Annotated in this window: 58 protein-coding genes, 2 pseudogenes and 1 riboswitch (1 of these 61 only partly in view); of the genes and pseudogenes, 37 read left to right on the top strand and 23 right to left on the bottom strand. The window is 61.2% G+C overall.

Annotated elements, in window-relative coordinates:
• From DGA31_RS10440 to DGA31_RS10430, 3 genes are all read left to right on the top strand, one after another.
• Window positions 1-778 carry the 3' portion of a hypothetical protein gene (locus tag DGA31_RS10440; protein WP_109512466.1) on the top strand. It extends 467 nt beyond the left edge of the window, so only the last 778 of its 1,245 coding nucleotides appear in the window; the start codon falls outside the window, past its left edge; it ends in the stop codon at window positions 776-778.
• 347 nt (window positions 779-1,125) lie between these two features.
• Window positions 1,126-1,581, top strand: a complete 456-nt coding sequence (locus tag DGA31_RS10435) for a hypothetical protein (RefSeq protein ID WP_109512465.1) — start codon at window positions 1,126-1,128, stop codon at window positions 1,579-1,581.
• Between the two features lie 99 nt (window positions 1,582-1,680).
• Entirely contained in the window at window positions 1,681-3,015 is a 1,335-nt protein-coding gene (locus DGA31_RS10430) for a hypothetical protein (protein ID WP_152035014.1), read from the top strand.
• Between the two features lie 11 nt (window positions 3,016-3,026).
• Here DGA31_RS10430 and DGA31_RS10425 read toward each other — a convergent pair whose 3' ends face one another.
• Window positions 3,027-3,479, bottom strand: coding sequence for a flavodoxin (locus tag DGA31_RS10425; protein ID WP_056841653.1), 453 nt, complete (start codon window positions 3,477-3,479; stop codon window positions 3,027-3,029).
• A gap of 231 nt (window positions 3,480-3,710) precedes the next feature.
• On the opposite strand from DGA31_RS10425, the gene DGA31_RS10420 reads away from it, so the two are divergent.
• The 7 genes from DGA31_RS10420 to DGA31_RS10390 all read left to right on the top strand — a co-directional run bounded on the left by DGA31_RS10420 (window position 3,711) and on the right by DGA31_RS10390 (window position 7,582).
• Entirely contained in the window at window positions 3,711-4,325 is a 615-nt protein-coding gene (locus tag DGA31_RS10420) for a hypothetical protein (protein ID WP_056841654.1), read from the top strand.
• A gap of 165 nt (window positions 4,326-4,490) precedes the next feature.
• A complete protein-coding gene (locus tag DGA31_RS10415; RefSeq protein WP_109512463.1) occupies window positions 4,491-5,060 on the top strand; it encodes a putative antibiotic biosynthesis monooxygenase in 570 nt (189 codons plus the stop codon).
• Between the two features lie 183 nt (window positions 5,061-5,243).
• Window positions 5,244-5,954 (top strand): dihydromonapterin reductase, encoded by a 711-nt coding sequence (folM, locus tag DGA31_RS10410; protein ID WP_056841656.1) that lies wholly within the window; start codon window positions 5,244-5,246, stop codon window positions 5,952-5,954.
• 22 nt (window positions 5,955-5,976) lie between these two features.
• Window positions 5,977-6,540 carry a GTP cyclohydrolase I FolE gene (folE, locus tag DGA31_RS10405; RefSeq protein ID WP_056841657.1) on the top strand — a complete coding sequence of 188 codons (564 nt, stop codon included), beginning with the start codon at window positions 5,977-5,979 and terminating at the stop codon, window positions 6,538-6,540.
• The gene (gene folX, locus DGA31_RS10400) at window positions 6,540-6,911 is read left to right on the top strand and encodes a dihydroneopterin triphosphate 2'-epimerase (RefSeq protein ID WP_056841658.1); all 372 of its coding nucleotides are present in this window, start codon (window positions 6,540-6,542) and stop codon (window positions 6,909-6,911) included. Before folE ends, folX begins: the two co-directional genes overlap by 1 nt.
• A 46-nt stretch (window positions 6,912-6,957) precedes the next feature.
• The gene (locus tag DGA31_RS10395) at window positions 6,958-7,251 is read left to right on the top strand and encodes a DUF1244 domain-containing protein (protein WP_109512462.1); all 294 of its coding nucleotides are present in this window, start codon (window positions 6,958-6,960) and stop codon (window positions 7,249-7,251) included.
• The gene (locus tag DGA31_RS10390) at window positions 7,244-7,582 is read left to right on the top strand and encodes a HopJ type III effector protein (RefSeq protein ID WP_109512461.1); all 339 of its coding nucleotides are present in this window, start codon (window positions 7,244-7,246) and stop codon (window positions 7,580-7,582) included. Before DGA31_RS10395 ends, DGA31_RS10390 begins: the two co-directional genes overlap by 8 nt.
• A gap of 63 nt (window positions 7,583-7,645) precedes the next feature.
• Here the strand turns inward: DGA31_RS10390 and trxB are convergent, their stop codons facing one another.
• Entirely contained in the window at window positions 7,646-8,608 is a 963-nt protein-coding gene (gene trxB, locus DGA31_RS10385) for a thioredoxin-disulfide reductase (protein ID WP_056841661.1), read from the bottom strand.
• Window positions 8,609-8,730: 122 nt separating this feature from the next.
• Entirely contained in the window at window positions 8,731-9,330 is a 600-nt protein-coding gene (locus DGA31_RS10380; protein ID WP_056841662.1) for a peroxiredoxin, read from the bottom strand.
• A gap of 262 nt (window positions 9,331-9,592) precedes the next feature.
• Between DGA31_RS10380 and cysZ the strand changes: the two genes are divergently transcribed.
• The 3 genes from cysZ to DGA31_RS30215 all read left to right on the top strand — a co-directional run bounded on the left by cysZ (window position 9,593) and on the right by DGA31_RS30215 (window position 11,966).
• Entirely contained in the window at window positions 9,593-10,348 is a 756-nt protein-coding gene (cysZ, locus tag DGA31_RS10375) for a sulfate transporter CysZ (RefSeq protein ID WP_109512460.1), read from the top strand.
• A gap of 312 nt (window positions 10,349-10,660) precedes the next feature.
• The gene (locus tag DGA31_RS30220; protein ID WP_241509562.1) at window positions 10,661-11,293 is read left to right on the top strand and encodes a hypothetical protein; all 633 of its coding nucleotides are present in this window, start codon (window positions 10,661-10,663) and stop codon (window positions 11,291-11,293) included.
• A 40-nt stretch (window positions 11,294-11,333) separates the two neighbouring features.
• Window positions 11,334-11,966: a hypothetical protein gene (locus DGA31_RS30215; RefSeq protein WP_241509561.1), complete on the top strand. Its 633-nt coding sequence runs from the start codon at window positions 11,334-11,336 to the stop codon at window positions 11,964-11,966.
• 45 nt (window positions 11,967-12,011) lie between these two features.
• On the opposite strand, the gene DGA31_RS30210 is transcribed toward DGA31_RS30215, so the two are convergent.
• Window positions 12,012-12,215, bottom strand: coding sequence for a flagellar protein FlhE (locus DGA31_RS30210; protein ID WP_241509560.1), 204 nt, complete (start codon window positions 12,213-12,215; stop codon window positions 12,012-12,014).
• Window positions 12,216-12,749: 534 nt separating this feature from the next.
• Between DGA31_RS30210 and DGA31_RS10355 the strand changes: the two genes are divergently transcribed.
• Entirely contained in the window at window positions 12,750-13,952 is a 1,203-nt protein-coding gene (locus tag DGA31_RS10355) for a glycosyltransferase family 4 protein (RefSeq protein WP_109512459.1), read from the top strand.
• Here DGA31_RS10355 and DGA31_RS10350 read toward each other — a convergent pair.
• Window positions 13,921-14,403 carry a glutathione peroxidase gene (locus DGA31_RS10350; protein WP_109512458.1) on the bottom strand — a complete coding sequence of 161 codons (483 nt, stop codon included), beginning with the start codon at window positions 14,401-14,403 and terminating at the stop codon, window positions 13,921-13,923. The two genes, DGA31_RS10355 and DGA31_RS10350, sit on opposite strands and share 32 nt — an antisense overlap.
• Before the next feature lie 122 nt (window positions 14,404-14,525).
• Window positions 14,526-15,011 (bottom strand): FKBP-type peptidyl-prolyl cis-trans isomerase, encoded by a 486-nt coding sequence (locus DGA31_RS10345; protein ID WP_056841666.1) that lies wholly within the window; start codon window positions 15,009-15,011, stop codon window positions 14,526-14,528.
• Between the two features lie 13 nt (window positions 15,012-15,024).
• On the opposite strand from DGA31_RS10345, the pseudogene DGA31_RS10340 reads away from it, so the two are divergent.
• From DGA31_RS10340 to DGA31_RS10330, 3 genes and pseudogenes are all read left to right on the top strand, one after another.
• Window positions 15,025-15,320, top strand: a pseudogene (locus DGA31_RS10340) (DUF3565 domain-containing protein).
• A gap of 101 nt (window positions 15,321-15,421) precedes the next feature.
• Window positions 15,422-17,515 carry a phosphate acetyltransferase gene (gene pta, locus DGA31_RS10335; protein WP_056841802.1) on the top strand — a complete coding sequence of 698 codons (2,094 nt, stop codon included), beginning with the start codon at window positions 15,422-15,424 and terminating at the stop codon, window positions 17,513-17,515.
• Between the two features lie 61 nt (window positions 17,516-17,576).
• Window positions 17,577-18,464, top strand: a complete 888-nt coding sequence (locus DGA31_RS10330; protein ID WP_109512457.1) for an acyltransferase — start codon at window positions 17,577-17,579, stop codon at window positions 18,462-18,464.
• 212 nt (window positions 18,465-18,676) lie between these two features.
• Here DGA31_RS10330 and DGA31_RS10325 read toward each other — a convergent pair whose 3' ends face one another.
• Window positions 18,677-19,378, bottom strand: a complete 702-nt coding sequence (locus DGA31_RS10325) for a YiaD family glycine zipper/OmpA-like lipoprotein (protein ID WP_109512456.1) — start codon at window positions 19,376-19,378, stop codon at window positions 18,677-18,679.
• 30 nt (window positions 19,379-19,408) lie between these two features.
• Here DGA31_RS10325 and DGA31_RS29570 point away from each other — a divergent pair, with 30 nt between their 5' ends.
• Both DGA31_RS29570 and DGA31_RS10320 read left to right on the top strand, forming a co-directional pair.
• Window positions 19,409-19,672, top strand: coding sequence for a hypothetical protein (locus DGA31_RS29570; protein WP_152035013.1), 264 nt, complete (start codon window positions 19,409-19,411; stop codon window positions 19,670-19,672).
• 207 nt (window positions 19,673-19,879) lie between these two features.
• Window positions 19,880-21,058: a cyclic di-GMP phosphodiesterase gene (locus DGA31_RS10320; protein WP_109512455.1), complete on the top strand. Its 1,179-nt coding sequence runs from the start codon at window positions 19,880-19,882 to the stop codon at window positions 21,056-21,058.
• Window positions 21,059-21,171: 113 nt separating this feature from the next.
• On the opposite strand, the gene DGA31_RS10315 is transcribed toward DGA31_RS10320, so the two are convergent.
• The 4 genes from DGA31_RS10315 to DGA31_RS10300 form a co-directional block, all read right to left on the bottom strand.
• Window positions 21,172-22,536: a DUF1329 domain-containing protein gene (locus DGA31_RS10315; protein WP_109512454.1), complete on the bottom strand. Its 1,365-nt coding sequence runs from the start codon at window positions 22,534-22,536 to the stop codon at window positions 21,172-21,174.
• Window positions 22,537-22,561: 25 nt separating this feature from the next.
• On the bottom strand, window positions 22,562-24,499 hold the full coding sequence (locus DGA31_RS10310; protein ID WP_056841671.1) for a DUF1302 domain-containing protein: 1,938 nt from the start codon (window positions 24,497-24,499) through the stop codon (window positions 22,562-22,564).
• A 332-nt stretch (window positions 24,500-24,831) separates the two neighbouring features.
• Complete coding sequence (locus DGA31_RS10305) at window positions 24,832-26,514, bottom strand: fatty acid--CoA ligase (RefSeq protein WP_056841672.1); 1,683 nt, start codon at window positions 26,512-26,514, stop codon at window positions 24,832-24,834.
• A gap of 138 nt (window positions 26,515-26,652) precedes the next feature.
• Window positions 26,653-27,282, bottom strand: a complete 630-nt coding sequence (locus DGA31_RS10300) for a LysE family translocator (protein WP_056841673.1) — start codon at window positions 27,280-27,282, stop codon at window positions 26,653-26,655.
• A 124-nt stretch (window positions 27,283-27,406) separates the two neighbouring features.
• Here DGA31_RS10300 and DGA31_RS10295 point away from each other — a divergent pair, with 124 nt between their 5' ends.
• The 3 genes from DGA31_RS10295 (at window position 27,407) to DGA31_RS10285 (ending at window position 30,693) form a co-directional block, all read left to right on the top strand.
• Entirely contained in the window at window positions 27,407-28,372 is a 966-nt protein-coding gene (locus tag DGA31_RS10295) for a 2-hydroxyacid dehydrogenase (protein ID WP_109512453.1), read from the top strand.
• Between the two features lie 492 nt (window positions 28,373-28,864).
• Complete coding sequence (locus DGA31_RS10290) at window positions 28,865-29,863, top strand: class I SAM-dependent methyltransferase (RefSeq protein WP_109512452.1); 999 nt, start codon at window positions 28,865-28,867, stop codon at window positions 29,861-29,863.
• 40 nt (window positions 29,864-29,903) lie between these two features.
• Window positions 29,904-30,003, top strand: a riboswitch (yybP-ykoY riboswitch).
• 105 nt (window positions 30,004-30,108) lie between these two features.
• Window positions 30,109-30,693, top strand: a complete 585-nt coding sequence (locus DGA31_RS10285; RefSeq protein ID WP_056841676.1) for a TMEM165/GDT1 family protein — start codon at window positions 30,109-30,111, stop codon at window positions 30,691-30,693.
• A gap of 81 nt (window positions 30,694-30,774) precedes the next feature.
• Here the strand turns inward: DGA31_RS10285 and DGA31_RS10280 are convergent, their stop codons facing one another.
• Both DGA31_RS10280 and DGA31_RS10275 read right to left on the bottom strand, forming a co-directional pair.
• Window positions 30,775-31,593, bottom strand: a complete 819-nt coding sequence (locus DGA31_RS10280) for a M48 family metallopeptidase (RefSeq protein WP_056841677.1) — start codon at window positions 31,591-31,593, stop codon at window positions 30,775-30,777.
• A 122-nt stretch (window positions 31,594-31,715) separates the two neighbouring features.
• On the bottom strand, window positions 31,716-32,459 hold the full coding sequence (locus DGA31_RS10275) for a M48 family metalloprotease (protein ID WP_152035012.1): 744 nt from the start codon (window positions 32,457-32,459) through the stop codon (window positions 31,716-31,718).
• Between the two features lie 213 nt (window positions 32,460-32,672).
• Here DGA31_RS10275 and DGA31_RS30695 point away from each other — a divergent pair.
• Window positions 32,673-33,953 (top strand): annotated as a pseudogene (locus DGA31_RS30695) (methyl-accepting chemotaxis protein); the annotation flags it as partial.
• 15 nt (window positions 33,954-33,968) lie between these two features.
• Window positions 33,969-34,811, top strand: a complete 843-nt coding sequence (locus DGA31_RS30690; RefSeq protein WP_421957961.1) for a methyl-accepting chemotaxis protein — start codon at window positions 33,969-33,971, stop codon at window positions 34,809-34,811.
• A 386-nt stretch (window positions 34,812-35,197) separates the two neighbouring features.
• On the opposite strand, the gene DGA31_RS10265 is transcribed toward DGA31_RS30690, so the two are convergent.
• Genes DGA31_RS10265 through DGA31_RS10255 form a run of 3 tightly spaced genes read right to left on the bottom strand, consistent with a single transcriptional unit; the run spans window position 35,198 to window position 36,264 of the window.
• Window positions 35,198-35,818: an SOS response-associated peptidase gene (locus DGA31_RS10265; RefSeq protein WP_056841681.1), complete on the bottom strand. Its 621-nt coding sequence runs from the start codon at window positions 35,816-35,818 to the stop codon at window positions 35,198-35,200.
• 3 nt (window positions 35,819-35,821) lie between these two features.
• Window positions 35,822-36,082: a putative signal transducing protein gene (locus tag DGA31_RS10260; RefSeq protein WP_109512615.1), complete on the bottom strand. Its 261-nt coding sequence runs from the start codon at window positions 36,080-36,082 to the stop codon at window positions 35,822-35,824.
• Window positions 36,082-36,264, bottom strand: coding sequence for a CPXCG motif-containing cysteine-rich protein (locus tag DGA31_RS10255; protein ID WP_056841682.1), 183 nt, complete (start codon window positions 36,262-36,264; stop codon window positions 36,082-36,084). The genes DGA31_RS10260 and DGA31_RS10255 overlap by 1 nt, the downstream gene beginning before the upstream one ends.
• Window positions 36,265-36,401: 137 nt before the next feature.
• On the opposite strand from DGA31_RS10255, the gene DGA31_RS10250 reads away from it, so the two are divergent.
• Window positions 36,402-37,571: a 1-acyl-sn-glycerol-3-phosphate acyltransferase gene (locus DGA31_RS10250; RefSeq protein ID WP_056841683.1), complete on the top strand. Its 1,170-nt coding sequence runs from the start codon at window positions 36,402-36,404 to the stop codon at window positions 37,569-37,571.
• A gap of 121 nt (window positions 37,572-37,692) precedes the next feature.
• Window positions 37,693-37,899: a hypothetical protein gene (locus DGA31_RS10245; protein WP_056841684.1), complete on the top strand. Its 207-nt coding sequence runs from the start codon at window positions 37,693-37,695 to the stop codon at window positions 37,897-37,899.
• 69 nt (window positions 37,900-37,968) lie between these two features.
• Here the strand turns inward: DGA31_RS10245 and DGA31_RS10240 are convergent, their stop codons facing one another.
• Complete coding sequence (locus tag DGA31_RS10240; RefSeq protein ID WP_056841685.1) at window positions 37,969-38,550, bottom strand: YajG family lipoprotein; 582 nt, start codon at window positions 38,548-38,550, stop codon at window positions 37,969-37,971.
• A gap of 179 nt (window positions 38,551-38,729) precedes the next feature.
• Here DGA31_RS10240 and DGA31_RS10235 point away from each other — a divergent pair, with 179 nt between their 5' ends.
• Both DGA31_RS10235 and mqo read left to right on the top strand, forming a co-directional pair.
• Window positions 38,730-38,963 (top strand): hypothetical protein, encoded by a 234-nt coding sequence (locus tag DGA31_RS10235; RefSeq protein WP_056841686.1) that lies wholly within the window; start codon window positions 38,730-38,732, stop codon window positions 38,961-38,963.
• Between the two features lie 686 nt (window positions 38,964-39,649).
• Window positions 39,650-41,161 carry a malate dehydrogenase (quinone) gene (gene mqo, locus DGA31_RS10230; protein WP_056841687.1) on the top strand — a complete coding sequence of 504 codons (1,512 nt, stop codon included), beginning with the start codon at window positions 39,650-39,652 and terminating at the stop codon, window positions 41,159-41,161.
• 254 nt (window positions 41,162-41,415) lie between these two features.
• Here the strand turns inward: mqo and DGA31_RS10225 are convergent, their stop codons facing one another.
• Window positions 41,416-42,312 (bottom strand): homocysteine S-methyltransferase family protein, encoded by an 897-nt coding sequence (locus DGA31_RS10225; RefSeq protein ID WP_109512448.1) that lies wholly within the window; start codon window positions 42,310-42,312, stop codon window positions 41,416-41,418.
• Between the two features lie 110 nt (window positions 42,313-42,422).
• On the opposite strand from DGA31_RS10225, the gene DGA31_RS10220 reads away from it, so the two are divergent.
• The gene (locus DGA31_RS10220) at window positions 42,423-43,244 is read left to right on the top strand and encodes an ABC transporter substrate-binding protein (protein WP_056841689.1); all 822 of its coding nucleotides are present in this window, start codon (window positions 42,423-42,425) and stop codon (window positions 43,242-43,244) included.
• Window positions 43,241-44,074 (top strand): amino acid ABC transporter permease, encoded by an 834-nt coding sequence (locus tag DGA31_RS10215; protein WP_056841690.1) that lies wholly within the window; start codon window positions 43,241-43,243, stop codon window positions 44,072-44,074. The genes DGA31_RS10220 and DGA31_RS10215 overlap by 4 nt, the downstream gene beginning before the upstream one ends.
• Before the next feature lie 108 nt (window positions 44,075-44,182).
• Here the strand turns inward: DGA31_RS10215 and DGA31_RS10210 are convergent, their stop codons facing one another.
• From DGA31_RS10210 to DGA31_RS10200, 3 genes are all read right to left on the bottom strand, one after another.
• Window positions 44,183-44,476, bottom strand: a complete 294-nt coding sequence (locus DGA31_RS10210) for a PA4642 family protein (protein ID WP_056841691.1) — start codon at window positions 44,474-44,476, stop codon at window positions 44,183-44,185.
• A 66-nt stretch (window positions 44,477-44,542) separates the two neighbouring features.
• Complete coding sequence (locus DGA31_RS10205) at window positions 44,543-45,025, bottom strand: hypothetical protein (RefSeq protein ID WP_109512614.1); 483 nt, start codon at window positions 45,023-45,025, stop codon at window positions 44,543-44,545.
• Window positions 45,026-45,081: 56 nt separating this feature from the next.
• Window positions 45,082-45,639, bottom strand: coding sequence for a hypoxanthine-guanine phosphoribosyltransferase (locus DGA31_RS10200; protein WP_056841692.1), 558 nt, complete (start codon window positions 45,637-45,639; stop codon window positions 45,082-45,084).
• 256 nt (window positions 45,640-45,895) lie between these two features.
• Between DGA31_RS10200 and upp the strand changes: the two genes are divergently transcribed.
• Window positions 45,896-46,534 (top strand): uracil phosphoribosyltransferase, encoded by a 639-nt coding sequence (gene upp, locus DGA31_RS10195; RefSeq protein ID WP_056841693.1) that lies wholly within the window; start codon window positions 45,896-45,898, stop codon window positions 46,532-46,534.
• 4 nt (window positions 46,535-46,538) lie between these two features.
• A complete protein-coding gene (locus tag DGA31_RS10190; protein WP_056841694.1) occupies window positions 46,539-47,810 on the top strand; it encodes a uracil-xanthine permease family protein in 1,272 nt (423 codons plus the stop codon).
• Here DGA31_RS10190 and hemH read toward each other — a convergent pair.
• Window positions 47,807-48,844: a ferrochelatase gene (gene hemH, locus DGA31_RS10185; RefSeq protein ID WP_109512447.1), complete on the bottom strand. Its 1,038-nt coding sequence runs from the start codon at window positions 48,842-48,844 to the stop codon at window positions 47,807-47,809. The two genes, DGA31_RS10190 and hemH, sit on opposite strands and share 4 nt — an antisense overlap.
• A gap of 13 nt (window positions 48,845-48,857) precedes the next feature.
• On the bottom strand, window positions 48,858-49,760 hold the full coding sequence (locus DGA31_RS10180; RefSeq protein WP_109512446.1) for a TIGR01777 family oxidoreductase: 903 nt from the start codon (window positions 49,758-49,760) through the stop codon (window positions 48,858-48,860).
• Window positions 49,761-50,062: 302 nt separating this feature from the next.
• On the opposite strand from DGA31_RS10180, the gene DGA31_RS10175 reads away from it, so the two are divergent.
• From DGA31_RS10175 to phrB, 5 genes are all read left to right on the top strand, one after another.
• On the top strand, window positions 50,063-51,049 hold the full coding sequence (locus tag DGA31_RS10175; protein ID WP_109512445.1) for an NAD(P)/FAD-dependent oxidoreductase: 987 nt from the start codon (window positions 50,063-50,065) through the stop codon (window positions 51,047-51,049).
• The gene (locus DGA31_RS10170; RefSeq protein WP_056841698.1) at window positions 51,046-51,261 is read left to right on the top strand and encodes a TIGR02450 family Trp-rich protein; all 216 of its coding nucleotides are present in this window, start codon (window positions 51,046-51,048) and stop codon (window positions 51,259-51,261) included. The genes DGA31_RS10175 and DGA31_RS10170 overlap by 4 nt, the downstream gene beginning before the upstream one ends.
• A gap of 119 nt (window positions 51,262-51,380) precedes the next feature.
• Window positions 51,381-52,343, top strand: coding sequence for a YbgA family protein (locus DGA31_RS10165; RefSeq protein WP_109512444.1), 963 nt, complete (start codon window positions 51,381-51,383; stop codon window positions 52,341-52,343).
• A 2-nt stretch (window positions 52,344-52,345) separates the two neighbouring features.
• The gene (locus tag DGA31_RS10160) at window positions 52,346-53,287 is read left to right on the top strand and encodes a MerR family transcriptional regulator (RefSeq protein ID WP_109512443.1); all 942 of its coding nucleotides are present in this window, start codon (window positions 52,346-52,348) and stop codon (window positions 53,285-53,287) included.
• A 19-nt stretch (window positions 53,288-53,306) separates the two neighbouring features.
• Entirely contained in the window at window positions 53,307-54,758 is a 1,452-nt protein-coding gene (gene phrB / locus DGA31_RS10155; protein ID WP_056841701.1) for a deoxyribodipyrimidine photo-lyase, read from the top strand.
• Window positions 54,759-54,900 lie beyond the last annotated feature (142 nt).

Raw genomic sequence — 54,900 nt, 5'->3', positions numbered from 1 at the left:
CCATGGCCTGCTCAGAGAAACCATCAGTGTTCCCGACGTTGATTTTCTGACACGCCAGGATCGCTACCTGCTTTCCCACATGTATGCCTATGCCCAGGAACAAGGTGCGCACTTGAAGTACGTGGATGATCTGGCCTGGGATCTTGCCGACTATCGCCGGCATGACGATGGGCGTGTCCTGGCCAACAGCAATGGAGGGCACAGCTATGATGAACAGGGTCGCCAATTGAGCTTCAGCTTTACCGCCCCCAATGCTGCCATCGCCCAGCGCGTGCTGGGAGGCGCTGCGATCAACGTCACGCTGCTGGACAAGGGGTTTGTACGCTATAACCTCGACCCGAGTATCTGGCCTTACCACAATGGGGGCGATCCGGGCTTTCTGGAGCAGATGATCCTCAAGTTCTCCGGCACAGACGGCGAAGAGCACGTACTTGACAGTCGTTTCAAGACTTACACCCGAGACCCCAAAATCAAGGACAAGATCGTGCACGCCTGCGAGACAATAAGATTCCAGCCACGAGGGGAGCCTGCGCTGATCAATAAAGAGGGCGTCTGGACAATCACCGCCACCGGCAAGGCTGAAGGCTATGTATTGAACCGAGTGACCGGCATTCCGGAAAAGATCGAAAGCGCCGTCGAAACACCCGCCAAACCCAAAATCCCCAGCAACCCCTTCGAAGGACTGATCGGCGGCAAACCTGCCAGGCCCCGCCTGCTCACCCTGTTCGACTACCTGTTCATGAAAATGAAAACCCATGGCCGGGTGCGCAGGCCTTGATTCAGTCGGCATCAGCCAAGCGCTACGATGATGACCCGTTCAAAACCAATGAACAAACAGAAGATTCCCATACCACTTACGGAGTAGGGACTACAACAAACCTGACCGAATGCCCTTAAGATTTTTTAACACAAAGAGGTACAGCATCGAAATTTTTCGACATAACAACAGTAGCTCACGCCCAGAAGCCCCTTTGAATAACCCTACATAACTTTCAGCTCAAGACCTACAGCAAAGTCACCAAGAGTATGCTTAAAGTTTTCCAATGCGTAGACACATCAGTGTCATGGATTGAAACCAGGCCCGTCGCTTTGCGAAAAAAGCCAAAAACAAAAAAGGAATACATCATGAAAGCTTTACTCTGCACCGCACTCATTCTGGTATCTGCCTATAGCCATGGGCAGGAAATTACTATCGACAAAGTCTCTGCGCCGAGAACGATTCGACTCGTCAATCATGACAGCGCAGCTTCTTATTTCCGGGTGAAGTTCGCAGACTTGCCAAGAACGTTATCGGCTGCCCCTATGAAGCTTGAGCAGCTAAGCTGGAACGCCACACGCTACCCTTACGCGAACGTTACTGAACAACTAGAGGTGTGCTATTACCCCTATGGGGAAGGAAGAGGCCAAGTAAAAATCTGTGACGATGCACTCCCGGGCGCAGCAGGAACATCCAGCAAATTCAATTCATTACGGTTTGGCCATGAGTCGACTGTCCAGATTATCCATAAAATTCAGGGGGATCGACAAACCATCAGCCCTGCTGGCAACGACATGATCTCGCTCCGTATTGCTTATCAATGACGCCGGGCACTCCTTGCTCATACCAAGATGGGAGTGCCTTTGGGCCTACATGAATCCTTCAGGTTCCTGGAAGCATTCAATAACGCGGATGAAAAATCCATGATTATTACCAACCGCAATACTCTGCCTGCCCTTGGTCTCTCACAGGTCACACGTCCTCCTGTCGCCAGTCCTTCCGGCACAGAAAAAAACGTTCCTGCCCCTCAAGAATCACTCTCTGCCACAGCACTTCAAATGAGCAAGGCCTCTACTCGCGCCGCCGTCCGTGACACAGCGTTGAGCCTCGATGAGCGGGCTGCATTACTGGAACAACTCACAGGCGACCGCTATCAAGCCAACAAGGCCCGGCATGACGCAGAGCAACCTGCCACTCAAGATATCGGTTTGCTAGCCCGTGCCAGACAGGCCACTGATTTCAGTAATGGTCTGGACAGCAACCCATTCAAAGCCATGCCAGTGGATCAACTGACTCTGATTGCCTTTGATGCCAACAATACCTTTACGGTCAATGAACGCCGGGCGGCCTGGCAGGCGCTCCAGATAGCGAACACCCCGCATCGAACAAGCCTTCTTACAGATGACATGAATCAGGCGGGCCATGACCTCTTGGTCTCACGTCTGTACGACGCACACGAAGGTCCGGTGCGCGATAAGGCGGACGGTTATCTTCTGGAAAACATCAGTCATCCGGACGTCGATTTTCTTACCTTACTGGATCGTCGTCTGATTTCTCATGTATACGCTTACGCTCAGGTACAAGGTGCAGACTTAAGGTATGTCGACGACCTGGCCAGGGATATTGCTGTTTATCGCAGGCATGACAATGGCAGTGTTCTGCGTAACATGAATGATGGTCACAGGTACGATGGTGAGGGCCGACAATTAAGCGTTACCTTCACCGCAGCCCATGCCACCACTGCCCAGCGCGTATTGGGCGGCACGGCGATTAACAGCACGTTGTTGGACAAGGGATTTGTGCGCTTCGCTCTTGATCCGGGCTTTCGTCCCTACAGCTATAGCGGTGACCCCGGCTTTCTTGAAGCCATGGTAATGAAATTCTCCGCCGACACTGGCGAAGACTACGCGCTCGACACGCGCTTCAAAACCTATACCCGAGACCCCAAAGTCACAGACAAGATCGTCCACGCTTGCGAGACGATAAGGCTTCAGCCACGTGAGGAGCCTGTGCTCATTAACCGGCAAGGCGTCTGGACGATTACCGCCACCGGCAAAGCCGCAGGCTATGTCATGAACCCTGTCACCGGTATCCCGGAACAGATCGAGAAAACACCCGAAAATACGACCGAACCAAAAGCCTCCAGCAACCCCTTCGAAGGCCTGATCGGCGGCAAACCCGCCAGGCCCCGCCTGCTCACCCTGTTCGACTACCTGTTCATGAAAATGAAAACCCAGGGCCGGGTGCGCAGGCCCTGATTCGGTCAGCCTCAGCCGAGCGCGGCGATGAACCCGGCCAGCCAGGGCTCGGCGTCGGTGTCCGGGGTGACGCTCTCGCTGGCGTCCAGGCGCAGCATGGCCTGCACTTCGTTTATGCCGAGTTCGCCGAACAGTTCGCGCATCAGCGCGCCGCCGCCGCAGAAAGTGTCGTCGTAACTGGAGTCGCCCAGGGCGATCACGCCGCCGGGCAAACCGCGCAGCGCGGCCGGCAGGGTGTCGCGCAACTGGTAGTACAGCGGCTGCAGATTATCGGGCAGCTCGCCCATGCCGGTGGTCGACGTCACCGCCAGCAACGCCTGGGGCTCGAAAGCCAGCAGCTCGGCCTGGGTCAGGCGCGTGTTGAATAACACGTCGTGACCGGCCTTGCGCAGCAGCGCGCCGGCATGCCGGGCGACATCTTCTGCCGAGCCAAAGACAGTGCCGGAAAGGATGGCGATTTTCATTGAGGATTCCCGTGCCAGGCTAAAAATTGAGGCATATTATGCACCATTCGCCTGACCGGCTCGTGCAACAGGATGATCCGCCACGGCAGCGGTGCACATGCCTGTACATCGATCCCCCCTGGGCCGAAGCGCATGTCTTGAAAAATCGCCGTGACAAAATGACCAACGGTTCTAACATGATCGTCATTTCGTGGTCTCTTTCCCATCTTACGGATCGATCCGGGTTTCATCATGCAGCCTGAAACAATTCTGACCCAGGACGAACTGGATTTCATTCTGGGCATGCAGCGTAACCCCCAGTTGAACGTGCGCGATTCGACACGCAACCTGGTCGTCAACGGCGGCATCCAGATCCAGGACCTGCTGGCCCGGCTGGCGGCCAGTGAACAGGTGACGATCCAGGCCCGGTTCAACAATCAGAAAATCAGCTTTCCACTGCAAATGGTGGAGGATGAGTTTCACGCCCAGCGTTTGCAGGTCGGCACGCCCAGCATCTATGAAGAAGGCCCGCAGATTCGTCCCTGGCGCCTGGTGCTGCCCACGCCGATTCCGCTGGAAACCGACGAGGGTGTGCTGACCGCCCTGTGGGTGCATGAGGTGTCGTTCAAGGGCGTCCTGATCGAGTACCGCCGCAAGGGCAACCCGCCACGGCACTTCTCGGCCTGGTTTAATCCGGCAGGCCATCCACCCATCGCCATGCGCGGGCGCCTTGAACGCATGACCGAAAAAGGCATGGCGGCCTATCACCTCAGTGAAAAATACCCCGAAGACAGCGAGCGCCTGCGCCAGTACATGCTGGGCGAACATCGCCGGCTGCACCCGGCCGTGCATACGCTGGTGGGTTGATACAGGCCGTTTCTGGCCGGGCATTTAAATTTTCATGGTTTGTTGCAGGATTTCAGGAATAATCCTTGCTTGCTTCCTGTCTGAAGCTGACACGTTGCCACCACCCCGGCGCCGTGCCTGATGAGTTCCCTACCCGGGAGCCTCATACCGCCATGGAGATACACAATGTCTACCGCTCCCGTCACCTTGCTGGTGGCCCGCCGTGTTGCCCACGGCCGCTATCAGGAACTCCTTGCCTGGCTGCATGAAGGCGAACGCCTGGCCACCGACTTTCCCGGTTATCTGGGCTCGGGTGTATTGGCCCCACCGCCTGGCGATAACGAATTCCAGATGATTTTCCGCTTTGCCGATGCGCACACCTTGCACGCCTGGGAGCATTCGGCTTCACGACGCGCCTGGTTGGTGCGTGGCAATGGCCTGTTCGACCAACCTTCGGAGCATCGTGCCAGCGGCATTGCCGGCTGGTTTGGCGCGGCCGGTTCACGTCCGCCACGCTGGAAACAGGCGGTGGCCATCTGGCTGGCGTTCTTTCCGGTGTCGCTGCTGTTCAATTTCATCCTGGGGCCGCTCCTCAGCCAACTGGAGCTGATGCCCCGCATCATGTTCAGTACGCTGATTCTCACCCCGTTGATGGTGTACCTGTTCATCCCGCTGTCGACCCGCCTGCTGGCACCCTGGCTGAACGCCACGCCCTCTCTGCCGCGTAATCGCACCGAATCGGCCTCTCCACACTGACAGCGCTCATCTGGCCGGTATCGGATCCGATACCGGCAACAGATCTCGGCCCCTCGCTCGACACGCGGTGCCAAGGTTGTACAGCGTTCGGCATTGGTATAACTTTGCCACTGATTGCCGACTTCCTGCACGTATCAGGAAGCTGTTCCCATTTTCCCGCCTGATTGAATTCGTGAACTGTCGATGGCCTCCAGCCCTGCACCGATCCTGATCACCGGCGCCAGCCAGCGCGTCGGCCTGCACTGTGCGCAGCGCCTGCTCGAAGAAGGCCAGCCGGTGATCATCAGTTACCGCACCCTGCGCCCTGGCGTTGAACAACTGCGCGCGGCGGGCGCTATCGCCCTGCCTGCCGACTTTGCCAGCGAAGCCGGGATCATGGCATTCATCGACCAGTTGAAAGCGCACACTGACTGCCTGCGCGCCATCGTGCACAACGCCTCTGAATGGTTGGCGGAGACCCCGGGCCATGAAGCAGAAGTCTTTACCCGGATGTTCAGTATCCACATGCTGGCGCCCTATTTGATCAACCTGCACGGTGCCGAACTGCTGCAACGCAGCCAGGTTGCCGACATCGTGCATATCAGCGATGACGTGATCCGCAAGGGCAGCAGCAAACACACCGCCTATTGCGCCAGCAAGGCCGGCCTGGAAAGCCTGACCCTGTCGTTCGCTGCGCGCCTGGCGCCGCGCATCAAGGTCAATGGCATCGCCCCGGCCCTGCTGATGTTCCAACCCGACGACGACGCGGCGTACCGCGCCAAGACCCTGGCCAAGTCGGCACTGGGGATCGAGCCCGGTGCCGAGGTGATCTACCAGAGCCTGCGCTACCTGCTCGACACACCTTATGTGACCGGCACAACCCTGACCGTAAACGGTGGACGGCATCTCAAGTAGGCCACCCCCGAGGATCCCGATAATGAGCGAATCCCTGCCACAGCAATACCGAGACATTCTCGTGGGTCTGGGTGAAGATCCAGAACGCGAAGGTCTGCTGGATACCCCCAAGCGCGCTGCCAAGGCCATGCAATACCTGTGTCACGGCTATAAGCAGAGCCTTGATGAAATCGTCAACGGCGCCCTGTTCTCCTCCGACAGCGACGAGATGGTGATCGTCCAGGACATCGAATTGTATTCGCTGTGCGAGCATCACCTGTTGCCGTTCATTGGCAAGGCGCATGTGGCCTATATTCCGACCGGCAAGGTGCTGGGGCTGTCGAAGATCGCCAGGGTGGTCGACATGTTTGCCCGCCGCCTGCAGATCCAGGAGAACCTGACCCGGCAGATCGCCGAGGCCATCCAGGGCGTGACCCAGGCCGCCGGCGTGGCGGTGGTCATCGAAGCCAAGCACATGTGCATGATGATGCGCGGTGTCGAAAAGCAGAATTCGACCATGAACACCTCGGTGATGCTGGGCGCGTTCCGTGAATCGAGCACCACGCGCATGGAATTTCTGCAACTGATCGGACGGAGCAAGGGTTAATGGCCAAGCTTGAACCAGGTACTGCGCGCATTCGGGTCAAGGACCTGCGCCTGCGCACGTTTATCGGCATCAATGAAGACGAGATCCTCAACAAGCAGGATGTACTGATCAACCTGACGATCTGCTATGCCGCCCAGGAGGCGGTGCGCGATAACGACATCGATCACGCCCTGAACTACCGCACCATCACCAAGGCCATCATCCAGCATGTCGAAGGCAATCGCTTCGCGCTGCTGGAACGCCTGACCCAGGAAGTGCTCGACCTGGTCATGAGCCACACGGCGGTGACCTACGCCGAGGTCGAAGTCGACAAGCCGCATGCCTTGCGCTTCGCCGAGTCGGTGTCGATCACCCTCGCCGCCCAGCGTTGAACCGCTTTATCATGGCAAGCCCCAACGCATCGAGCGAGCATTTGAGATGACCGACCAACAACGCCTGGAACTTGAAGCTGCCGCTTTTCGCCGACTGGTTGCCCATCTGGACAGCCGCAAGGACGTGCAGAACATCGACCTGATGAACCTGTCCGGCTTCTGCCGCAATTGCCTGTCGAAGTGGTACAAGGCCGCCGCCGACGAGCGCCATGTCGACGTCAGCCTCGACGACGCCCGCGAAGTTGTCTACGGCATGCCCTACAACGAGTGGAAATCGCTCTACCAGAAAGAAGCCAGCGCCGAACAACTGGCCGCCTTCAAGGAACCCAAGCATGACTGACCTGACCACCCTGCGCGACAGCCTGCGCAGTGGCCAACACGCCTTTGCCGACACCCTGGCGTTCATTGCCCAAGGGTATGCGTACCAACCGCAAGCCTTTCGCAACGGTGAGGTGGACAACGCCGCCGGCCAGAACGAAGGCTCGTGCAAGACCCTGGGCCTGGCCCTGCTTGAAGGCCTGAGCGATGAAGAAGCGCTGCTGGCCTTCGGCGAGCACTACCGCTCGGTTCAGGCCACGCCTGAAGGCCATGACCACGCCAACATTCGTGCCTTGATCAAGCATGGCCTGGCCGGCGTGAAATTCGAGGCTGAGCCGCTGGTGCGCGTGTAAACGCCAAGCCTGACCCAACAAAAAACCGGCCGAGGCCGGTTTTTTGTTGGGCATGGAACGCTATCAGAACGAGGCGTTGGCCAGGCCGTCCAGGTAACGCTCGACATCCAGGGCCGCCATGCAACCGGCACCGGCCGAGGTGATGGCCTGGCGGTAGACGTGGTCGGCCACGTCGCCGGCAGCGAACACACCGTCCACGCTGGTGGCAGTGGCGTTGCCTTCACGGCCACCCTGCACGACCATGTAGCCGTCCTTGAGCGCCAGTTGGCCTTCGAACAGCGTGGTGTTCGGCGTATGGCCGATGGCGATGAACACGCCGTCGACTTTCAGCTCGTCGCTGCTGCCATCGTTGTTCTTCAGGCGCGCGCCGGTCACGCCCATGTTGTCGCCCAGCACTTCATCGAGCGTGGCGTTGAGCTTGAGTTCGATCTTGCCTTCGGCCACACGGGCATGCAGCTTGTCGATCAGGATCTTCTCGGCGCGGAAGGTCTCGCGACGGTGCACCAGGGTCACCTTGCTGGCGATGTTGGCCAGGTACAGCGCCTCTTCGACGGCAGTGTTGCCACCACCGACCACGGCGACCGGCTTGTTGCGGTAGAAGAAACCGTCACAGGTAGCGCACGCCGAAACGCCCTTGCCCATGAACGCCTCTTCCGACGGCAGGCCCAGGTAACGGGCGCTGGCACCGGTGGCGATGATCAGCGCGTCACAGGTGTAGGTCGCGCTGTCGCCCTTGAGGCTGAACGGCTTGCCGGCCAGGTCCACGGAGTTGATGTGGTCGAAGACGATTTCAGTCTCGAAACGCTCGGCGTGCTCGCGCATGCGCTCCATCAGGGCAGGACCGGTCAGGCCATGGGGGTCGCCCGGCCAGTTGTCGACTTCGGTGGTGGTGGTCAATTGACCGCCTGCCTGCATGCCGGTAATCAGCAGCGGCTTGAGGTTGGCACGGGCAGCGTAGACCGCCGCACTGTAGCCGGCAGGGCCGGAGCCGAGAATAATCACTCGGGAATGACGTACATCAGACATGACACACTCCTGGCGACCGGCCATTTACGCCGACGTCGCAACGGTTTAGCGGGATGGACCCGCGCAGCCTGTGCGCGGATCGCAAAATGGGGCGGCTGCGGTCGTTACCGCAGCCGCAGGCCTTACAAGGCGGTGGCGTTGGAGGCCAGGTAGTCGGCGACGCCCTGGGCGTCGGCCTTCATACCTTTCTGGCCCGGACGCCAGCCGGCAGGGCAGACTTCGCCGTGTTCTTCGGTGAACTGCAGCGCTTCGACCAGACGGACCATCTCGTCGACATCACGGCCCAGTGGCAGGTTGTTGACCACCTGGTGCTGAACCACACCGGCCTTGTCGATCAGGAACGAGGCACGCAGGGCCACGCCGGCGTCGTGCTCGATGCCATAGGCGCGAGTGATCTCGTGCTTGACGTCGGCAACCATGGTGAACTCGACTTCGCCGATGCCGCCCTTCTCGACCGGCGTGCTGCGCCAGGCGTGATGGGTGAACTGCGAGTCGATGGACACGCCGACCACTTCAACACCCAGCTCGCGGAACTTGGCGATGCGGTTGTTGTGGGCAATGATTTCCGACGGGCAGACAAAGGTGAAGTCCAGCGGCCAGAAGAACAGCACGACGTATTTACCGCGCAGCGAAGACAGGGTAAAGCTGTCGACGATCGAACCGTCACCCAGAACAGCGGCGGCATCGAAATCAGGGGCTTGCTTATTGACCAGTACGCTCATGATGGGCTCCAAATCAGAAGTGGGAAGGCTAGGTGAGGAAAGTGATCGCTAGCCTATCGGGGTGGCGAAGATTAAGGAAATTTCGTTTCACAATCCACCTCATAGACTTCGCCTATGCACAAAACGCCGAGGCATCATTTTACGCCAGGCGCGCAGCAATCGCGAATGGCTATCAACGAGTGGTCAGGGTCATGTGTGTGCCCCTTTTACCGCACTGCCAAAGCCGGTAAGGTCAAACGGTCTGCACCTTTCGGAGAGCATAATGCCCGCACCTGCCCTCACCGGCCCGCAATACCTGGTTCAAGGCTTGCAATTGATCATGCGTCCGGGCCTGCGCCTGTTCGTGCTGTTGCCCCTGAGCATCAACCTGCTGCTGTTCAGCGGCCTGGTCTATCTGTCGCTGCACCAGTTCAGTATGTGGGTCGACACCTTCATGCCGACCCTGCCGCACTGGCTGAGCTTTCTCAGCTATATCCTCTGGCCGCTGTTCGTGGTGCTGGTGCTGCTGATGGTGTTCTTCACCTTCACGATGCTGGCCAACATTATTGCCGCGCCGTTCAATGGTTTTCTGTCCGAGAAAGTCGAAGCGGTGGTGCGCGGCATCGACGACTCGCCACCGTTCAGTTGGGCCGAACTGCTGGCCATGATCCCGCGCACCCTGTCGCGTGAACTGCGCAAGCTGGGCTACATGCTGCCGCGGATGATCGCCCTGTTCATCCTGTCGTTCATCCCGGTGGTCAATATCATCGCCGCGCCGCTCTGGCTGTTGTTCGGGGTGTGGATGATGGCGATCCAGTACATCGACTACCCGGCCGACAACCACAAGATGAGCTGGCAGGACATGCTCGCTTGGCTGCGCGCCAAACGCTGGGCCAGCCTGAGCTTCGGCGGTTGCGTGTATGCCGCACTGCTGGTGCCCTTCGTCAATATTTTCATGATGCCGGCGGCGGTGGCCGGGGCGACGCTGTTCTGGGTGCGCGAGCGAGGCGCGCAAGAAGTGGCGGGCGTGCGGGGTTGAATGTGATACGGAGCAAGGGCGTGCAGCCCTTGCTCTACTTTATTAAACAGACCACTTAAAAGACCAAATAAAGAAATATCCTACAAACAAAAAAGAAAACTACCCGAACCACTTATCGTCTTCAATACCTCTTTCCGGCAAGCCACTTCCGCAACAGGCATAAACTTGCCGACTGCATTCCACTGTATCTTTCCCGATTTATACAGCCTGACAAGACCGGCCCTGGCGCTATTACAGGCTCTGGCGGTCTACATGCGACGCCTGGCATCCAATTTGCTCTTGGGGTATTGAGTGAACCCAAGAGGAAATGCCATGAACGTCAATGGATCATCTGCCGTATCGACAACTTACGTCCGCCATGGAACAGCCAGGCCAACTTCCCCGGCCTCCGGTTTCAGCCAGGTATTGCAGGGGATGATGTCCGAGAAGCCACACGCCGTCACGCAAGCTTCACCGGCATCGCGCACTGATGGAATCCGATTGGAACACATGCGGTTTTCCAGGCGTACGGATTCTGAACCCGAGTTTGTCAACGTGACCTGCAAAGGTCCACGTGCCAAGGTAGTCGTGAAGACACATGAAGACGCGGACACACGAACCGGAATCAAGAGAGGTAGCGCATGGCGGCAATACCTGCTGGATAGAGCCGCCAACGATCCCGCCGAAGCGGCAGACCTGGCAAGAAAATATGCCTTTAACTCATTGAATGGACAGATCCTTGATTTATCCGAATACCCGACCATTCGCTATAGCGCGACAGGCGAAATCGTCAATGACGAATCCACTGCCTGGTTCGAGAAAAACCTGCAACTCATGCAAAAGCAGCGATCAGAACTCTATGAGTCAGAGCTTATGAAAGGCACACCAGCGGCAGTCATTCTGGAAAAGATCCTGGATTTCAACGATGCACAACCGCAGCGTTTTCGCGACATGGCCTTTTGGTAATTTGCTCTTTGAGCGTTGAATAGACCCAGGAATAAATGCCATGAACGTCAATGGATCATCTGCCGTATCGACAACCCACGTCAGTCATGGAACAGCCAGGCCAACTTCCCCGGCCTCCGGTTTCAGCCAGATACTGCAGGGGCTGATGTCCGAGAAGCCACACGCCGTCACGCAAGCTTCACCTGCATCGCGCACTGATGGAATCCGATTGGAACACATGTGGTTTTCCAGGCGGGCAGACACTGACTCTCCGTTTGTCAACGTGACGTGCAAAGGGCCGCGCGCCAAGGTCGTTGAACAGGCACATGATAGTTTTGAAACCCATACACGAATTCCCAGAGGAAGCGAATGGCGGCAATACCTGCTGGATAAGGCCGCCAACGATCCTGCCGAAGCGGCAGACCTTGCAAGAGGATACGCTTATCATTCATTGAATGGGCAAGGTGTCGATATGTCTTATTACCCTGTTATCCGCTATTGCGGCTCAGGCGAAATCGTCAATGACGAATCCACGGCCTGGTTCGAGAAAAACCTGCAACTCATGCAAAAGCAGCGATCAGAACTCTATGAGTCCGAGTTGATGAAAGGCACGCCAGCGGCAGTCATTCTGGAAAAGATCCTGGACTTCAACGATGCACTGCCGCAGCGATTTCGCGACATGGCTAATTGGTAAGCTCATAGCCCCCAGCGCTTGAGGCCGGGGGGTTACCAAAGCCTGTTACCAACTTACCGTGATACGCCCCTGCTGCCCTGCAAGGGGCACGTGGCCGGACTGTCCTATCCTGAGTGAAAAGTAGAATTTTTGCTGCGCAGGATAACCTGCAAAGTACCGTGTCGATCCAGAACGCTGCCGGGAGACGTCGAGGCAATTATTTTGTCCTGTGCACAATTGCACTTCCAAGTCTCGCGGCCAGCCAATCACATTCCAGGTCCAGCTAACGTCAGTGATTCGCCCCCCCTGCGGGAGGCCTTCCAGAAACCGGAATATTGGCAGTATATAAATATCCCTTTGAATGGGCCGTCGGCAGCGTTACAGACGAACTGTAGTTGCCCGCCATTGCCATGGACGAAAGGCCCAATGTTATACATCCAATAATCGAGACCGAACGAATCCGTTTCGACTTTTTAAAGTCAAAGTTAATTTTATGCTTCCTTACAGTGTCGAGTGTGTCCCCACGAATCCATGACTCGCGAAAACCTGATAATCAGATTGATTAACCTGATACCCCCCGACGTTATTCAGAAAGCGTTGTGCCGCAATACCTGAGTTCGCTTAAACCAAAATTACAGAAAATTCCTACATGGACATGAGCATTTAAAACTCGCCCTGTAGGCTCGTTGACATGAATCGAGCCATTCAGCAAAAACATTGTTCAGTGACTAACGCCCCTCTGCGTCACAAACCCATCACAAAACCGCCACGCAACCGCAACCCTTCCTGCCGACACTGGTTTTCATGAGCACATTCCTGCATGTCACCTTGATCACTGAAACCTATGGCCCCGAGATCAATGGCGTCGCCAACACGCTGGGGCGGTTGTGCGATGGGTTACGGCTGCGCGGGCATACGGTGGAGTTGATTCGTCCGCGCCAGGGCAATGAGCCGGCGCCCGAGGCGCCGCAGGATCTGATGCTGTGCCGTGGCTGGCCGATCCCCGGGTATCCGGGCCTGCAATGGGGCCAGGCGTCGATGCACAAGTTGCTGCGGCGCTGGCAGCGACGCCGGCCCGATGTGTTGTACATCGCCACCGAGGGGCCCTTGGGACTGTCGGCATTGCGGGCGGCGCGTCGGCTGGGGATTGCGGTCATCAGTGGCTTTCATACCAACTTCCCGCAATACAGCCAGCAGTACGGCATGGGCTTCGTGACGCGTCTGCTGACCCATTACCTGCGCTGGTTTCACAATCGTTCGCGGACCACGCTGGTGCCCAGTGTCAGTCAGAAACTGGAACTGGAGCGCCGCGGCTTCGAGCGCGTCGAGCTGTTGTCGCGAGGCGTGGACAGCCAGTTGTTCACGCCGTCAAAACGCTCCCAGGCCTTGCGTGAACACTGGGGGCTGCACGCGGATGAAATCGCCGTGCTGCATGTTGGCCGGCTGGCATCGGAAAAGAATCTGGGACTGCTTAAAAGCAGCTTTGAAGCGTTGAGCGACAGCTACCCGCAGCATCGTCTGAAATTGATCGTGGTGGGCGACGGGCCCCAGCGGGCCACATTGCAGGCGCAGTTGCCAGAGGCGATCTTTTGCGGGATACAGCGCGGCGAGGTGCTGGCGACCCATTACGCCTCAGGCGACCTGTTTCTGTTTCCCAGCCTGACCGAAACCTTTGGCAACGTGGTACTTGAAGCACTGGCGTCAGGGCTGGCGGTGGTGGCCTACGACGAGGCCGCCGCCGGGCAGCACATCCGTCATGGCCACAACGGCGCGCTGGCCATGCCCGGTGATGAAGAGGCGTTCATCGATGCCGCCCGCTGGCTGCTCGAGGACAGCGAAACCCTGCGCCGGGTGCGGCTCAATGCCAGGCAACACGCCAGCCGCCAGGGCTGGAACAGCATCATCGAGCAGTTCGAGCGGCAGCTGTACGCGGTGTGCCCGCCTGAACACAACCAACCCGGTACAGCACCGGTTATCAGCCCAGCGCCTTTTCGATCGCCGCAATGATGGCCGGATCATCCGGGTTGGTACGCGGCGAAAACCGGTGGATGACGGCACCATTGCGACCTATCAGGAATTTTTCGAAATTCCAGGTGATATCGCCGGGAAACTCGGCCCCCTCGCCGGCCAGTTGCACATAGAGCTTGTGACGATGCGGGCCATTGACGTCGAGTTTTTCGCCCAGCGGGAAGGTCACGCCGTAATTGAGCTCGCAGAACGACTGGATCTCCTGCTCATTGCCCGGTTCCTGGCCTGCAAACTGATTGCAGGGCAGCCCCAGGACACTGAACCCCCGGTCCTTGTACTGCTTGTACAGGCTTTCAAGTGCGGCGTACTGGGGTGTCAGGCCGCATTTGGATGCAACGTTGACCACCAGCACCACTTTGTCCTTGAGCGGCGCCAATGGCAGTTCCTTGCCATCCAGCCCGTTCAGCTTAATGCCGTGAAAAGCACTCATGTCTCACCCCCTTCAGATCCATGGCCGCAAAAAAGGCGTCCGGCAAGCTGCATATCATGCAGACCTGCCTGGACGCCCTGGCGGTTATCCGAGCCTAGCAGCGGATCGCTGCCGGACACAAATCAATGGTGATGGCCACCTTCGCCATGGACGTGGCCATGCGCGATTTCTTCTTCGCTGGCTTCACGGATCGCCACGACCTTGACCTGGAAGGTCAGGCGCTGGCCGGCCAGAGGGTGGTTGCCGTCGATGGTGACATCGTCGCCGTCCAGATCGCGGATGGTCACGATCTGCATGCTGCCATCAGGGCCGGAGGCGTGGAACTGCATGCCAACTTCGAGCTCGTCGACGCCTTCGAACATGCTGCGGCTCAGGGTGCTGACCAGTTCGGCGGAGTACTCACCGTAGGCATCTTCAGGCTCGATGGAAACGTTCAGCTCATCGCCGATGTCCTTGCCTTCCAGCGCCTTTTCCAGACCCGGGATGATGTTGCCGGCACCGTGCAGGTACACCAGCGGCGCGCCGCCGGACGAGCTGTCGATGACCTCACCAGCATCGTTGGTCAGGGTATAGTCGATGGAGACAGCCTTTTTGGCAGCGATAGGCATGAGGGCAAAACCTTTGCTTGATATGAATGAATGGGCAAGTCTAACCAAGCCATCGCCCGAAAGCGAACGCAACACCGACCGGTGGCCCCTGTGCATGCGACAACCCTGATCGGCTGGCGCCAGGATGAGGACGGCCACTGGGTCGCCGTCCTGGCCTGTGGCCATACCCAGCACCTGCGCCACCAGCCGCCCTGGCAATCGCGCGCCTGGGTGCTGGACCCAGAGCTGCGCCTGAAAAAAATTGGCCAGCCCTTTGATTGCGGATGGTGCGCAAAGGGCATCGATAGCGATAGTCTTGAGCGCAGTTGAGGCGTTGCCACAGACAGCGCCCTGTTTTCAACGGTCAGCCGGTGGCCAGGCGCTGTAGCCGCACCATGCCGACCCTTGCACTGCTCATTTCGGAAGCCCGCATGCAGACTTTTTTCATTGCGCCCACAGATTTTGGTGTGGGCCTGACCTCCATCAGCCTTGGCCTGGTCCGCACCCTGGAACACGCAGGCCTCAAGGTCGGTTTTTTCAAGCCCATCGCCCAGCCCCATCCGGGCGATACCGGTCCTGAGCGCTCGACCGAGCTGATCGCCCGCACCCACGGACTCAAGCCGCCCAAACCACTGGCCCTGGCCCATGTCGAACGCATGCTGGGCGACGGCCAGCTTGACGAGTTGCTCGAAGAAATCATCAGCCTCTACCAGGAAGCGGCGGTGGGCAAGGACGTGCTGATCGTCGAAGGCATGGTGCCCACGCGCAGCGCCAGCTACGCGGCACGGGTCAATCTGCACCTGGCCAAAAGCCTGGATGCCGAGGTCATCCTGGTGTCGGCGCCGGAAAACGAAGTGCTGACCGAGCTGTCAGGACGCGTCGAGCTGCAGGCACAAATGTTTGGCGGTCCCAAGGACCCCAAGGTGCTGGGGGTGATCCTCAACAAGGTGCGCACCGATGAAAGCATGCAGAACTTCGCCGCGCGCCTCAAAGAGCATTCGCCCTTGCTGCGCAGCGGCGACTTCCGCCTGCTGGGCTGCATTCCCTACCAGGCCGACCTCAACGCCCCGCGCACCCGCGATGTGGCCGAGCTGCTGGGGGCCGAGGTACTCAACGCCGGCGATTACGAACAACGGCGCATGTCGAAGATCATCATCTGTGCGCGCACCGTGGTGAACACCGTGCACCTGCTCAAGCCCGGGGTGCTGGTGGTGACGCCGGGTGACCGCGACGACATCATCCTGGCCGTGAGCCTGGCGAGCATGAACGGCGTGCCCCTGGCCGGCCTGCTGCTGACCAGCGAAATCGTACCGGACCCGCGCATCATGGAGCTGTGCAAGGGCGCCCTGCAGGCCGGCCTGCCGGTCATGGCGGTCACCACCGGCACCTACGACACCGCCAACCGTCTCAATCAACTCAACAAGGAAATTCCGGTCGACGACCGCGAGCGGGCGCAGATCATCACCGACTTCGTGGCCGGGCACCTGGATGCCGACTGGCTGCACCAGCGCTGCGGCACGCCCCGCGAGCTGCGCCTTTCACCCGCGGTCTTCCGCTATCAACTGATCCAGCGCGCCCAGGCTGCCAACAAGCGCATTGTGCTGCCCGAAGGCAGCGAACCGCTGATCATCCAGGCCGCCGCCATCTGCCAGGCACGCGGCATTGCCCGCTGTGTCTTGCTGGCCCGGCCCGAAGAGGTTCATGCGGTGGCCAAGGCACAGGACATTGTCCTGCCACCGGGCCTGGAGATCATCGACCCCGATCTGGTGCGCGAACGCTATGTCGCGCCCATGGTCGAGTTGCGCAAGAGCAAGAGCCTCAATGCGCCGATGGCCGAGCAGCAACTGGAAGACCCGGTGGTGATCGGCACCATGATGCTGGCGCTTGATGAAGTCGATGGCCTGGTCTCGGGCCTGGTGCACTCCACGGCCAATACCATTCGCCCGGCCCTGCAACTGATCAAGACCGCACCCGGTTGCCAACTGGTGTCATCGGTGTTTTTCATGCTGTTCCCCGAGCAGGTGCTGATCTACGGCGATTGCATCATGAACCCGCACCCCGACGCGCAGGCATTGGCGGAAATCGCCCTGCAGAGCGCCGACTCCGCGCAGGCCTTCGGCATCGCCCCCCGGGTGGCCATGATCAGCTACTCCAGCAGCCATGCCGACCACAGCGATGAAGAAGTGGAAAAGGTGCGCGAAGCCACCCAGCTGGCACGCGAGGCACGCCGTGGCCTGCTGATCGACGGGCCGCTGCAGTACGATGCAGCCGCCAACGAGAATGACGCCCGGCAACTGGCTCCCGACAGCCAGGTGGCCGGTCGCGCGACGGTGTTCGTGTTCCCCGACCTGAACACCGGCAACACCACTTACAAGGCGGTGCAACGCAGTGCCGACTGCGTCACCCTGGGGCCCATGCTGCAGGGCCTGCGCAAGCCGGTAAACGACCTGCCACGCGGCGCACAGGTCGACGACATCGTGCACACCATTGCGCTGACTGCGATTCAGGCCGACACACTGTCCTGATACCCTTGTCGCTGCCGGGCCAAGGCCCGGCACTTTCCATTATCTGGAGTCATTCACCGTCATGGCTTTTTTGCCTGCTCCCTTGCGCGGCGTTATCGCTTCGCTGCTGTTGGCGCTCAACACAGTGGCCTGCTGTATTCCGCTGTTTGTGGTCACCCTGTTCAAGTTGTGCCTGCCCTTCCCCGCTGCCAGGCGCCTGAGCGACTGGCTGATGAGCCACATCCAGGAAACCTGGATCAGCAACAACGGCCTCTGGATCCGTTTGCTGGGCCGCACCCGCTGGCAGGTCAGCGGCCTGGAAAAACTGGACTATCAGCATTCGTACCTGGTGACCAGCAACCACCAGAGCTGGGTCGACATCATCGTCCTGCAATACCTGCTCAACCGCAAAATCCGCCCGCTGAAGTTCTTTCTCAAGCAGGAGCTGATCTGGGTACCAGTGATCGGCCTGGCCTGGTGGGCACTGGGTTTTCCGTTCATGAAGCGCTACTCCAAGGCCTACCTGGCCAAACACCCGGAAAAGCGCGGCAAGGACCTGGAAACCACGCGGCGTACCTGTGCGCGCTTTCGTGACAACCCGGTGAGCATTTTCAACTTTGCCGAAGGCACGCGCTTCACACCGGCCAAGCATGCCGAGCAGCAGTCGCCCTTTCGCCATTTGCTCAAGCCCAAGGCCGGCGGCATTGCATTCGTGCTCGATGCGATGGGCGAGCAACTGGAGTCGATTGTCAACGTCACGCTGCACTACCCGCAAGGGCGTCCAGGCTTCTGGACCCTGCTGAGCGGCGAACTGAACGAAGTCGTGGCGCACATCGAGCAAATCCGTATCCCGGTGCAGTTCATCGGCAAGAACTACGACCAGGACGAGGCATACCGCCGGGAATTCCAGCAGTGGATCAATACCCGGTGGGAAGAGAAAGACCGGCTGCTGGACCAGTTGAAGACGTAGGAACGCGCAGCAAACACGAGGCAGGGTAGGAGCGCGCTTGCCGGAATGCCGGACCACCGCGACCGAGTGCGTAGCGCTCGCAGAAATAGATGAAACGCCACAATTTTACGACTGCTAACGCAGCCGGTCGCGGGCAAGCGCGCTCCTACAAGTGGTGAATTTAATATTCGGTAAATCAGTAACTTATCTTGGACTTGATGAGAGCGACCAACTCAGTACTGCTGACCCGGAATCGGCTTGAGGTTGACCTCTACCCGACGGTTTTGCGCACGGCCATTGGCGTCGGCGTTGCTGGCAATGGGCTGGTCGGGGCCTGCGCCACGCACGGACAGGTGGCTCTGGTCGACGCCCTGCGAGGTCAGGTAAGTGGCCACGCTCTGCGCACGTTGCTGCGACAGGTCCATGTTGTGCTGGCGGCTGCCGGTGCTGTCGGTGTAGCCGATGATCTCGATGTTGTTCTGGTTGAACTGGCGCAGGGAACCGGCCAGGTTGTTCAGCGGCGTGTAGAAGCTGCTGGAGATGGCGGCCGAGTCGGTGGCGAAGGTGATGTTGCCCGGCATGATCAGCTTGATCTGATCGCCCTGACGCTGCACCTCGACACCGGTATTGGCCATCTTGGCGCGCAGTTCAGCTTCCTGGCGGTCAGCGTAGTAGCCATAGCCGGCTGAAGCAGCCCCCACCACGGCAGCGCCGATCAGCGCGCCCTTGCCCCGGTTGTTATGGTCGATGGCGGCACCGGCCACGGCACCGGCCAGCGCCCCCAGGCCTCCGTATTTGGCGGTACGGCTCATGCCTTGTTGCTCGTTATTGCCATAGCCTCCCTGGCCCTGATTGTCATACGGGTTGGGCGAGGCGCAGCCGGCCAGCAAAGCAACGGCGGTGGCCGCAATAATCAGACGGGGCGAGGTCAACATGGGAGGAACTCCTGATTTCAATGAACGCTCATGGCCATTATAGAGCGTCGATGGCGGCAAAAATTCCTTGCCCCAGCGCTGCCCTGTCACGCCCTGCAGAAGAAGTGCCTGTTCATGCGCCCGGTTTTATGGACAGGACACACCCAGGCAAATAAGCGTTGCGGCTTGGCGGCCACCTTAAAACGAGCCTTGAACCGCCGTAATGAAATATTTTTTAAATCCATTTCCGGCGTCAAAAAAGTGCAAAACCCCAACAACCTGATTTGCCTGAAAAAAGCCCGCACAACAGGTTAATGACGCTTTTTTAATGTCATGCACGATGATAAGCGTGCGCCCTATACTGGCCTTACCACATCAGCGTTTCCCTGATGCCGCGCCAGAGGTCGACACCATGCCCAACACTGCCCTCCCGCTCACCGACTGCGTTTTCCCCGCCTCACTCACTACTGGTCTGGCAGGGATTGCCAGCGCACCGTTCGAACAATAAAGCGGTGACCGACCATGCTAAGAAAAATAACGGTTGGCGAGCTTGCCCTCGGCATGCACATTCACAAATTCTGTCGCCCCAGGGGGGATGATCCCTTCTGGATTGCCCATGTCGAATCCGTCTTGCATGACCCTCAGGTCCTGGAGCGCATCCAGCGCTCCGACACCCGTGAAGTCTGGATCGACACCTGCCAGGGCAAGGCGCCCGGCAGTGCTGTCAGCGCCCCGGACCAGGACACCGCGCCCACCAGCCTGGAACAGGAGCTGCACCGTGCACGGCTGATTTGCGGGCGTGCCAAGCAGGCCGTGATGACCATGTTCGGCGAAGCGAAGATGGGCCGGGCCATGGACATGGCCAATGTCGGGCTGATGGTCGAGGAGATTTCCAATTCGATCCTGCGCCACCCGCATGCGCTGATCAGCCTGTCACGCCTGAAAAACTCCGACGAATACACCTACATGCATTCAGTCGCGGTCTGCGCGCTGATGGTGGCCCTGGCCAGAAGCATGGACCTGAATGAAGAGCAGGTGCGTGACGCGGGCGTCGCCGGGCTCATGCACGATGTCGGCAAGATGCTGATGGACCCCGAGATCCTCAACAAACCCGGGCGCCTGACCGACGAGGAGTTCATGGCCATCAAGGCTCATCCCGAAGCCGGGCTGAAGATTCTTCAACAGAACCATCAAGTGATCACGGCCGTGCTGGATGTGTGCCTGCATCACCATGAGAAGTTCGACGGCTCGGGCTATCCGCATGGCCTGGCAGGCGAGCAGATCAGCCTGATGGCACGCATGAGCGCAGTCTGCGATGTCTACGATGCCGTGACCAGCGACCGGCCCTACAAGAAAGCCTGGGAAGCGGCGCAGGCCATCCGCGAAATGGCGTCCTGGAAAGGCCACTTCGATGAGCGGATCTTCCAGCACTTCGTCAAGACCGTGGGCATTTATCCGGTGGGCGCGCTGGTGCGCCTGGAAAGCGAGCGCCTGGCGGTGGTCATGGAGCAGGGCGAACAGTCGCTGCTGATGCCCAAGGTCAAGGTGCTCATGTCAGTGCGCACTCGCAAGCCCATCGAACCGCGGGTCATTCAACTGGGTAAATGCCGGGAAGCCGACAGCATCGTCAGGATTGAATGTCCCGGCGACTGGGGCCTGGATAATGTCAATGAGGCATGGACAGGGGCTACGACGCATTGAGGGTCTCTATTCGACCCGCTCCTCGTCGGTAACCGGTGACCGCACGCAGCACTCGATGAACAGTCCGACAGCGGCAGGGCTGCGCCAAGCACGCAGCCCTGCCCTCTACAGGATCAGCGCACCCCACCCTGGCGCAAGGCATTGGCAGTAAATTCGCTGGTGTTGGCTTCAAAGCCGAACTCATAGGCCCGTGCTTCTTCGTTTTTCATCCCCAGGGCCATGTAGCGCCCCGACTGCAGGTCGTAGAGCGTTTCGATCACGTACCACGGCACTTGCTTGTCGTAGTAGTTGACCGCATGCGCCTCGGCCACGCGCCATAGCTGGTTGCGGCCATCGTAGTGGTCGATGACCGCTGCCTGCCAGGTGTCTTCGTCGATGAAGAAGTCACGCCTGGCGTAGATATGCCGCTGCCCGGACTTGAGCGTGGCGGTCACATGCCAGACGCGGCGCAGTTCATAGCGAGTCAGGTCGGGGTTGATATGCCCGGCCTTGACGACATCGGCGTATTTGATCGAGGTGTCGTCAAGCTTGTGGCTGTTGGCGGGGATGTACATTTCCTGCTTGCCGATGAGCTTGAGGTCATAGCGGTCCGGCGCGCCGTTGTACATGTCGAGGTTATCGGAAGTACGGGTACCGTCGGAGGCCGTGCCCGGTCCGTCATAGGCCACTTCCGGCGCCTTGCGCACGCGACGCTGGCCGGTGTTGTAGACCCAGGCAGAGCGTGGTTCCTTGACCTGGTTGAGGGTCTCGTGAACCAGCAGCGCGCTGCCGGCCAGGCGTGCTGGCGCGGTCACTTGCTGCTTGAAGTAGAACAGGATATTGCCCGGGTTCTTCGGATCGTAGTCCTTCATCCGGTCACGGAATACAAACTCGTCGTTGAACTTCACGATCTGGTAAGAGCCGTTGGGCTGTGGCGTGGCCTGGGTAATCAGGCGCCTGACGGTGCCGCCGCGATAACGGGTGATGTGGTTCCAGACCACTTCCACGCCACTGGTGGGTATCGGAAACGGAATGGCCGTCTCGAAGTTTTCCAGGCCATTGCCCCCATCGGTCAGTCTGGTCTGGGTGGCATTGCGCTTGATGGCGGCCAGCACGTTGTCTGGCACCGTCGCCCCACGATGGCTGGTGTAGACCGGAATCCGGTAGCTGTCCGGGTAACGCTTAAACATGGCGTACTGCCCCGGTGCCAGCTTGTTCTTGTATTGCTCGACGTTGCTGGCGGTGATGACAAACAGCGGCTTTTCACTGGCATAGGGGTTGGCCAGGAAACCCTTGGCATCCACGGCGCCGGCAGTCTTCGGCATCGGGCTCCAGGCCGGGATGCTGTTGTCGGCATTGCCGGCTTTCTCGGCGCCCATGGGCGTCAGCGAGGTGCCAAGTTTCGCGGCCTCCGATTCCGACACCGCCGCCATCACGCCGGTTGCCAGCAGCGACAACCCCAATACACCGGCCTGCAACAGGCCTTTGGTCTTTTTCATATTCGTCGTCCTGAGAACCGATGCGTTAGAAGTTCACGCCGAAGCTGAGCGCCACGAAGTCACGGTCATCGACCGTGGTGTACTTGCCGTCGAAGAAGTTGGTGTAGAACAGGCTGGCGGTATAGGTGTTCTGGTACTCGGCATCGAGTCCCAGGCTGACCGCCTTGCGGCCTTCTTCGAAGTTGGCGCCAGGACCTGGCGAGTAACCCTTGACGTCATGCGACCAGGCCACGCTGGGCCGCAGGTTGACCCCGGCCAGTACGTTGTTGTAATCCCAGATCGCCCGGGCGCGATAGCCCCAGGAGTTGCTGGTGGTGAAGCCGTCGTTTTCGCAGTAACGGCTCAGGTTGTTCTGCGCCGTGCCGGTCAGCGAGCCGGCATTGAGCGCTGCGCACTGGCCGTTTGGCAAAGGTCCCGGGCCGTAGACCGGGTCGCGGCCATAGCGCAGCTCGGCGTTGCTTTCCAGCCCGCCGACATGGGTCCAGCCCACCTCGCCCACTACTGTCATGCGCTCGGCGCCCATGACCTGGTCGAAAAAGTGCGTGAAGGTGGTCTGCAGCTGGGTGACTTCCTTGCGCCGGTAACCGGGCTGGTCGGTGTCGGGCCGGCCGTTGAGCACCGAGACGCTGGGGTTGAGCGGCGACAGGCCCGAGTACAGGATGTCGGTGGTGTTGAGCTGCACCGGGGCATTGGGCCGGTAGCTGATTTCCCCGCTCCAGGCCGTGCCGGTAGGCAAGGTGGTGGAGAAGCTCAGGCCGTACAGGCGGATGTCTTCAGGGTATTCGACGTAGTAGCTGGAGTTGCCTGCCACCACCACGGGCAACAGAGTCGGGGCCAGGGCCGCAGCGGTGCCGGCCGGCAGTCCGTTGCGCACCAGCGAGCCGACCAGCGAAGAGGCGCTGTAGGCACTGGCCGGGCCGCCACGACCACTGAAGATCGGCAGGCGGCTGTGATAATTCATCATGTAGGCACCGAACTCGGTGTCCAGCGGGGCAAAGTTATAGCGCATCGCAAAGCCGAACTGGCCACTGTCGCGGGCGTCGCGATCCGGCCCGCGGCGCACGATCACGCCTTCATCCGGGGATCCGAACGTGGCGCCCTGCTGGGCCAGTGCGTTGAACGCCGCGCCACGGGCCGCCGCAGGCAGGCCGGCAGCGGTCAGGGCCGAGTTCAGGCCGCTCTGGCTGCGCAGCACCGCCAGGTTGCTGTTGCAACCATCGGCGATCACGTCCGGTTGCGAGAAGAACGTGCCGCAGTTGTCGACCACCGTCTGGTCCCACTCGAGCTGATAGAAGCCTTCGACGGACAGGTCCTGGGTCAGGCCTTGCGACAGGTAGAACATGTTGACCGGGATCAGGCCTTCCTTGATCTCCGAGCCGGGCCGGCGAAAGGCCGAGACATCAATAGGGTTGACGCTGTTGATGCCGCCGCCGATGAACGTGCTTTCACCCCAACTGACCACCTGCTTGCCGAAGCGCACGGTGCCTGGCTCGTCGCCGACTGTGTAGCGGTGATAGACAAAGGCATCGAGCAATTGCGCGCCGGACGACTTGGCGCCTTCCTTGCGGTTGGAGTCGCTGATGTCCTTGAACTCACGCCCCTCATCCTTCAGTTCAAAGTCATACCAGTACTTGCCGCGCAGGAAGACCCCGGTGTCGCCGTACTTGAGCTCAAGGTCATGAATGCCCTTGAACACCTTGGAGAAGGTCTCGCCGCGCTTGAAATTCAGGCGACCGTCATCGGAGGTCTGCGACAGGCCGCGACCGCCATTGTTGGCGCCGATCAGGTTCTTGTCAGGGTTGGCCGTCGACCAGCTCGCGCCGATGGAGAGCGAAGAGTCGAAACTGCCTTCGATTTCACCGATGTTGAAACTGACGGCAAAGGCAGGGCCGGCAAGGGTCGAGGCAAGGCTGACAGCCAGGGGCAAGCGTGCCCGCCGCCAGAAGGGGGTTGCTGTGGTCATCGTCGCTACTCCGTGTGCTTTTATTGTTATGGCACTCAGGACGCCGGTGTTCCAGACAAAACCGGTTGGCCGTCTTCACCGGGCGACTGCGCGGGCTCCACCGCACGCCTGATGAACACGTAGTGCCAGGTCCTGGTGCCGACTCAAGTCAGCAATCTTTAACGTCTGATTCCTCTTGAATAAACAAACAGATGCTCTGGCTCGCCCATTCCCGCTCGAAAGCGCGACAGGCTTCGAGGGAGAATGGCTGAATCTGGCGATTTGGCAAGCCGGGCGCAGGACCTGTCCGACAGAAACCCTGACGCGCTTAACAAACGCGGCAGAAAGGCAAGTCAGAGTGTAGACAGCAAAACGCTATTACTGCTTTGCCATTCGGCAATATCCACACGCATGCGCTTCTTGTCGAGCTTGCCGACACTGGTCTTGGGAATCTCGGGCACCACGGCAATCTGTTGCGGGATCGCCCACTTGTTGAGGTGCCCCTGCTCGACGAACGGCGTCAGATGTTCCTTGAGCGTGGCGGCATCGAAATGCTGACCTTCGTGCGCCACCACCAGGGCAAAGGGGCGCTCGCCCCATTGCGCATCGGGAATGCCCACCACCGCCACTTCGCGCACCGCCGCATGACGACTGCACAGGTCTTCGAGCGCCAGCGAGGACAGCCACTCGCCGCCGGTCTTGATCACGTCCTTGATACGGTCGCGAATATCGATGAAACCATAACCGTCCAGGGTCGCCACATCACCGGTGTGCAGCCAGCCGCCAGCCCACAGTTCACGGCCCTTTTCCGGTTCGCGGAAATAGCTTTCGGTCAGCCACGGCGCACGCAGCACCAGTTCGCCCTGGGTCTGGCCGTCGGCGGGCAGGAAGTTGCCCTGTTCGTCGACGATGGCGGCATCAACCAGCATGCCCGGCACCCCGGCCTTGATCCGGTAGCGAATGCGCTCGTCCTCGGAGCTGGCCAGCAGCTCTTCGTTGATATGGGCAACGGAAATCAGCGGGCCGGTTTCCGACATGCCATAGGCGGCGGTCAACTGGATGCCCTTGGCCTTGGCGGCCAGGTACAGGCTGCGATTGAGCGAGCTGCCGCCGATGATGATCTTCCAGCCACCGAAATCCTTGTCCCTGGCACCCTTGGCATTGAGCAGCATCTGCAGGATGGTCGGCACGCAGTGCGAAAAGGTGACCTTTTCCGTTTCCCAGAGGCGCACCAGCATCTCGGGGTCGTAGCGCCCCGGATAGACCTGCTTGATGCCCAGCATGGTCGCAGCATAGGGCACACCCCAGGCATGCACATGGAACATCGGCGTGATGGGCATGTAGACATCATTGGTGCCCAGCAGCCGCACACTGTCGATGCTGCCCATGATGGTGGCCACGCCCAGGGTGTGCAGCACCAGTTGCCGATGGGTGAAGTACACGCCCTTGGGGTTGCCGGTGGTGCCGGTGGTGTAGAAGGTGGTGGCCACCGAGTGCTCGTCGAAGTCGGCGAATTCGTATTCGGGGCTGGCGGCGGCCAGCAGCGCTTCGTACTCGCCGATCAGGTCGGGCAGCTCGACAGGCTGGTCGGGGGTGTCGGTCAACAGCAGGGTCTTTTCGACCGTGCTCAGGTGCGGGGCGATGCCCTGGTACAACGCCGCAAACTCGCTGTTGACCAGCACCACGCGGTCATCGGCGTGGTTCATGGTGTAGACGATCTGCTCTGGCGACAGGCGCACGTTGATGGTGTGCACCACCGCACCGATCATCGGGATGGCAAACATGCACTCAAGGTAGCGGTGGCTGTCCCAGTCCATGACCGCCACGGTATCGCCGGCCTTGACCCCGGCTTCGGTGAGGACATTGGCCAGGCGGCGTACGCGCTGGTTGAGGGTGGGATAGTCATAGCGGACTGAATCGCGGTACACGATCTCGCGGGTTCTTTCATAGCGGCTGCCGGAAACCAGCAGGCTTTTGATCAACAGCGGATACCGATAGGCGCCTTCGGCTGGCGCAAGAACGCGAGTCTGCAACATAAGAGTCCCTTTCCAGAGTTCACAGGCGAAGCACCAATATGGACGTTGATCTGCCGTCTCGCCAGTTGCATCGGTCAAAGGGACGATTTGCCGACCGGTGCACGGGCGCCTTGCACGCCCGTACAGGCTGCCGGTGACTCAACCGGCCTGGGTAAACGCCAGTTTGACGCCCAGGGCGACCAGCACCGCGCCCATGGCACGATCAAACCAATGGCCCATGCGGGCAAAACCTTCGCGCACACGCGTCTGGCTGAACAGCCGCGCCACCAGGCAGAACCACAGCGCCGTGGCGATGGCCAGGTACACGCCATAGCCACCCTGCACCAGCAGCGGGGTGTGCGGGTCGATGACCACGGTGAACAGCGACAGGAAGAACAGCGTCGCCTTGGGGTTCAGGCCGTTGGTGACGAACCCGCTGACGTAGGCGCCGCGCGCCGAACGTTCGACAGCCTGGCCCTTGATCGCCTCAGGCGAAGCACTGGCCGGTTTGGCGCGCAGGGCCTTGATGCCGATGTACAGCAGGTAAGCGGCCGCGGCCCATTTCAGCGCATTGAACAACATGATGGACTGGGAAACGATGATGCCGATGCCCAGCAGCGAGTAGCCAACGTGCACGAAAATGGCCGAGCCCACGCCCAGCGCCGCCCAGGTGCCGGCCTTGCGCCCGTGGGTCACGCTCTCGCGCACCACCACGGCAAAGTCAGGGCCGGGGCTGGCCACGGCCAGCAGGTGAATCAGTGCGACGGTCAGAAATTCAGCCCAGTACATGAGGTTCTCCGGGGGCAGGCAGTCTGGCGCCAGCTGACAAAAACTGTCTGCGTCACGCACAGGCTGTGATAGAAAAAAGGCCTCTAAACATACAACCCCTCTTCTCCCCCTGAAAGGTACAGCGATGAGCAATGTCGGCAGAGCAGTTTTTCTTGATCACACCTCGCTGGACCTGGGCGACCTCGACCTGAGCCCCCTGCAAGGCAGCTTTGCCGAGCTGGTGCTGCATGCCGGCACGCCGGCCGATCAGGTCAGCGAGCGTCTGCAGGGCGCACAGGTGGCGATCACCAACAAGGTACGGATCGATGCGGCGACCTTCGCGGCCTGCCCGCAACTCAAGCTGGTGCTGGTCGCGGCCACCGGCACCAATAACGTCGACCTGGTGTCGGCCCGCGAGCATGGCGTGACGGTGTGCAACTGCCAGGGCTACGGCACCGCCTCAGTGGCCCAGCACACGCTGCTGTTGCTGCTGGCACTGGCCACGCGCCTGCCCGATTACCAGCGTGCGGTGCAGCAAGGGCTGTGGCAGAAATCGGCGCAGTTCTGCCTGCTCGACTTTCCGATCATGGAGCTGGAGGGCAAGACCCTGGGGCTGCTCGGTCATGGCGAACTGGGCGGTGCGGTGGCGCGGCTGGCCGAAGCGTTCGGCATGCGCGTATTGGTCGGCCAGATTCCGGGCCGCCCGGCCCGCGCCGATCGTCTGCCGCTGGAGGCGCTGCTGCCACAGGTCGATGCCCTGACCCTGCACTGCCCGCTCAACGAACAGACCCGGCACATGATCGGCGCCCGCGAACTGGGCCTGCTCAAGCCCCATGCGCTGGTGGTCAACACCGCCCGCGGCGGGCTGATCGATGAACAGGCTTTGGCCGAGGCCCTGCGCAATGGCCACCTGGGCGGCGCGGCGACCGACGTGCTCAGTGTCGAGCCCCCGGTCAACGGCAACCCGTTGCTGGCCGGCGACATCCCGCGCCTGATCGTCACCCCGCACAGCGCCTGGGGTGCCCGCGAAGCCCGGCAACGGATTGTCGGCCAGATCGCCGAAAATGCCCGGGCGTTCGCTGACGGTACGCCCAAGCGTGTCGTGACCTGAATGAAATGGCGCGCTGACACATAACAGACACAGGGGCCGTAGGAGCGCGCTCTGCCCGCGACCGGCTGCGTAGCCGTCGTAAAATTGCGGCGTTTCGCCAATTCTGAAAGCGTTCGCAGTCATGATTTTGTGGCGTTTCGACAATTTTGCGAGCGCTGCGCACTCGGTCGCGGGCAGAGCGCGCTCCTACACCCGTCCCCGTTAGACTGCGCCCTTTTTTCAGGAGCCAGAACATGGACCCGCACAGTGGTGACCTGAATGAAATGGCGCGCTGACACATAACAGACACAGGGCCCGTAGGAGCGCGCTCTGCCCGCGACCGGCTGCGTAGCAGTCGTAAAATTGCGGCGTTTCGCCAATTCTGAAAGCGTTCGCAGTCATGATTTTGTGGCGTTTCGACAATTTTGCGAGCGCTGCGCACTCGGTCGCGGGCAGAGCGCCCTCCCACACCCGTCCCCTGTTAGACTGCGCCCTTTTTTCAGGAGCCAGGACATGGACCCGCGCAGTGAAGTGATACTCCGGCAGGCCGAGCTGTTTCAGGGCAAGGTGCTGCTGGCCGGCCTGCCCGCCGATGACCTGATGGGCAAGCTGCCCGATGCGCATGGCTGGTCCTGGCATGCCGGCGAGTCGGCTGCGCTGGAGGCGCGTTTCGAAGGCCGCACGCATTTTGGCGTCGAGCACCCGGCCGATGACTTCGAGGCCGTGGTGCTGTTTCTGCCCAAGGCCCGCGACCTGACCGACTACCTGCTCAATGCCCTGGCCTCGCGCCTGGCCGGGCGCGAGCTGTTCCTGGTCGGCGAAAAACGCGGCGGAATCGAGGCGGCGGCCAAGCAGTTGCACCCTTTCGGCAGGCCACGCAAGCTCGACAGCGCCCGGCATTGCCAGCTCTGGCAGGTGAGCGTCGAGCAGGCCCCCCAGGCCACCGCCCTGAACGACCTGGCCAAGACCTATGAAATCGCCCTGGCTGACGGTCCGCTGACCGTGATCAGCCTGCCCGGTGTCTTCAGCCACGGCCGGCTTGATCGCGGCACGGCATTGTTGCTGGAGCATCTGGACAAACTGCCGGGCGGTTCGCTGCTGGATTTTGGCTGCGGTGCCGGTGTGCTTGGCGCGGCGATCAAGCGTCGCAACCCGCAGACCGACGTGGTCATGCTCGACGTGGATGCGTTCGCCACCGCCAGTTCGGTGCTGACACTGGCCGCCAATGGCTTGCAGGCGCAGGTGATCACCGGCGACGGCATCGATGCCGCCCCCAAGGGCCTGAGCACGATCCTGAGCAACCCGCCGTTTCATGTCGGGGTGCACACCGACTACAAGGCCACGGAAAACCTGCTGAAAAAATCGCGCGAACATCTGCGATCCGGTGGCGAACTGCGCCTGGTGGCCAACAACTTCCTGCGTTATCAACCGGTAATCGAAAGCCAGTTCGGCAGCTGTGACGTGCTGGCCCAAGGCAATGGCTTCAAGATCTACAAGGCCCGGCGCAGTTGAAAATAAGCGCTTGCCCAAAGCGTTTGGTGAAGGCAGAATCCGCCCCGTCCTAGGGGAGTAGTCTCCCACGAGCACCCTGCTCGAGCGGCATGCATCAACATACTTGGCCAACAGGCCATGGTGCGTGCGACCCGGAATCCGCATCAGACGGATCAGCGGTTTGACAAGACCTATGACACGCACACCTTACCGGGCGGGAAGGCTGTACGTGTCATAGCCGTGTCGACCCGCCCCCAGGAAACCTGATGCTGGAATCATTGCTTATCCCTACCGCCGTCGTGGCGCTTGCCGAAATCGGCGACAAGACCCAACTGTTGGCGCTCATTCTGGCGGCCCGCTTTCGCAAGCCCTGGCCGATCATCGCCGGTATCGTGGCCGCCACACTGGCCAACCATGCCGCCGCCGGTGCCGTGGGCGCCTGGTTCAGCCAGTTCTTTTCGGATGTGGTGCTGCACTGGGTGCTGGCTGCCAGCTTTACCGCCACTGCGTTATGGACGCTGGTGCCCGACAAGATGGATGAGGATGAGGCGAGCACAGCCCGCAAGTTCGGCCCGTTCATGACCACGCTGATCACGTTTTTCATTGCCGAGATCGGCGACAAGACCCAGATCGCCACGGTCATGCTGGCCGCGCAGTACAGTCACCTGTGGCTAGTGATCATCGGCACCACGGTCGGCATGCTGATCGCCAACGTACCGGTGGTGCTGGCTGGCAACTTCGCCGCCGACAAACTGCCGCTGACCCTGATCCGCCGCCTGGCCGCCAGCGCCTTTTTCGTGCTGGCGCTGGTGGCGGTGTACAAGGCCATGCAGGTCAGCGGCTGGGTGTAGCGCAAGCAGGACGCATGCAAAAACTTCAGTGCCTGACAGACTGCATTGGCGAGCTTGCTCGCGCTTGCGGTGCGAATGGCCTCAGGTCTTGGGGGCCTGCTGATACAGCGGCATGACTTTTGGAATCGCCGCTTCCAGCGACGCGATGCGACTCTGCGAGGCCGGGTGGGTGCTCATGAACTCAGGCGGCGAGCCACCCGATTGCTGGGTCATCTTCTGCCACAGGGTGATCGCGGCATTGGGGTTGTAGCCGGCGCGGGCGGCCAGTTCCAGGCCCAGCAGGTCGGCTTCGTTTTCGTTGCTGCGGCTGTTGGGCAGGGTCATGGCGTAGTTGACCACGGTGTCGGCCATCGCCAGGCTGGTTTCGCCCAGGCCGAACAAGGCGCTCGCGCCCTGCTTGCCCATTTCAAGGCCATAGGCCTTGGACATCGCTTCGCGGCCGTGCTCGCGCAGGGCATGGGCGATCTCATGGCCCATGACGGCCGCAAGCTCATCATCGCTGAGCTTGAGCTGATCGATCAGCCCGGAATAGACAATGATCTTGCCGCCAGGACCGCAATTGGCGTTGAGTTCATCACTCTTGATCAGGTTCACTTCCCATTGCCACTGCGCGGCGTCAGGACGCAGCTTGGGCGCCTGGGCAATCAGCCGATTGGCAATCGCACGCACGCGCTTGGCGTTGTTGCTGGTGGTGTCAAGCACGCCCTGGCTGGTCGCCTCGCCCACGGTCTTCTGATAAGACTGGGCATACATCTGGTTGACTTGCTCAGTCGACAGCATGCTGAACATGTACTGCTTGCGTTCAACACCCACCGAGTCGCCTGTGGTGGTATTGACCGCCTGGCAGCCAGCCAGCAACAAAGTGGCGCTCAAGGCAGATAAAGCAAAATACTGGCGCATCACGGGACACTCCTTAAAAACGTGGCGGTCATGCCAGGTCCTGCAGCAATCCTGCGCCAGAGACCGGCCGATTCGAGCTATTGGTCATCATTGCAGGGCCTTGGTTCCCTGGCCAGTGGTACTCAAGGCTTGCTGGCCTGCTCATACAGTGGCATGACCTTGGGAATCGCTTCGCGCAAGCGTTGGGTCCGGGGCTCGACCAGCCGGCGCAGTCCATTGAGCTCAGTGGCCGAGAGCCCTTCACGTTGCAACATTTTTTCCAGTATCGTCACCGCCGCATTGGGGTTATAGCCTGACCTGGCAAGCCATTCCAGACTTTGCACATCGACCCGCGCTTCCATCCGCGCCTGGCTTTTGGCTTCAGTCACTTGCTCGGCCAAGGCCATGCCGGCCTCGTTCATGCCCAGGACTCTCGACGTCGCGGGTATAACCGCCGGGGCATGGCGCCTGCGTATCGCTTCATGGCTCTCCGGGCTGTCGGCACGGGCAATGACACCGGCAATAATTGCCGCCAGCTCATCATCGGTCGGTTGAAGCTGATCGAGCACTCCGGTATGAATCATGACCTTGCCACCCGGTCCACCCTTGGCGTTGAGTTCATCGTCCTTGATCAGGCTGACCTGCCACTGCCACTGTGCGGCATCGGGGTATAGCTTCGGCGCCTGGGTCATCAGTCGTTCGGCAATGCCCTGCACCCGCCGGGCATTGGCGCTGGTGGTGTCCAGCGCCTGACGGCTGGCCGCTTCAGCCAGCGTTTGCTGATAGGTGCGGGCATACACCTGATTGACGTCGATCGTATTCGTATGGCAACCGCCCACGAGCAAAACGGCACTGAATACACCTGCAACCCACATCTGACGCAACACGGCGCGCTCCTTCTGAAAGTGATGGTCATCCTGAACCTTGCAGCCGCACTGCAAGCGCCTTGTTGGTCCCTGTCGAGCGCCCCGGGTTCCCTGCCGGCAACAAAGACCGTCATGCCATGTTCTTGCAATCCTGTCGCTTCAAGCGGCTCATGATTTTCGGATTGCGGGCGATAGCGCTCTATAGAGCGAGCCTTCTTTCTGTCCGGAGCCGGTATGAAATTCAAGTCGATCCAGTTCTCCATTGCGTTTCTGGCCGGCACGATCGTGCTGGGTGTGGCCGCGGCCCTGATCGGCTATGCCCTGTATTCCGGGGCCCGGACCCAGGCGCTGGTCGAGCAGCGCACCCGCCAGCAGTCGGAAATCGCTGTGCGTCAGCGTCTCGAAGCGCTGGCCCAGAGCCAGGCCAGTGCGATTCGCCAGGCGCTGGAGCTGCCGCTGCAAGCGGCCACCAGCCTGGCCCAGACCAACGCCCTGCTCGGCACGACCGACAGCCAGGGGCGTGCGGCGCTGCAGATGAGCCGTGAAGACATGATCACCCTGACCCGCGATGTGCTGGACAAGAATCCCAAACTGGTCGACGCCTACGTTGGCTGGGAACCCAACGGCCTGCTGCGCAATGACGCTCAATATGCCAACAGCGGCCAGGTCGGGATGGACACGAACGGGCGCTTCGTCCCGCTGTGGTTCCGCAACGCTGATGGCAGCCTGTCGCTGGACAAGCTTACCGACCTGGACAACAGCGCCCTGTTGCCGACTGGCGTGCGCGCCAACGAGTACTACCAGTGCGCCAAGGAGACCGGCAAGGGCTGTGTGGTGGACCCGGCACCCTACCCGATCGGCAACCGCACCATCATGCTGTCGTCGTTCATCGCGCCGATCATGGTCAACGGCACCTTCCAGGGCATTGTCGGGGCCGACCTGTCGGTGGACTTTGTCCAGGAAATGCTCGAAGCCGTTGATCGCAGCCTGTATGACGGTGCCGGCGAAATCGCACTGATTGCCAACAATGGTGGCGTGGTGGCCTACACCAAGGACAAGAGCCTGCTGGGCCAGAAGGCCAGCAAGCTGCTGGACGCCAACGAAGTCGCCAACCTGAGCAAGCTGGTCAATGATCAGGTCAGCTACGACCTGGACGAAGAACACGGGCATGTCGAGGTGTACATGCCCTTCAACATTGGCGCTACCAATGCACGCTGGACGCTGATGATGCAACTGCCACTCAGCGCCGTGATGGCTGACCAGGAAAAGCTTCAGCAGGACCTGCAGGCACAACGCAGCAGTGACATCTTCGCCATGACCCTGGTCGGCCTGTTGATCGCCGCGGTCGGCCTGCTAGTGATCTGGCTGACGGCGCGTGGCATTGCCCGGCCGCTCAAGCAGATGGTTGCCATGCTCGATGACATCGCCCAGGGTGAAGGCGACCTGACCCGTCGCCTGCACAGCGACCGCGCCGACGAACTGGGCAGCATCGCGCTGGGCTTCAATACGTTTCTGGGCAAACTGCAGACCATGATCAGCCAGGTAATCAGCTCGGTGCAGAAGGTCAGCGATTCTTCGGAGCACAGCGCCGACATCGCCATTCGCACGCACCAGGGCATTCAGAAACAGCTGGCCGAGATCGACCAGGTGGCCACGGCGGTGCAGGAAATGACCGCCACCGCCCAGGACGTGGCGCGTAACGCCACCCAGGCCGCACAGGCCGCCAGCCATGCCGACAGTGCCGCGCACCAGGGCATGAGCATCGTGCAGGAAACCTCCGATTCGATCAGTCACCTGGCCCGGGAGATCGGGCATGCCGTGGAGGTGGTGCAGACGCTGTCGCGCGACAGCGAGAACATCAATGCCATCCTGACCACGATCCGTGGCATTGCCGAGCAGACCAACCTGCTGGCCCTGAACGCCGCCATCGAGGCGGCACGTGCCGGTGAGCAGGGTCGCGGCTTTGCCGTGGTTGCCGACGAGGTGCGCAACCTGGCGCAGAAGACCCAGCAGGCCACCCAGGAAATCCAGAGCATGATCCAGCAGTTGCAATCCGGCACCCGCCAGGTGGTGCAGGTCATGCAGGACAGCCAGAACCGGACGGACGAAAGCGTTACCCATGCCACCCAGGCCGCCGAAGCCCTGGGGAGCATTACTCAGGCAGTGTCGGTGATCAACGACATGAATACCCAGATTGCCAGCGCCGCCGAAGAACAGAGCGCGGTAGCCGACGACATCAACCGCAACGTGATCAATATCGGCGAAGTGGCCCGGGAAGTCGCCGGCGGTGCCGACGAAGCCAGCCAGGCCAGCGCCGAACTGACACGCCTGGCCGAACAGCAGCGCCGCCTGATCAATCAGTTCCGGGTGTAAAGCCCATACGTTTCTCTTGAGCCGCACATCTGACGGGTGGGAGGGGGGCTCTGCTCAGAGCGGCTATCCGACGATAAGGCCGGCAAGGCCGATCTATCTGCTGCGTCTGCTCCATAGCCATCGCCGGCAAGCCGCCTCCCACAGCCTGGTGCCAGGCAAGAGATCCAGAACAACATCAATCCTGTGGGAGGCGGCTTGCTGCGGGCGGCGATCCGGCGATGAGGCCAGCAAGGCCCATACACCTGCTGCGCCTGTCACACAGCCATCGCCAGCAGTGCCTCCCACAGCGGGCAGTGCTCTGACAGGTATCTGCAGGCCATGAATGACTTGCACCTTCGCACCAACGCTTGAGTGGTCGACGTCAGACGTGAAACGGCGGGTTTGAGTTACAAGGGCGTCAGGCATTGCGGGCCGTTGAGGGTCGGGTCGTTGACCAGGTTGCTCAACGGCCGTTCGCGCAGCGGGATCTGCCGTGAGACCAGCAGTGCCTGCAGGGCCTCCTCGCCAGCTTTCGGGTCAAGCCAGGTTTGCTGGCCTTGCGCATCGAGCATCAGCGGCCGGCGCTGGTCCATGGCCGGCTGGGTCACCAGCGCCACGCTCAGCCAGATCTGTTCCTGCACCGGGTACGCTTCCCAGATCGCGGCGAAATGCAGCGTCCCGCCCTCACCCGGGCTCAGCCAGAAAGGCCGCTTGCGCACCCCGCCGCGCCATTCGTAGAAGCCGTTGGCCGGCAACAGGCAGCGACGCAGGTTGAACGCCTCGCGAAACATCGGTTGTTCGGCGACGGTTTCAGCGCGGGCATGGGCCGGTGTGCGCGTCAGGTCGGTCAGCCAGGGCGGCGTCAGGCCCCAGCGGGCTCGCGCCAGGCTCTGCTCGCCCTCGACACTGCGCAGCATCAGCACCCAGTCGGCCGGGCAGATATTCCATTGCGCCCGCTGGCCCTGCGGGAAGCCCGGCAAGGCGGCAAACTCGGGGGTCCAGCGAAACAGCGCATAACGTCCACACATTGTTCAGCACACCAGTACATCGGGATAACTGTCCGGCTCATCGCCGTCCACAGGCAGGGCGGCATTGTACGCGCTGATCAGCGCCAGCGCCCGGTCGACCTGAGCATCGTCGACCACAATGCCCAGCAGGCCGCTCACCGGCAAATGCCCCATGCCGCCCAGCAGGTCCTGCCCGGTCAGATGCGCCCGGACCCCTTCGCTGGCCAGCATGGCCAGCAGCAGTTCGCCTTCAAGCAGGTGTTCGGGCTCGTAGATTCGTTGCATCATTCGTTCTCGCTGCGTACATCCAGGCTCCATTGTTCGCCGTCGGTGCGCAAATCGAACACGATGGGTCGGCAACACACCTGGCAATCCTCTATGTACTGCTGATCGCCACCGGACAGGTCCAGCAGGGTCTCGACTGATTCGCCACAATACGGGCATTGATAATCCTGTAATTCCTGCATCGGGTCTGCCTCTGATGTTTTTGCGTATAATCGGCCGCCTGTTCGAAGGCCGAGCCTTTTTGCTGAAACCGGAATCTGCTATCCGTCTTATTTCAGACCGGCCTTCCCTTAACTCTATCCGTTCCCTACAAGAGAGCATGATGGGCGAATTCGATGCCATCCGACCTTACAACGATGCAGAAGTCCCCGCTGTGCTGGCACGCCTGCTCAGCGACAAGGCCTTCCTTGCCACTTTGACCAAGTTTCGTTTCCCGCGCCTGGCCGGTACCCTGGGCTGGTTTCTGCAACCGGCCCTGGCGCGCAAGCTGCGCCGGGAGTTTACAGGCATCGACTCGGTCGCCAGCCTGCAGGACAAGGTCGAGGTCTACGTCGACCACACCATCGAGCGCGCCACCGACGGCGTGACCTACACCGGCGTCGAGCAATTCAAGTCCGGCAGCGCCTATCTGCTTCTGGCCAACCACCGCGACATCGTCATGGACCCGGCCTTCGTCAACTATGCGGTGTACCATGCCGGCCTGCCGACCCCGCGCATTGCCATTGGCGACAACCTGCTGCAAAAGCCCTTCGTCAGCGACCTGATGCGCCTGAACAAGAGCTTCATTGTGCACCGCTCGCTCAGCGGCCGCCGGGAAAAACTGGCCGCCTACCAGTTGCTTTCAGCGTACATCAATCATTCCATCACCCAGGACGGGCAATCGATCTGGATCGCCCAGGCCGAAGGCCGCGCCAAGGATGGTGACGACCGTACCGAATCGGCGATCCTCAAGATGTTTCACATGAGTCGCAAGGACGAGCCGTTCGCCGAGGTGATCCGTTCACTGAACCTGACCCCGGTGTCGATCAGCTACGAATACGACCCCTGCGACCACGCCAAGGCCCGTGAGCTGTACATTCGCGCCACCACCGGCGGCTACACCAAGACCGAGGGCGAAGACGACATCAGTATCGCGCTGGGCATCACAGGCTACAAAGGCCGGGTGCATATCAACTTTGCACCACCGATCACCGGACACTTCGAAGACACCAAGCTGCTGGCCCAGGAAATGGACCGGCAGATCCTGCGTGGCTATCGGTTGTTTCCGGTGCACTACCTGGCCTGGGCACAGTGGAGCGAAGCCGATGCCAGCCTCAATGTGCCCACCGCCAGCGAGTTGTTCGGCACCCAGGAGCTGGACAAGGCCCAGGCCGAGTGGGAAAGCCGCCTGGCCGGCTGCCCGGCCGAGCACCGCCCCTACCTGATCCAGCAGTACGCCACGCCGGTGCGCAACCAGTACCGCATCAAGGCCGGCCTGGCCCTGCCTTGACCGGCGCCTGTCGTCACGCGATCGTCATGATGTCCGGGCATTGTATGGCTCCTCGAACGGAGTGTGGCAGCGCAGCAGCGCTGCCACAGCTTGCAAGGATCGCCCACATTGCGGAGCCACCATGCTGCACGCCAATAACCAGGACCGTCTTTACCTGATTGCCCAGAACGAAGAACAGCAAGACCTCATCGACGCGCTGGCCTTCAATGTCCACGACCGTCGCTGGCTGGTCTACTGCGCGCTGGGCGGCCATCAGCATCAGGACCTGCCTGAGCAGGACCCTGACACCGGCTTGAGTTTCCTGGATTTTTCCCAGCAGGTGGCCTGACCCGCCATTGGCCAACAGCAGACAACAAAAAGCCCGGCCTGCAAGCCGGGCTTTTTGTTGGCGCCAGGTCTACTGCGCCAGGGTGGTGGCGACGGTCTGGTCCTGGAACACGCGGGTCAGCGCATCGCTCAGGACATCGCCGACCAGCTTGGTGTTGGTTTCCTGGTTGGGCGCCATGCCGAAGCGCTGGTCCAGGGAAGCCGCATAGCGGCCGCTGTAGGTACGCCCGTTGTTGCGCACATCGGCGCGGAAGGTCGAGCTGATGGTGGCTTCAGTGACGTACATGCCTTCCTTGGGCGACTGGTAACGCAGTTCGGCCAGGGTCACGGTCAGCTGCGGCGCGTTGCCGCCCTGGGAAGGCGTGAAGCCCAGCAGGCGCACCGCCGCTTCGGCCTGGGCCTGCAGCTTGGGCAGCAGGTCGGCTCCATTGACGCTGATGGCACTGGTTTCCGGGTACAGGCCACCGCGGGTGCCCAGTGTAGGGCCCGGACGACCATCGACCACACGCACCACCACCGGCTGGCCGTGACCGACCGGCGCCAGTTGCGCGGTAAGCCGCGGTTGCGGGCTCAGTTGTTGCGGGCTGTGGGCACAACCGACCAGAGTCAAACTGCTTACAGCAAGCAGACCAAACAAAACGCGACGCAGCATGCTCAATTCTCCATGGGCCAGGCACTCGATGGGCGGCAGTATAGCGGCGACGCTGACCACCTCACTAGCTGAAAATCCGACCATTGGCAGGCTGTGATGGTTCAGCCAGGCGCGGGTTGTAATCAGGGTGTCACCTGTGCCGCTCAAGCTGGGCGCATCAACGGTACAGGAGCCCTGTCATGGAATTTCTCCGCTCGCTCTTCAGCGCACGTCATGCACTTTGCCACTACGCCCGCCTCGATCAGGCCGGTGTCTGCCGCGCATTCAAGCACTGCCGCCAGGCCCCGGAGGGTAAAGACTGGGTCCAGGTCACCGAACAACGCCTCGCCTGGCTCGGCCAGCCACTGCCCGCCAGCGCCCGGATTGCGCCGCGTGCATCACGTTCTCGCCTGCGTCCAATGCTGGCTGCGTGATTTCTTCGCGAATAAAAGTCAATCAAGCCGATCAATTCCTGATATTTCATCGCTATAATCTCCCCCCGATTATAAGGACGTCTCCTGATCGGGCCTCGCAGCATCGCTAATCCACGAAATTAGCTCCCCGCCATGCCCACAGAGAGCCGCCCACGCAGTCTGCTTCATGCAGTTTTCGATGGACGGTGTGCGATCGCTCGCATCCGGGCGAACCTTTGCCGACCCTCGACGCCTACCCATGAAGACAGCACTGGCCAGAGCTGCATTGCAGCCCTTTTTGAGGTTTGGTTCGCGTGTCCAAAAGAGCGCGAAATAACGGGTTTCACAACTTCACAAGAGTGTGGCGAGCACATGAATAGGTTTGAAGATGCACCCTTGGTGTCCCCATCGGCTTCACCCGGCAGGGTCGAACGTCGCGGCGCAACGTCCAGGAGCTGAGCCCGGGCCATCGTCCTGACGATGGTCGAATGGCCCTGCGGGCTGCAAAATGCGTTCATGACAGACTGATGAACCCTTGAACAGCCCGACCGGACCTGCGCTTGAGATGCAAAACATTGCGAAGAATCGGACACTCGATCCCGGCCAGACACTGTGGGGTATAACCTTGATCCACCCCCCGCACACTGGCATCCAGCCTCGGGATCGCAGGCCGTCAATTGGGTGCTGCAGATTTTGGAGACGCGTTAATGGCGCATAACGAAGCAGTCGACGTGGTATTGGTCGGGGCAGGCATCATGAGTGCCACCCTGGCAGTACTGCTCAAAGAGCTTGACCCCAGCCTGAAGCTGGAAGTCGTCGAGCTGATGGATTCCGGTGCCGCAGAGAGTTCCAACCCCTGGAACAACGCCGGCACCGGTCACGCCGGCCTGTGCGAGCTGAACTACACGCCGCAGGCAGCCGACGGTTCCGTCGACATCAAGAAAGCCGTGCACATCAATACCCAGTTCGAAGTCTCGAAGCAATTCTGGGCTTATCTGGTGCGCAAGGGCAGCTTCGAAACGACACGTACATTCATCAATCCCGTCCCGCACCTGAGTTATGTACAGGGCGAGAAGGACATGTCGTTCCTCAAGGCGCGCTTCGAAACCCTGCGCCAGCACCACGCCTTTGCAGCCATGCAGTACACCGAGGACAAGGCCACGCTGGCCGAGTGGATGCCGCTGATGATGTCCGGCCGCAAGCCCGACGAAAAGCTGGCCGCCACCTTCATGAGCAACGGCACCGACGTCAACTTCGGCGCCCTGACCAACCAGTTGCTCAAGCACCTGGCCAGCACGCCCGACTCGCAGGTCAAGTACAACAAGCGCGTGACCGGCCTTGCCCGCAACGGCAAGGGCTGGACCGTGACCATCAAGGACGTCAACAGCGGCAGCAGCCGAGATATCGACGCCCGCTTCGTATTCCTCGGTGCCGGCGGCGCGGCCCTGCCGCTGCTGCAGATGTCGGGCATCGACGAGAGCAAGGGCTTTGGCGGCTTCCCGGTCAGCGGCCAGTGGCTGCGTTGCGACAACCCCGAGGTGGTCAAGCGTCACCAGGCCAAGGTCTACAGCCAGGCCGCCGTGGGCTCGCCGCCGATGTCGGTGCCGCACCTGGACACCCGCGTGGTTGATGGCAAGAAATCCCTGCTGTTCGGACCGTACGCCGGTTTTACCACCAAGTTTCTCAAGCACGGCTCGTTCCTGGACCTGCCGTTCTCGGTGCGCCTGGGCAATATCAAACCGATGCTGGCCGTGGCCCGCGACAACATGGACCTGACCAAGTACCTGGTCAGTGAAGTGCGTCAGTCGATGGAGCAGCGCCTGAACTCGCTGCGTCGCTTCTACCCCGAGGCCAAGGCCGAGGACTGGCGCCTGGAGATTGCCGGCCAGCGTGTGCAGATCATCAAGAAAGACGCCAAGAAGGGCGGCGTACTGCAATTCGGTACCGAGCTGGTCTCGTCCGCCGATGGTTCGCTGGCGGCTTTGCTGGGGGCCTCTCCGGGCGCCTCGGTAACTGTGTCGATCATGCTGGAACTGATCGAGCGCTGCTTCCCGGAGCAGACCAAGGGTCAGTGGGCCGCCAAGCTTGACGAAATCTTCCCGGCCCGTGAAAAGGCCCTGGCCACCGACGCGCAGCTGTACCAGCGCATCAGCAGCCAGAGCGACGAAAACCTCGGCCTGGCCGAGCACCCGCAGAACGCGGCACAAAGCATCGCCTGATGCCTTGAACGGCGGATAAACAAAAACCCCGTGGACTTGCAAAGCCACGGGGTTTTGTTTTTACCGCATCAACCCGATTGCTGTAGCCCCCCCAACACAGGACCGGTGTAGGAGCGCGCTTGCCCGCGACCGAGTGCGTAGCGCTCGCAGAAATCTCGGAAACGCCACAAATTTACGACTGCTAACGCAGCCGGTCGCGGTGGTCCGGCATACCGGCAAGCGCGCTCCTACCCCCGGGGGGTAAATCCAATCAATCAGAGCCCCTTGGCCAGCACTGCAATGTGCTCGGGTCCGATGCCGCAGCAGCCGCCGATGTGGCTGGCGCCGCGTTGCACCCAGTTGGCCGCCCACTGCAGGTAGCCTTCGGGGTCGAGGTCTTCGCGCAGCTCGTCCAGGCCGTCGTTGGCCTTGGCGTCCTTGGGTTGGGGCGGAAAGGCGTTGGCGTAGGCCCCCACGCCGATGTCCACGTGCAGCTCGGCAAATACGGCACGGGCCGCATCGATGGCCGCGCCGATCACCTCAGGCTGGCTGCAATTGAACAACAATGTTGCAGCCCCCAGTTCGGCCGCAGCACGGGCGGCGTCGGCTACGGTTTCGCCCGAGCGCAGGCGCGGGGTCGCGTCGACTTCTTCATCCTGCAAGGTGAAGGACAGCCAGAACGGCTTGCCATCGTTGGGCAGGCCGGCACGAATGGTCTGCGCTTCGACGATGCTGCTCTGGGTCTCGGCCAGCCACAGGTCGACATGGGCCGCCAGGCCGCGCACCAGCGGCGCCAGGATTTGCCCGGCGCGTTCGGCATCGAACAGGTCGGGGCGGTAGGAACCGAACAGCGGCGGCAGCGAACCGGCCACTTGCACACCCGAACCCTGGGTGTCGGCGGCCTGGCGCGCCAGTTGGCCGGCGGTGGCGGCCAGGGCCTCGCCTTCGCGGGCAAAGCGTTCTTCACCAATATGGAACGGCACCACGGCGTAGCTGTTGCTGGTAATTATCTGCGCGCCGCTCTGAATGTAGGCGGCATGCACGGCAATAACGGCCTCGGGCGCCTCGGTCAGCGCCAGCGCCGACCACTCCGGCTGGCGGAACGGCGCGCCTCTGCGCTGCAGCTCTCGGCCCATACCACCATCGAGGATTACCGTTGTTTTCTGAGTCATATTCGGTCTACTTATATACATATGAAAAAGACTCATTAGAATTGAGTCTTATATAACGTATTAAATACGCCCCTTTGGCCCCACTACAACAGATTTTTCGAGGATGTGAAGTGAAAATTCGTGCGCTTTTGGGCCTTGGCCTGTTTGCTTTGACTGTTTCCAGCCAGGCCCTGGCGGGCGCCACTCTGCAACGGGTGGAAGAGAAAAAAGAGCTGGTCAACGTCCTGATGGAAAGCTATCCGCCCTTCTCGTTCCTCAATGACCAGAACCAGCTCGACGGCTTCGACGTCGACGTGGCCAAGGCCGTTGCCGCCAAGCTGGGCGTCAAGCTGCGCCTGGAAACACCGTCTTGGGATGTGATCGCCGCCGGTCGCTGGAGCGGGCGTTACGACATCTGCATCTGCTCGATGACGCCAAGCCAGTCGCGTGCCGAAGTGTTCGATTTCCCGGTCGAGTACTACGCTTCGCCAGCGGTGATCGTGGTCAATGCCAAGGACGATCGCATCCAGTCGGCCAAGGACCTGAGCGGCAAGAAAGTCGGCCTGACCAGCGCCTCAAGCTACGAAAGTTACCTGAACAAGAACCTGGTGATCGAGGGCGCTACCGGCAAGCCGCTGGAGTACCCGTTCGACAATGTACAGATCGCGCCTTACGACAATGACAACGTGGCTTTCCAGGACCTGGGCCTGGGCGCCGGCAAGCGCCTGGATGCGGTACTGACCAACCTGGTCACCGCTCAGCCTCGCCTGGACCAGGACAAGCGCTTCAAGCTGGCGGGTGCTTCGCTGTACGAAGAGCCGAACTTTGTGACCGTGGAAAAAGGCGATGCCGAGTGGAACGCCAAGGTGCGTGAAGTGTTCGCCGAACTCAAGAAGGACGGCACCCTGAGCACGCTGTCGCAGAAGTGGATCGGCGCCGACATCAGCAAATGACCGGCACTCCTTCACAACGTCCACCGGCGCCGGCCAGGGCCAGTCTGCTCAAGCGCGTGTTCGGCTTTCGCACCCGGCTGTACCTGACGTGGGCGGCCATGTTCGCCCTGTTTGCCGGGTTTTTCCTGAGCTTTGACCTGAAGTTCTCGATCATCCTCGACAAGCTGCCCAACCTGGTGGGCCTGCACCTGGCGCCCAACGGCTTTCTCCAGGGCGCCGCGCTCACCTTGTTCGTGTGCCTGTGCTCGATCGGGGTGTCGGTGCTGCTGGGCTTTGTCGCCGCCCTGGCACGCCTGTCGCGTAGTGCGGTGGCGTTTGGCATTGCCAGCTTCTATGCCTCGTTCTTTCGTGGCACGCCGCTGTTGATCCAGATTCTGCTGATCTACCTGGGCCTGCCGCAGATCGGCGTGGTACCGGGCGCGATCGTCGCCGGCATCATTGCCCTGTCGCTGAACTACGGTGCCTACCTGAGCGAGATCTTTCGCGCCGGCATCATCGGCGTGGCGGCCGGGCAGCGTGAAGCGGCCATGGCCATGGCCCTGCGCCCGGTGCAGGTGTTCTGGCTGGTGACCCTGCCGCAAGCGATGCGCACGATCATCCCGCCGACCACCAACCAGTTCATCTCGATGCTCAAGGACTCGTCACTGATTTCCGTAATGGGGGTCTGGGAGGTGATGTTCCTGGCGCAATCGTATGGGCGCTCCAGCTACCGCTACATCGAGATGCTGACCACCGCAGCGGTGTTGTACTGGATCATGTCGATCGGCCTGGAACTGCTGCAGGCGCGCATGGAGCGGCATTACGGCAAGGCGTACCAGCCACGGCAGTAAGCCCGACAGCCCGTGGGAGCGACCAACGGTCGCGAAGAGGCCAGTCAGGCCGGCACACCTGTGGTGCCTGTGCCGAAGCCTTCGCGACCGAGGGTCGCTCCTGCGATGTCAGGCCTTGCTGCGGGCCTGTTCGATCAACGCAATGTAGTCTTCGGCATTGCGCTGGTCCTTGATCAGGGTCACGAAGGTGTTGCCCTTCTCGTCCTGGCCATCGAGGTCATGGCCGGCCTCCAGGAAGAACCCCAGGAAACGCTCGAAATCATCGATGCGCAGGCCGCGGTAGGCCTTGATCAGCTTGTGCAGCGACGGCGAGGTGGCGTCGACCGGCTCGAACGCCAGGAACAGCTTGATCTGATCGTCGCCGATCTCATCGCCAATGATCTGCTTCTTGTCTTTACGCATTACGGACTCCAGCGGGTCGCGGTCACTCATCAGGGTCGGGCAGTCTATCGCCAGTGCCCGGTCAGCTCAACGCGGCTTTGAGCCGGCGGTGTGCAGGTCGGCCCAGACGTGGCCATTGGCGTAGGTCAGGAACTGGCAATAGACCTTTTCATTGCGCAGCAGGTCGACCAGCACCGGGTAATGCGACTGCGGGTAGTACAGCGTCAGGGTCCGGCTGGCGTCATCATAACCGGGCTTTTTCAGGCTCTTGCTTTCAGCGCCATCGAAGTGAATCTGCACCTGGGTGACGGTCGCGCCCTTGTTGAGCGGCTTGCCCTTGAGCAGGATCGACAACGGCGAGGTGACCGGGATCGGCTGCAGGTTGGAGGGCCGCTGGTTGCCGACCACCACCGAATACTCGGTCACCAGCAGCAGCTGTTGCTGCTCTGGTGCGCCGACGCGCAGGTTCTGCTCGTCAGCCGGCAGGTATTGCTCGTGCATCGGCCCGGCCAGGGCCACCTCGCCCGACAGGGCCAGCGCCAGGGCGCCGGGTATCATCAATGCTTTCATCAACACCACTATCCCATTCCATGAGCCTGCCGGGCGTGCTTGCCGCAGGACGACTGTTACATGCCTTTAACCGCGAAGATACCGGCTGCATTGCGCCAGTAGCCTTTGTAGTCCATGCCGTAGCCAAAGATGAAGCGGTCGATGCAGGGCAGGCCCACATAGTCGGCCTTGAGATCAGGACGCGCCTTGCGGTCGTGTTCCTTGTTGATCAGCACCGCGGTGTGTACTGCACGGGCACCGGCGTGGCGACAGAAATCGATGATCGCCCCCAGGGTGTGACCTTCATCGAGGATGTCGTCGATGATCAGCACGTCGCGATCGATGAACGACACTTCCGGCTTGGCCTTCCAGAACAGCTCGCCACCACTGGTTTCGTTGCGATAGCGCGTGGCGTGCAGGTAGGACGCTTCCAGCGGGAAGTTCAGGTGGGTCAACAGCTTGCCGGAAAAGATCAGGCCGCCATTCATCACGCAGAACACCACCGGGTTGCGGTCGGCCAGCGTGGCATTGATCTGGGCGCCGACACGGGCAATGGCCGCCTCGACTTCGGCGTCGGTATACAGGCAGTCAGCCTCGTGCATGATTTGACGGATATGCTCGAGATCAGCGGACATCAGTGACTCCAGGTAACGTGGGAAAAACCGGCAAAGGTACGCATCCGTTGCACTCAGGGCAAGTGGATATGGACTAACGTTGCCAGTATGGCTGATGCAGGCGCGGTGCTGGCTGCGCGATGCTGTTGTGTCAGCAGCCCGGTGCTGGCTGCGCGATTGTACCGTGCTGGCAGTCAGGCGCAGCGCCCGCGGGACAGTTATCGGACAATCGATTAATCTAGGCCGTTTTTTGCCCGTATCCCAGGAGTCCTTGCCCATGCCCGTCCGTGAAATCCGTCATCCGTTGATTCGCCACAAGCTCGGCCTGATGCGCCGCGCCGATATCAGCACCAAGAATTTCCGTGAGCTGGCGCAGGAAGTCGGCGCGCTGCTGACCTATGAAGCCACCGCCGACCTGCCGCTGGAGAACTACGAAATCCAGGGCTGGGCCGGCAGCGTGCAGGTCGAGAAAATCGCCGGCAAGAAAATCACTGTGGTGCCGATCCTGCGCGCCGGTATCGGCATGCTCGACGGCGTGCTCAGCCTGATCCCGGGTGCCAAGGTCAGCGCCGTGGGCGTGGCGCGCAACGAAGAAACCCTGCAGGCCCACACCTACCTGGAAAAGCTGGTACCGGAAATCAACGAACGCCTGGCCATGATCATCGACCCGATGCTGGCCACCGGCAGCTCCATGGTTGCCACCATCGACCTGCTCAAGAAAGCCGGCTGCCGGGAAATCCGCGCCATGGTTCTGGTGGCGGCACCCGAAGGCATTGCCGCCGTGGAAAAGGCGCACCCGGACGTCCAGGTCTACACCGCATCCATCGACGAGCGGCTGAACGAGCACGGCTACATCATTCCGGGCCTGGGCGATGCCGGTGACAAGATCTTCGGCACCAAGCAGAAGGACGCCTGATCCGATGAAGCCCGACGAGTTCAACGATCCCCTGTGGCGCACGGTGCTGTCAGGGGCGCAGATGCTGTTCGTGGCGTTCGGCGCGCTGGTATTGATGCCGCTGATCACAGGGCTTGACCCCAATGTCGCGCTGTTCACGGCAGGCCTGGGCACCTTGCTGTTCCAGGTGGTGACGGGCCGTCAGGTGCCGGTGTTCCTGGCCTCCAGCTTTGCCTTCATCACCCCGATCATTCTTGCCAAGGGCCAGTTCGGCCTGGCCGCGACCATGGGCGGCATCATGGCGGCGGGCTTTGTCTACACCTTCCTGGGGCTGGCGGTGAAGATCAAGGGCACCGGCTTTATCGACCGCCTGCTGCCGCCGGTGGTCATTGGTCCGGTGGTGATTTCCATCGGCCTGGCCATGGCACCGATTGCGGCGAACATGGCGATGGGCAAATCCGGCGACGGTGCCGAACTGATTCCCTATCAGACCGCCATGTGGATCTCCATGCCTGCACTGCTCACCACGCTGGTGGTGGCCGTATTCGGCCGTGGCATCTTCAAGCTGGTGCCAATCATTTCCGGCGTGCTGGTGGGCTTTGGCATGGCGTTCTGGTTTGGCGTGGTCGACACGGCCAAAATCGCTGCCGCCCCTTGGCTGGCGATGCCGAACTTCACGGCACCGGAATTCAACTGGCAGGCCATTCTGTTCATTGTGCCGGTGGCACTGGCACCGGCCATCGAGCACATCGGCGGCGTGATTGCGGTGGGCAGCGTGACGGGCCGTGACTACCTGAAAAAACCCGGCCTGCATCGCACGCTGTTGGGCGATGGCATCGCCACCACCACGGCCGGTCTGTTCGGCGGCCCGCCCAACACCACCTATGCCGAGGTCACCGGGGCGGTGATGCTGACCAAGAACTACAACCCGAAAATCATGACCTGGGCGTCGATCTTCGCCATCAGCCTGGCGTTTGTCGGCAAGTTCGGTGCCTTGCTGCAAAGCATTCCGGTGCCGGTGATGGGCGGCATCCTGTGCCTGCTCTTCGGCTCTATCGCTGCGGTAGGCCTGAACACCATGATCCGCCACAAGGTGGACCTGAGCGAGGCGCGCAACCTGGTGATCGTCTCGGTCACGCTGGTATTCGGCATCGGCGGCGTGTTGATCGGCACCGGCACCGGGCCCGATGACTTCGGCCTCAAAGGCATTGCCTTGTGCGCCATCACCGCCATTGCCCTGAACCTGATTCTGCCGGGCAATGACGGGTGGAAGCACAAGCAGGCCGATGATGCCTAGGTGATGCTCTGGTAGAGCGCTGGCGCGCGCTCGCAGAGCGTATTGAGCGCGGCGGCCCAGTTCGGGTCGTCGTTCAGGCAGGGCACCAGCACCAGTTCATGGCCACCGGCTTCCTTGAACTGTTCGGCACCGCGATCGCCAATCTCCTCCAGCGTCTCGATGCAGTCGGCGACGAACGCCGGGCACATCACCAGCAGGCGCTTGACGCCCTGGGCGGCCAGTTCGTCCAGGCGCTGTTCGGTGTAGGGCTCGATCCACTTGGCCCGGCCCAGGCGCGACTGGAACGACACCGACCACTTGCCATCAGGCAGCCCCATGAGCCGGGCAAAGGCCGCTGCTGACTGGATGCACTGCGCACGGTAGCAGGTGGCGACGACTTCGGGCGGGGCCTTGAGGCAGCAATCATCGCTTTGCAGGCAGCAACTGCCGGTCGGGTCGAGCTTGCGCAAATGTCGCTCCGGCAAGCCGTGAAAACTCAGCAATAAATGATCGTAAGGCTCTGCAAGGTGCGGACGCACGCTCTGCACCAGCGCGTCGAGGTATTCAGGCTGGTCATAGAACGGCTGGACCCGTGAAAACTGCATGTCCAGCCCATGCTTGCGCACCACGCGCCGGGCTTCCTCGATCACCGTGGTGACCGTACTGTCGGCAAACTGCGGGTACAACGGCGCCAGGGTGACCTTGCGAATGCCCTGCCCGGCCAGACGCTGCAGTGCCGACTCGATGGAGGGCTGGCCGTAGCGCATGGCCAGTTCTACCGGCCCTTGCGTCCACTGCGCATGCATCTGCGTCTGCAGGCGGCGGCTGATCTCGACCAGTGGCGAGCCCTCCTCCCACCAGATCGAGGCATAGGCATGGGCCGACTGCTCGGGGCGCTTGATCAGGATCAGCGACACCAGCAAGCGGCGCACCGGCCACGGCAGGTCGATGACATACGGGTCCATCAAAAACTGATTGAGGTAACGGCGCACGTCCGCGACGCTGGTAGACGCGGGCGAGCCCAGATTGATCAGCAACAGCGCATGATCGGTCATGCAAGATCCTATTTCAGTGGGAGCCCAGCACGTTGCGCAGGGCGTCGTGCAATTCGGTAAAGCGGAAGGTGTAGCCAGCCTCTTGCAGGCGCACCGGCCGGGCACGCTGGCCGCCCAGCAGCAGGCCGGACATTTCGCCGAGCATGATGCGCAGCGCCAGGCCCGGCAGCGGCATGATCGCCGGCCGGTGCAGCGCGCGGCCCAGGGTCTTGGCCAGTTCACGGTTGCGTACAGGGTGGGGAGCGCACAGGTTGTAGGGGCCGCGCGCCTCGCTGTGGTTCAGCAGGAAATCGATCGCGCCGACCTGATCATCGATGTGCACCCACGGCATCCATTGCCGGCCATTGCCGATCGGCCCACCCAGACCAAAGCGAAACGGTGGCAACAGGCGCTGGAGCATACCGCCCTGGCCAGACAACACCAGACCGGTGCGCAGCAGCACAACCCGCACACCCAAGGCTTCGGCGCGCTGGGCGGTTTCTTCCCAGGCCAGACACAGGTGGCTGGCAAAGTCCTCTTTTACCGGCTGGGCAGTCTCGTCCAGCTCGCGCTCGCCACCGTCGCCGTACCAGCCCACCGCCGAGCCGGACAGCAGCACCCGGGGTCGTTGCGGCTGGCGCTCGATCCAGGCCAGCAATTGTTCGGTGAGGTTGATGCGGCTTTCCCACAACAACAGGCGGCGCTTGCGGGTCCAGGGCCGGTCGGCAATCGGCGCGCCGGCCAGATTGATCACGGCATCCACCGCCTGGCCGTCCAGTTGCGCCAGTGAGGCGACGGCATGTACGTGCGCACCACAGTGTCGTTGCACCTGATCAGGGTGACGGCTCCACACCGTCAATTGATGCCCCTGGTCCTGCCAGAACTGGCAAAGCGCTTTACCGATCAACCCTGTACCGCCGGTCAGCAAGATGTGCATGGCAGGTATCCTTGAGTGGCGTTTGCGGCCAATGAGTAGTCTATTTGTTGCAGGTTGTGCTTATCCGTCAAGCGAGACCCTTAGCTGAAACATAGGCCACACCTGAACATATTTGGAGCCCAGTTGCCCGAACCGGGCAACGGGCCCCATTGTCTATCAGCTAAAGACTGACCGTCATGGACCGTACGAGTTGCAGCCCTCTTCATCGCGGGAATGTGAACGACTGCAACTTATACCCAAGAACAAGATTGTACAGGTTTTAAGGACGGCGTAGTCTGTGCAGACAAGGTAACGAGGCCCCTATGACTGTACCCATCGCAATCATCGGTACCGGTATCGCTGGACTCTCTGCGGCCCAGGCGCTGACCACCGCCGGCCACACTGTTCATCTTTTCGACAAGAGTCGCGGCAGCGGCGGACGCATGTCCAGCAAGCGCAGTGACGCAGGCTCGCTGGACATGGGCGCGCAGTACTTCACCGCCCGTGATCGTCGTTTCGTGACCACCGTCAACCAATGGCAGGCCAGTGGCTGGGTGGCTGAGTGGACGCCTTCGCTGTACAACTACCAGGGCGGGCGGCTCAGCCCTTCGCCGGACGAACAGGTTCGCTACGTCGGCACCCCGGGCATGAGCGCCATTACCCGTGCCATGCTGGGCGACCTGCCGGTGACCTTCTCGTGCCGCATCACCGAAGTCTTCCGCGGGGCCGAGCACTGGCACCTGCAGGATGCCGAAAGCCAGGGCCACGGGCCGTTCAGCCACGTCATCGTCGCCACGCCGGCGCCCCAGGCCACCACCTTGCTGGCCGCTGCGCCCAAACTGGCGGCGGTGGCCGCAGGCGTCAAGATGGACCCGACCTGGGCGGTGGCCCTGGCGTTCAGCACGCCGTTGCAGACCTCGATGCAAGGCTGCTTCGTCCAGGACAGTGCGCTCGACTGGCTGGCCTGCAACCGCAGCAAACCGGGGCGTGATGGCGCCCTCGACACCTGGGTGCTGCATGCCACCAGCGCCTGGAGCCGCGAGCATGTCGACATGCCCAGAGAAACGGTCATCGAACACCTGCACGGCGCCTTTGCCGAACTGCTCGACTGCAGCATGCCGGCGCCAGCGTTCAGCCTGGCCCACCGCTGGCTCTATGCCCGCCCGGCCGGCGCCCACGAGTGGGGCGTGCTGTCGGACGCCGACCTGGGCATCTATGCCTGCGGTGACTGGTGCCTGTCAGGGCGCGTGGAAGGCGCCTGGCTCAGCGGCCAGCAAGCCGCACGCCGCCTGCTCGAGCACCTCAATTGAACCGCCTCAACCCCAGGAAACTGCTGCTGTCGAAATGGACAGCGGCGGTGCCGAAAAACCGCGAAAAGCACTTCCTGGTGACCGAACTGTTTTGCGACGACGAAGGCGTGGTGCTGGAGATCGAATTGCAAGCGGTACTGACCGGTCGCAACGAGCGGCTGGCCTGGCAGGCATTGCAGGATGCCGACTGCTGGCGGATGGGCTGGAAATAAGGCTCACACCCACTGAACAGCCTTATACAAAAAAATTGACTTGTACAACCTCGCATCTATCATGAACTTCAATTGTACAACGATGGTCATCTGTACAAGTTCCTGAACCGAGGTGTGCAATGCTCCAGCCCGTGATCGAAAAGCCCAAACTGGCCGTCAGTGCCTGCCTCATGGGCATTGAGGTCCGCTTCAATGGCGGGCACAAGCAGTCCGACCTCTGCACCCAGTCTCTGGACACCTACTTCGATTTCATTCCCACCTGCCCTGAAGTGGCAATCGGCATGGGCATTCCCCGTGAGCCGATCCGGCTGGTGGGCGATGTCGATCATCCCAAGGCGGTGGGAACCGTGCGTCCCGACCTGGATGTAACCCAGGCACTGGCCGATTACGGCGAGCACATGGCCGGTGCGCTGGGCGGCATCAGCGGTTATATCTTCATGCAGAAGTCACCCTCCTGCGGCCTGGAGCGGGTCAAGGTGTACCGCGACAACGGCGTGCCGTTCGAGAGTGGCGGCCGGGGCATCTACGCACAGGCGTTCTGTGCGCGCCACCCCGACCTGCCCGTCGAGGAAGACGGCCGCCTCAACGACCCGGTGCTGCGCGAAAACTTCATTACCCGTGTCTATGCCTACGCCGCCTGGCAACGTCTGCTCAAGACCGGCATCACCCGTCGTGCCCTGACCGAATTTCATTCGCGCTATAAATACCAGGTGATGGCCAGCGACGTGGTTCAATACCATGCACTGGGCAAGCTGTTGGGCAGCATGGGACGCGACGATCCGAATGAGGTCGCCCCGGTCTATTTCAGCCAACTGATGCAGGCACTCAAGAAATGCGCCACACGGCGCGGGCATACCAATGTGCTGCACCATCTGAGTGGCTACCTCAAGCAGACCCTTAGCAGTGATGACAAACAGGAATTGCAGGCGTTGATTACTCAATACCGAAACGGCATCGTACCGCTGGTCGTGCCATTGACCTTGCTCAAGCACCATTTCCGTCATCATCCAGACCCTTATGTGGCCTTGCAGGTCTACATGCAGCCGCACCCGGAACCTCTCAGCCTGCGAAATGCGATCTGAACATGAACCCAGCCTACAAAGCGGCACCTGAACCCCAGGACCCCGCTCTTCCTTACACCCTGCCCGACGGCTGGCTGCCGATCCGCGAGGTCGCCCGCCAGACCGGCGTCAACGCTGTGACCTTGCGTGCCTGGGAACGCCGCTACGGGCTGATCGTCCCGCACCGCACCGCCAAGGGTCATCGCCTGTATTCCGACGAGCACGTGCAGCGGGTCATGAAAATTCTGACCTGGCTCAACCGTGGCGTCTCGGTCAGCCAGGTCAAGGCCCTGCTGGACAACACCGACAGCGTCATCCCGCTGGCGCCCGGCAGCGACTGGGATCAGTTGCGCCAGTCATTGCTGCAAGCCATCACCGCGCTGGCCGAACGCCGTGTGGACGATCTCTTCAACCAGGCCATGTCCCTTTACCCGCCCCGCACCCTGTGTGAGCAGTTACTGATGCCACTGCTGGCCGAGCTGGACGTGCGCTGGCAGAACCAGTTCGGCAGCCAGATGGAACGGCTGTTTTTCCACGGTTGGCTGCGCAGCAAATTCGGCGCCCGGATCTATCACAACAACCGCCAGCTCAGTGGCGCACCGCTGCTGCTGGTCAATCAGTCCGACCTGCCTTTTGAGCCGCACCTGTGGCTGGCGGCCTGGCTGATCAGCAGCGCCGATTGCCCGGTCGAAGTGTTCGATGGACCGCTGCCGACAGGCGAACTGGCGCTGGCGGCCGAATACCTCGCCCCGCGTGCGGTCCTGTTGTATGCCAGCAAAGCCCTTAACCTCGGCCAGTTGCCCAGGCTGCTGAGCAATATCCATTGCCCGATCGTGATCAGCGGCCCGGCGGTGATGATCCATCATGACGAACTGCCTGATTGCATCGGCACGATTGCCAACCTGAGCCTGACCCGCGACCCGCTTGAAGCGCAGAGCGAGCTGAACAGACTCGGGATCATCTGACCCAAGGACCCCACCGCCCATGCAATTGCTTTGGCTGCGTAGCGACTTGCGCATACACGACAATACCGCCCTGAACGCCGCCCTTGGCAAAGGGCCGACCGTGGCGGTGTACCTGCTCAGCCCGGCCCAGTGGCAACGCCATGATGATGCAGCCTGCAAGGTCGACTTCTGGTTGCGCAACCTGGCAGCGCTGGAAAAGGCCCTGGGCAAGCTCAATGTGCCGTTGCTGATCCGCGAAGCGGATACCTGGGACAAGGCCCCCGGCGTCCTGGGCGCGCTGTGCCATGAACTGAAGGTCGAAGCCCTGCACGTCAATGAAGAATACGGCGTCAACGAAACCCGCCGCGACCAGGCCGTGCAGCAAGCACTGGAAAAGGCTGGTATCCACTGGCACAGCCACCTGGATCAGTTGCTGTTCCCGCCCGGCAGTATCCTGACCAAGAGCGACCAGTACTTTCAGGTCTACAGCCAGTTCCGCAAGGTCTGCTATTCGCGCTTGCACACGGCAACGCCACACCCGCAGCGGCTGCATGGCGCCCAGGCAGCGCTGTCGATCAAAAGCGACCAGGTGCCGGCCACCGTGAAGGGCTTCGATGCACCCAGCGAGACGTTGCGCGCGCTGTGGCCTGCCGGTGAAGCCGAAGCCAAAAGGCGCCTGGACGCCTTTGTCGACGAACCGATTCATTATTACGAGACCGAGCGCGACTTTCCGGCCAAGGCGGGCACCAGCCAGCTTTCGGCTTACCTGGCCGCCGGGGTGATTTCGCCGCGCCAGTGCCTGCACGCCGCGCTGAACAGCAACCAGGGCGAATTCGACAGCGGCAACACTGGCAGCGTGACCTGGATCAACGAGCTGTTGTGGCGTGAGTTCTACAAACACACGCTGGTCGGTTACCCGCGGGTGTCGATGCACCGGGCGTTTCGCAGCGAAACCGAAGCCATGCGCTGGCGTGATGCACCCAAGGACCTGCAAGCCTGGCAGGAGGCGCGCACGGGACTGCCGATCATCGACGCGGCCATGCGCCAGTTGCTGGAAACCGGCTGGATGCACAACCGCCTGCGCATGGTCGTGGCCATGTTCCTGACCAAGAACCTGTTGATCGACTGGCGTGAAGGCGAGCGCTTTTTCATGCGTCATCTGATCGACGGCGACCTGGCGGCCAACAATGGCGGCTGGCAGTGGAGTTCTTCGACCGGCACCGACTCGGTGCCTTACTTCCGCATTTTCAACCCTTTGTCACAGTCACAACGCTTCGACCCTGAAGGCCGCTTCATCAAGCAGTGGCTACCGGAACTGGCGGGGCTGAACAAGAAGGAAGTGCATGACCCGTCTGCAAATGGCGGGTTGTTCGGTGTAGAGGGCTATCCGCGCCCCATCGTCGACCTGAGCGCGAGCCGCGCCCGGGCATTGGAGGCATTCAAGAACCTGCCCAGGCGCGGCGCCGTCGCACAGCAAACACCCGATCTGTAGGAGCGCGCTTGCCCGCGACCGAGTGCGTCAGCAGTCGTAAAATTTCAGCGTTTCACACATTTTTGCGAGCGCTACGCACTCCAGGCGCGGCGCCGTCGCACAGCAAACACCCGATCTGTAGGAGCGCGCTTGCCCGCGACCG

Source organism: Pseudomonas ovata (assembly GCF_003131185.1).
GTDB classification, from domain to species: domain Bacteria; phylum Pseudomonadota; class Gammaproteobacteria; order Pseudomonadales; family Pseudomonadaceae; genus Aquipseudomonas; species Aquipseudomonas ovata.
The sequence above is the reverse complement of the archived record's forward strand: the minus strand, read 5'-3'. Positions and strand labels throughout refer to the sequence as shown.

Bases quoted from the DNA above. Each gene is read 5' to 3' on its own strand.
- DGA31_RS10435 (WP_109512465.1), top strand. From the start codon at position 1,126: ATGAAAGCTTTACTCTGCACCGCACTCATTCTGGTATCTGCCTATAGC.
- DGA31_RS10430 (WP_152035014.1), top strand. From the start codon at position 1,681: ATGATTATTACCAACCGCAATACTCTGCCTGCCCTTGGTCTCTCACAG.
- DGA31_RS10425 (WP_056841653.1), bottom strand. From the start codon at position 3,479: ATGAAAATCGCCATCCTTTCCGGCACTGTCTTTGGCTCGGCAGAAGAT.
- DGA31_RS10420 (WP_056841654.1), top strand. From the start codon at position 3,711: ATGCAGCCTGAAACAATTCTGACCCAGGACGAACTGGATTTCATTCTG.
- DGA31_RS10415 (WP_109512463.1), top strand. From the start codon at position 4,491: ATGTCTACCGCTCCCGTCACCTTGCTGGTGGCCCGCCGTGTTGCCCAC.
- folM (WP_056841656.1), top strand. From the start codon at position 5,244: ATGGCCTCCAGCCCTGCACCGATCCTGATCACCGGCGCCAGCCAGCGC.
- folE (WP_056841657.1), top strand. From the start codon at position 5,977: ATGAGCGAATCCCTGCCACAGCAATACCGAGACATTCTCGTGGGTCTG.
- folX (WP_056841658.1), top strand. From the start codon at position 6,540: ATGGCCAAGCTTGAACCAGGTACTGCGCGCATTCGGGTCAAGGACCTG.
- DGA31_RS10395 (WP_109512462.1), top strand. From the start codon at position 6,958: ATGACCGACCAACAACGCCTGGAACTTGAAGCTGCCGCTTTTCGCCGA.
- DGA31_RS10390 (WP_109512461.1), top strand. From the start codon at position 7,244: ATGACTGACCTGACCACCCTGCGCGACAGCCTGCGCAGTGGCCAACAC.
- trxB (WP_056841661.1), bottom strand. From the start codon at position 8,608: ATGTCTGATGTACGTCATTCCCGAGTGATTATTCTCGGCTCCGGCCCT.
- DGA31_RS10380 (WP_056841662.1), bottom strand. From the start codon at position 9,330: ATGAGCGTACTGGTCAATAAGCAAGCCCCTGATTTCGATGCCGCCGCT.
- cysZ (WP_109512460.1), top strand. From the start codon at position 9,593: ATGCCCGCACCTGCCCTCACCGGCCCGCAATACCTGGTTCAAGGCTTG.
- DGA31_RS30220 (WP_241509562.1), top strand. From the start codon at position 10,661: ATGAACGTCAATGGATCATCTGCCGTATCGACAACTTACGTCCGCCAT.
- DGA31_RS30215 (WP_241509561.1), top strand. From the start codon at position 11,334: ATGAACGTCAATGGATCATCTGCCGTATCGACAACCCACGTCAGTCAT.
- DGA31_RS10355 (WP_109512459.1), top strand. From the start codon at position 12,750: ATGAGCACATTCCTGCATGTCACCTTGATCACTGAAACCTATGGCCCC.
- DGA31_RS10350 (WP_109512458.1), bottom strand. From the start codon at position 14,403: ATGAGTGCTTTTCACGGCATTAAGCTGAACGGGCTGGATGGCAAGGAA.
- DGA31_RS10345 (WP_056841666.1), bottom strand. From the start codon at position 15,011: ATGCCTATCGCTGCCAAAAAGGCTGTCTCCATCGACTATACCCTGACC.
- pta (WP_056841802.1), top strand. From the start codon at position 15,422: ATGCAGACTTTTTTCATTGCGCCCACAGATTTTGGTGTGGGCCTGACC.
- DGA31_RS10330 (WP_109512457.1), top strand. From the start codon at position 17,577: ATGGCTTTTTTGCCTGCTCCCTTGCGCGGCGTTATCGCTTCGCTGCTG.
- DGA31_RS10325 (WP_109512456.1), bottom strand. From the start codon at position 19,378: ATGTTGACCTCGCCCCGTCTGATTATTGCGGCCACCGCCGTTGCTTTG.
- DGA31_RS29570 (WP_152035013.1), top strand. From the start codon at position 19,409: ATGGCCATTATAGAGCGTCGATGGCGGCAAAAATTCCTTGCCCCAGCG.
- DGA31_RS10320 (WP_109512455.1), top strand. From the start codon at position 19,880: ATGCTAAGAAAAATAACGGTTGGCGAGCTTGCCCTCGGCATGCACATT.
- DGA31_RS10315 (WP_109512454.1), bottom strand. From the start codon at position 22,536: ATGAAAAAGACCAAAGGCCTGTTGCAGGCCGGTGTATTGGGGTTGTCG.
- DGA31_RS10310 (WP_056841671.1), bottom strand. From the start codon at position 24,499: ATGACCACAGCAACCCCCTTCTGGCGGCGGGCACGCTTGCCCCTGGCT.
- DGA31_RS10305 (WP_056841672.1), bottom strand. From the start codon at position 26,514: ATGTTGCAGACTCGCGTTCTTGCGCCAGCCGAAGGCGCCTATCGGTAT.
- DGA31_RS10300 (WP_056841673.1), bottom strand. From the start codon at position 27,282: ATGTACTGGGCTGAATTTCTGACCGTCGCACTGATTCACCTGCTGGCC.
- DGA31_RS10295 (WP_109512453.1), top strand. From the start codon at position 27,407: ATGAGCAATGTCGGCAGAGCAGTTTTTCTTGATCACACCTCGCTGGAC.
- DGA31_RS10290 (WP_109512452.1), top strand. From the start codon at position 28,865: ATGGACCCGCGCAGTGAAGTGATACTCCGGCAGGCCGAGCTGTTTCAG.
- DGA31_RS10285 (WP_056841676.1), top strand. From the start codon at position 30,109: ATGCTGGAATCATTGCTTATCCCTACCGCCGTCGTGGCGCTTGCCGAA.
- DGA31_RS10280 (WP_056841677.1), bottom strand. From the start codon at position 31,593: ATGCGCCAGTATTTTGCTTTATCTGCCTTGAGCGCCACTTTGTTGCTG.
- DGA31_RS30690 (WP_421957961.1), top strand. From the start codon at position 33,969: ATGATCAGCCAGGTAATCAGCTCGGTGCAGAAGGTCAGCGATTCTTCG.
- DGA31_RS10265 (WP_056841681.1), bottom strand. From the start codon at position 35,818: ATGTGTGGACGTTATGCGCTGTTTCGCTGGACCCCCGAGTTTGCCGCC.
- DGA31_RS10260 (WP_109512615.1), bottom strand. From the start codon at position 36,082: ATGCAACGAATCTACGAGCCCGAACACCTGCTTGAAGGCGAACTGCTG.
- DGA31_RS10255 (WP_056841682.1), bottom strand. From the start codon at position 36,264: ATGCAGGAATTACAGGATTATCAATGCCCGTATTGTGGCGAATCAGTC.
- DGA31_RS10250 (WP_056841683.1), top strand. From the start codon at position 36,402: ATGATGGGCGAATTCGATGCCATCCGACCTTACAACGATGCAGAAGTC.
- DGA31_RS10245 (WP_056841684.1), top strand. From the start codon at position 37,693: ATGCTGCACGCCAATAACCAGGACCGTCTTTACCTGATTGCCCAGAAC.
- DGA31_RS10240 (WP_056841685.1), bottom strand. From the start codon at position 38,550: ATGCTGCGTCGCGTTTTGTTTGGTCTGCTTGCTGTAAGCAGTTTGACT.
- DGA31_RS10235 (WP_056841686.1), top strand. From the start codon at position 38,730: ATGGAATTTCTCCGCTCGCTCTTCAGCGCACGTCATGCACTTTGCCAC.
- mqo (WP_056841687.1), top strand. From the start codon at position 39,650: ATGGCGCATAACGAAGCAGTCGACGTGGTATTGGTCGGGGCAGGCATC.
- DGA31_RS10225 (WP_109512448.1), bottom strand. From the start codon at position 42,312: ATGACTCAGAAAACAACGGTAATCCTCGATGGTGGTATGGGCCGAGAG.
- DGA31_RS10215 (WP_056841690.1), top strand. From the start codon at position 43,241: ATGACCGGCACTCCTTCACAACGTCCACCGGCGCCGGCCAGGGCCAGT.
- DGA31_RS10210 (WP_056841691.1), bottom strand. From the start codon at position 44,476: ATGCGTAAAGACAAGAAGCAGATCATTGGCGATGAGATCGGCGACGAT.
- DGA31_RS10205 (WP_109512614.1), bottom strand. From the start codon at position 45,025: ATGAAAGCATTGATGATACCCGGCGCCCTGGCGCTGGCCCTGTCGGGC.
- DGA31_RS10200 (WP_056841692.1), bottom strand. From the start codon at position 45,639: ATGTCCGCTGATCTCGAGCATATCCGTCAAATCATGCACGAGGCTGAC.
- upp (WP_056841693.1), top strand. From the start codon at position 45,896: ATGCCCGTCCGTGAAATCCGTCATCCGTTGATTCGCCACAAGCTCGGC.
- DGA31_RS10190 (WP_056841694.1), top strand. From the start codon at position 46,539: ATGAAGCCCGACGAGTTCAACGATCCCCTGTGGCGCACGGTGCTGTCA.
- hemH (WP_109512447.1), bottom strand. From the start codon at position 48,844: ATGACCGATCATGCGCTGTTGCTGATCAATCTGGGCTCGCCCGCGTCT.
- DGA31_RS10180 (WP_109512446.1), bottom strand. From the start codon at position 49,760: ATGCACATCTTGCTGACCGGCGGTACAGGGTTGATCGGTAAAGCGCTT.
- DGA31_RS10175 (WP_109512445.1), top strand. From the start codon at position 50,063: ATGACTGTACCCATCGCAATCATCGGTACCGGTATCGCTGGACTCTCT.
- DGA31_RS10165 (WP_109512444.1), top strand. From the start codon at position 51,381: ATGCTCCAGCCCGTGATCGAAAAGCCCAAACTGGCCGTCAGTGCCTGC.
- DGA31_RS10160 (WP_109512443.1), top strand. From the start codon at position 52,346: ATGAACCCAGCCTACAAAGCGGCACCTGAACCCCAGGACCCCGCTCTT.
- phrB (WP_056841701.1), top strand. From the start codon at position 53,307: ATGCAATTGCTTTGGCTGCGTAGCGACTTGCGCATACACGACAATACC.